We start from the raw sequence: 57,671 nt of genomic DNA, 5'->3' as shown, positions 1-57,671 counted from the left end.
TATCACCTTTTGGGCCTACTGGACCCAGAGTTCCCATATCACCTTTCTCTCCTTTTCGACCCACTGGACCTTGTGGACCTTTTTCTCCCCTTGCTCCTGGCAATCCACCTTTACCAGGGGTTCCATCTCTACCTGCTGGACCTGGAAGACCTTTAGGACCAAGATCACCTTTTTCTCCAGTTATTCCTGGCGCTCCTGGTAATCCACCTTTACCTATCCAACCTCTATCCCCTTTCTCCCCTTTCCTACCAAAGCCTTCTGGACCTAGCTCTCCAATTTCACCCCTATCACCTTTCGGACCTACCAAACCTCGAGAACCAACTTCTCCTTTNNTAACCCTTGATCGCCCTTTTCACCCTTTATATTTTTTCTAAAGTTCTCATCACTTGCAATGTTCTTCGGCAGGTCTTGCAAAATATAGTTCCTAAGTGTTTTATCTTTTAATTCAGTTATAGGCGTATCAAATAGCACCTTTTCGAATTTTTTACTTGATAATAAAATAGCTGCCAAATTCTCGGGCTCTGCATCCATTCCAGGATCACCTCTTTCACCTTTAATGCCAGGCAAACCTGGGGGACCTTGATAACCTACCTCACCCCTTTCGCCTGGAAAACCTTTTACACCAGTACGTTCTAATTCTTCAATTCTCCCTTTTAAACCTACAATTTCGTTTTCTAAATCTATATATTCTTGAGTTTTCACATCAACCTCCAAAAAGTTACCAAAATTTTCTAAGTTATAATAATAAGGATATGGACCTGGAATATTGTCGTGCTCATATCCAAAATAATCAGGGTTTAATTCATAAAATCTTCTGCACTCGCCATTTTCATCTGATATGCAGCCAACATAATTACGGCCTAACTTTTTTGCTGTAAAATAGCTATCTTGTTCTTCCAATCCTTTTATGGAATATAAACTATGTAATAGTAATTGATATCTCTGACTAGCTGATTCAGGAAAGTAGGGAACAATGTAATTCAGTGTTCCAATTACCTTACCAGCAAAGGGGCTGTATATCTCNGACGCTAGGGGAGCTTGTGGTGCAGGGTTTTCTCCGATTCGTATCTCAAGACTATAATTACGACTTCCAAGATCTTCTAAAGTAGCGATTATATTTTCACTACTCATTATGTCTTTTGGATCTATTAAAACTTTACTTTGTTCTGGTAATGCGCAACTGTTTCCAGTACTACAGGCCTCGAACACATTCACTGTATTAAAATTATTGAAATAATAGTAAGAGTTATCATGCTTATTAGCTAAAACTAATTTATAATGACCTTTGATTTTTTCTACCTTTAGTCTTAGCTCTTGAATATTTCCTATATAACGTGAGTACCCTCTACTTCTTAAATAAGATACTCTAAATTGATTACTATCTTCAATATAATAGATTGTAGTAGGGAACTCAATCCTTTCTTTATCATTTACTTTGACAGTTGCAGGCTCAGGCCCATGCTGATAATGAATATCTTTTGGTTCTAAGTTAAAACGCATCTTTACCTCCCTTTGCGATTTATATTAGTTAATTTACAGATATTAATTATCGATTAATAAATATAACTATACTAAGTTAGTTGCAAATCAACTTATGAAATAAAGTAATCTTTTTAAAATTTAGTGCAAGAAAAATTATCCAATTTCTTGTTATACCAGCTCTATCATGACCTTACCCAGAAAAAGTGGTAGAGCAGTTAAGAATATTTTTCACAAAAAGGACGATATCAATAAAAAGGATTTCATCCTATTTAAGATATAAAATATCATAAATTTTCCTTTACTCCCAAGCAAATTATTATTAATTCAATAAAATCTATTATTAAGAATTTAAATAACACAACTATTTCCAGCACCCAAAACCAGCAAGTGCGGTATCTAAGTGGAGAAAGTCACCTCTCCCCACTCGACTTCAAAACCGGACTTCCCATCATCCGGCTTCTCTCTAATTTGGTGCTTATCATGCATACTTCCATGTAATTGATCGTGGCAGTGCTTATGAAGCAAGGATAGATTTTTCATGTTATTATTGCGTCTATTGCGATCTTGATGATGTACATGTGCTAAACCTAAACCAAAGATAACAATAATTACATTTACCTTGCTGTAACTTCAGTAATTTTATTACTCGTGATCTGGTAGTTTACTTAAACGATTTCCCCAATATGGCCAATCTCCATCATACGGAGATCTATTTCCATTTACTTTGATATGTCGTTTAATAGCATGATCCCTATGTCTAATAAGATATAGCTTGTTACTTACCGTATACCTTATATGTTATGTATAGGATTTCCATCCATATCATGAACTGTATAATTGTATACAGGATCTGAGTTATTTTTGATGAATTGAAACTTTCCTCCATCAGTGTTAATACCTATTTTACCATTATAATCTTCAGAATAGTTTTTGTATTGTTGATTGTTATTTTTACTCATTTTCGTACCTCACTATTTGAATAAATTTACTCTTACATTATCAGTATAGTATGTATAAAAATTTATTAATAATGATGATTGTATTTTTAAATTTTCACTACAAGACTTGTCTGTATGCTATATAAAGTGACCGCGAAAATTTCTACAAAACATTTTAACAATATTAGAAAAATCAGAGGAAGGTGAAGCAGACGCAACAGCTTAAGCGGAAAGATTGAAAAATAATTGATGCTTTAAGTGAGTGACACGCACCTTAGTGCATGTCACGAAGTATGAGGACGCTAACGATCTGGTTCATTAGACGATAATTTTTCTGAGTCCTTAAGCTCCTGTTTAAGGTTTTTGATGCCTTTTCCTAAATCACCCATAACTTGCGGTAATCTGCCTGCACCAAACAGAACTAAAATTATTATTAAGACTAGAAACAATTGCCATGGTCCTAAACTCATTTGTACCTCCATTAAAATATTAACCTTTAGATATTAAAACCTGACTGAAGTCAAGTAACACATAGATTATATCACCTTTATTTAATTATAAATCAAGGTTTTTTAATATTTAATTCTATAGCTAACCCAAATTAGGTTTACCGAAAACTGTAATAGTTTAGACTTGATCTGACAGGCGTGAATTAACTGACAGAAGAATTGAAAACCAAAATCAGCATCCTGTTTAATGCTATCAATATTTTTCTGATAAGCAATATGCATACTATCAAAAAAGGTTTGCATANNGCCATAGCAATACTTACCCGAATGAGGTCTAGATCTATTGTAAGAATGCACCCAATGGTCTACATCTAACTGAAATTCTGCCAAAGAGGTGTAAATTTTCTTTCTAAAGATAATATTGTAGCATTCATCTTGCATAGTTCTGTGGAACCTTTCACATATGCCATTAGTCTGTGGAGAACGAGCTTTGGTTCGAGAATGATCAATATTTTCTACCCCCAAATACAGCTGGNNATTTTCAGGTCTGCCACAATACCCTGTACCANNCAAAACGCTTAGTAATGATACTTTCTGTTCATCAAAAAACGGTATTACCCTATCATTAGGATGCTCTGTTTCAATTTCTCCATGGGCCTCTTTTTCTTCCTTAGCCTTCTCTAGAGCTGTTATCTGCTCTTCTGTTAAAATGNNCTGAGCTACTTTTGCTTCTAATGCCTTTAACCTCTTTTTGAAATTTTCAAAATTGTTTCTTTGCCACACTGATCTTATTCCACTTGCAGAGATCNNTCTCTTTTTCAGTTCGTTTACTGCTCTTTCTTGTCCATATGCTGGAAATTCTATTGCTATCNNTGCTTTTTCTATATCCTCCGATACTCTATTTGCATATAATGGCTTGCTTTTGCTTATCTCGNNCTCTTCTCCTCCTGTTTCATACAGTTCTTTGAAGCGGTAAAATGTATCCCTTNNCATTACCTTACACGCCTGTCCTAATTGCTTTAGCAATCCCAACTTTGGTTTTAGTATTTTTTCTTGTGTTGCCTGACACTCCTTTAAAATTTGTTCATATTTTTATCTTACTTTATTTGCCTGTCAGATCAAGTCTAAACTATTACATTCTGATTACTCCTTATTTTTTGCCCTTCCTGCACGTTTGCGTTCATTTGGATCGAGGAATTTCTTGCGTAAACGTATAGATTTTGGGGTTACTTCTACCAATTCATCATCGTCTATATACGCTATCATATCCTCCAGTGTCATTATCTTTGGAGGAGTGAGTTTTATGGCTTCATCACTACCTGAAGCTCTTACATTGGTTAATTGTTTACCTTTTAGCACATTTATCTCCAAATCATTGTCACGGCTATGCTGGCCGACAACCATGCCACAATATACCTTATCCTGTGGTTTGATAAACATAATTCCCCTATCTTGCAAATTAAAAATTGCGTATGCTACTGCTTCACCCTTATCAGTGGAAATTAAAACTCCATTGCGCCTTCCAGAAATTGGACCTTTATGTGGAGCATAACTGTGAAATAAACGGTTAATTATGCCTGTGCCCCGAGAATCAGTTAAAAACTCTCCTTGATAACCAATTAATCCTCTTGATGGCACTAAAAACGTTAATCTTGTCCTGCCATTACCAGAAGGTCTCATGTCAGTCACTTCACCTTTTCGGAAGCTGAGTTTTTCCATGATAATTCCACTATATTCATCATCTACATCAATTACTACTTCCTCTATAGGTTCAAGTTTTTTGCCATCTTCTTCCTTAAATAGCACGCGAGGGCGTGATACCGAAAGCTCAAAACCTTCTCTTCTCATATTTTCAATTAACACTCCAAGCTGTAACTCACCACGTCCACCTACTTCAAATGCTTCACCGCTTGGTGCCAAAGTCACAGTAATTGCAACATTTGTTTCTGCCTCCGCGTATAAGCGATCCTTTATAGCAGTTGAGGTAAGCTTTGTACCTTCTTGTCCAGCAAAAGGCGAATCATTAACGCTTAGAGTAATCGCCATTGTCGGCGGATCAACTGGAGTCGAGCTTACTGCAGTTGTAACTTCTGGCGCCGCTATAGTGTCTGAAACTGAAGCTTCCTCAAGTCCTGCAATTGCAATTATGTCGCCTGCCACAGCTTGTTCTACTGGAATGCGTTTCAAGCCAGAAAATGAGAGCAACTTAGTTAATCTTCCTCGTTCAATTACTTTGCCATCGAGGTCAAGTACCTTAAGATCTGAATTGACTTTTGCAACGCCCTGATAAACCTTTCCTGTCAATATTCTGCCAAGAAACTTATCAGACTCAAGTAGAGTGACCAACATAGCAAAAGGTGCATTTTGATCATAAACAGAAGGTTTTATATAATCTATAACCGTTGAAAATAATGGGCTTAAATCTTTTCTTTCATCAGAAAGCTCCTTAGCACACCAACCATTTCTACCTGAAGCATACAACACTGGAAAATCTAGCTGCTCGTTAGTTGCATCAAGGTTAAAAAATAACTCATATATTTCATTTAATACTTCATCAATTCTGCTGTCTGGTCGGTCGACCTTATTGATTATCACAATTGGCTTCAAATTTGCTTTTAGTGCTTTTGAGAGCACAAATTTTGTTTGTGGCATTGGACCTTCTGCAGCATCAACCAGCAGCAACACGCCATCTGCCATGCACAATACCCTTTCTACTTCTCCACCAAAGTCTGCGTGCCCTGGCGTATCAATAATATTGATTTTTTCATCACCCCACATTATTGATGTGCATTTTGCAAGTATTGTAATTCCGCGTTCACGCTCTTGATCACCACTATCCATCACTCGTTCTTGAACTTCTTGATTCTCGCGGAACGTGCCACTTTGTTTTAACATGTTATCAAGTAAAGTAGTTTTACCGTGGTCAACGTGTGCGATTATTGCTATATTTCGGATCGATTTAAATTCGCTCATTTTCTATCATTTCAAAATTAATTTAGTAATAAGTATACATAAAATACACTTGGAGTAAATAACTAAAGCTGTGCTGTGTTTCCAAGATATTATAGGATTACTTTGTTAAATATTCTCTACTCCCAGGTTTTGTTATGGGTAGTTGTTTTAATTCACTTGGAAGTTCTTCCTCGCTGTAATTTTTGATGTTCAGTTCAATCAAAGATATGACAGGAAAAGGCAGTTTCGTTTCACTATTCCTCTTTATTAGAGAAGCTTCAGCAACAACTTTACCTCCTTCCCCTTCTGCACATTCTACTGCTTCAAGCGAAGATTTACCTGTGGTTATTACATCCTCGATAAGTAATATTTTCTCACCATTTTTGATCTTAAATCCACGGCGTAATTCAAACTTGCCGTTAACGCGCTCGCAAAACATTGTCTTCATTCCAAGCTGCCTGCCAATCTCATAACCCACAATTATTCCACCAATTGCAGGAGATAATATTAAATCTATGGAGCTATTTAATTCTTTTTTTATTTTATCTGCCAGTAATGCGCAAACTTTTATGGCTCTGCTTGGATTTTCAAAAATTTTAGCGCATTGTATATATGTATTGCTATGCAATCCAGAAGATAAAACAAAATGCCCATGCAAAATTGCTTCTGCTTCTTTAAATTCTTTTATTATTAGGTTATTTTCGTCTAATATCATTTTTTAAGTTTCACTATTACATTCTTTATTAATTATCTGAGTGATACAAATATCAGACCACACATTTATTGCAGTTTCAAACATATCGATGATCGTGTGAATAGGCAAAATCAGTCCCATAATATGCAGAGGAACATTCATCGATACGAGATAACTAGTTGCCATAAAATAGCACCCCATCGGCACTCCAGCATTGCCAATTGCAGCCCCTGTAGCTAAAAAAATCCATATCAACATTTCGCTCAAGGAAAATGCGTATCCGTTCATTTCTGCAACAAACATTACAGTGATTAGTATAAATGCAGCACATGCATTCATATTAATTGTTGTGCATATTGGTAAAATAAAAGACGACAATTTCTTTGGCACCTTTAGCTTATTTTGCACACAATCTATGGTTGTGGGCAGCGTTGCACTGGATGACTTAGAGAAAAATGCGAGCGTCAACGCTGGCATAACCCCCCTTAGCGTTTGAATTGGTGATATGCCTTTATACCACATAAGTAGCGGTAAAATCAGAAACGCCTGCACAAAATTTGCAGACATTATGCAAACAAAATACCATAAAAGACTGTAGAACTCGCTACCACCTTTTAATTCATGCAAAAAACATGTGATAAAGGACCACACAGCAAGCGGAATGAATTTTAGTAACCCTTGAGCAATTTTAAGTAGCGTATCAAAAAGTGCAGAGAATACTTGATGTAATATATCCTGCTTTTCTTTTGAAAGTGAAACAATAGCTCCACCCATCAAAAAAGCGATCAATATGCTGCCAATAATGTTATTCTCAAGAAAGACTTGCACAAAATTCGAAGGAATAAGTGATTTTAAGTATGAAAAGTAACTGTGGTTATTGCTATTAACACTCTCTATTGTGCTACCTATGAAATTTTTTCTTGCTGGATCTATTAACAAATAAAACGATAATGCAACAAACGCAGCTACAATAGTTGTAAGTAGGGTATAAAATAGTGTTTTCCTAAGTAAGATTTTAATTTCAATTGAGTCCTTGAGCCCTGAAATTGTGGAAACTATTGATAGAAAAACCAGAGGTAAACTTATTAATTTGAGCAAGCTGATAAATATGTCACTAAATAGCTTTGCTATTTCAAATATAATCTCACTGTTTGAATAGTAAGCAACGATTGCAAGCAGTATAGAAAAGAGTATTGCAAACTTATGCATTAAAAATAAAACTTCAAAGTAATATTGTACAACAATTTTATTGTTTTGGAATTAGATTGATGTAAAAAAGTCTTGCAAGTTAGGCAAAATGTTAATACTTAACTTACAACTGAATATAAGAAGGTTGTCTATACGCTAGTCAGGACTTCTAAAGAGAGATTTAAGAATATAAAGAAATTAGTTAAATTATTGATAAAGTTGACAAATCAGAGATATCATGACATCCTTAAGAGTGAAATCTGATTGTTAAGATTAAATTGAGAGAAGAAGTTATGAGTGGTGTATTTTATGTAGTTAGGTGGGAGGGTTAACGCCCTCGCCTTGAGTCGAACACTTTAGTATAATGCACTTTAGTGTTGGACTACTTTAGTATGGATATAGCTCTCATAGTACGTTTGATTTAAAATACCATTTGGTATTTTGTACTAAATATAGACATAGGGTACTTACAGGTCAGATAGCTACACGCGCTAGAGAAATTATTAGAGAGATATNNAACTACGTAGATATTATAAGCGGTTNNCCTGATCATATACACATGCTAGTTTCTATGCCTCCTAGTATAGCTCTCTCAAAATTAGTTCAATATATCAAAGGTAAGAGCAGCCGTAAGCTCTTCCAAGAATTTCAGCAGCTAAGAAAAAGATATTGGGGGCAACATCTTTGGGCAAGAGGATACTTTGCTGTCACAGTTGNNAATACTATAGATGTTCAAAAGTACATCGAGGGGCAGGAAACACACCACAACAAAGATACTAATTTTAATATTTCAGAGTTTTAAAACTCATAATCTGCTTTACAAGCTTCTTTTCATACCACCAGCTTTAGCTGGTTGCAGTTGATAGATTCTTCTAAGAACCTGTTTAAAATCTTCGTAANNTAGGAGAGAAATAAAGGAAAGGACAACCATTTGTAAGCTAGTGTTGAGTTTACGTTCGCAATTTTTCCACAACCGCCTACACTTTTCCAACCAAGCAAAAGAGCGCTCAACAACCCATCTCTTTGGCAATACAATAAAGGTATGTAATTCACTTCGTTTTATTACTTCAACGGTAGCGCCAATAGTTGCTTTGATTTGTGTTGCAAAATTTTCTCCTGTGTAGCCAGCATCAACCAATATGTTTTTAACTTCAGAGAGGTTTTCTTTAGCATTTTCGACCATTCTCACAGCGCTACTACGGTCAGTTATCTCTGCTGTTGTTATATGAATTGCATGCNNTTGCGTATCTACTGCAATATGACCCNNTGAAATCTTTTTACCTGCATCATAGCCCTTTTTCTCAGCAGTATCTGCATTTTTTACACTCTGAGCATCAATTATACAGAAACTGNNTTTCCGACCATTGTTCTCTCCAACCAATTTTTTTNNTAAAACTAACTCTAGCAGGCTTGGTTCTTCTTTATTCTTTTTATTCCATATTTGAAAATAGTAATACACGTTTTCCCACTTTGGAAACTCTTTTGGCAGCATTCTCCACTGGCAGGCGCTTTTTAGGACGNNTCCACAAAATACATCATACAAATCAAGTTCTCTTGGTCTTGTTTTCTTTCTGCTACTTTCCAGAATTGGTCTGATTTTTTCAAATTGTTCTCGACTTATATCGCTTGGATAACTTTCCCGCATAGACACCTCATTATTAATCTATGCCTACTTTACCTCATCTCTTCGAGATTTTAAACAGGTTCTAAGAGCATGTCTTCAAACTAAGTAGAAAGGAGTTAAGAAGTGTGTTATAAGATATATTTTAAATGTACCCAAGCGATATAAGTGACAAAGAATGGAAGATGATAGAGCAATATTTTGAACCTAAAAAGACCGGCAGACCAAGAAAACACAGTATCAGAACGATTATCGATGCAATAAGGTATGTGATGAGAACAGGCTGTCAATGGAGACAACTACCTAAGAATTTTCCACCATGGAAAACCGTGTATAGTTGTAATTCGCGTTTAAAAAAAAGTGGAATATGGCAAGAAATTCATGATTTTCTAGTTAAAAAACTAAGAAAGATAATTGGTAAGAATGAAACTCCATCAGTAGGAATAATTGACAGTCAATCAGTAAAAACCACTCAAAAAGGGGATCCAGAGGATATGATGCTGGCAAGAAAGTAAAGGGTAGAAAACGCCACATCGTTGTAGATACTCTAGGTCTTGTAATTGCTGCTGAAGTACACAGTGCAAGCATTCAAGATCGTGATGGTGCACTAAATCTTTTTGTTCAAGCCAAATGCAAAGCTCCAACATTACGTAAGTTTTTTGCTGATCAAGGATATACAGGTAAATTGCAAAACCGCTGTTTATTGGAAACTGGATGTTTGTTGACGATTACCAAGAAAGTAGTTGATACAGGATTTCAGGTTATTCCTAAACGTTGGATTGTTGAGAGAACCTTTGCTTGGCTCTCCAATTTTAGACGTATGAGTAAGGATTATGAGCATTCTCCTCTCACTTCAAAAAATAACATCTTTTTTAATATGATCACTATTATGCTTCACAAATTAGCTCATTCTTGAGTTTGAAGACATGCTCTAAAAGAATTATCTTATTTTAGATCAAAATTTCCCAAAAAATAAATGTAATAAACAAGTTTAAATGGTGCTATATTGGTTCTTAACTTGACGCACATGCTTTTTTGAACATTTCCATAGAGACACCGGCCTAAGTAGCCACTTATCCAATCTGGTGCTTCTCTGCCCTTTTCCCACTTAGCAAATCTCATCTTTTCCTGTAAATAGTACTTTCTATAGGCTTTTATGGGACTACTACATTTATAGCGATCAGGCAGTGCTTGTATAAAAGCTTGTCTATCGACTGATTGAAAAATTAGCAAATCCTTATTATTATCACACCAATCTATAACTTCTTCGGATTTATGCGTTCTTTTGTATCGCAAGCTATACTCTATGCACAATTCTTTTCCATGCTTTATTGACCTTACCCAGAAAAAGTGGAGAGAAAGTTTGGAATGTTTTTCAAAGTGAAGGAGGACGGGCATTGCGTAAGTAAATGCATGTATAATATATTAGCAAAATGGCAGAAAAGAGGTACTAGNNTTAGCCGAAAGTGAGGGAGCCAACTTCTGGTTAGGGGTATTAAATGACCTAAAAGAGAGAGGAGTAGAGGATATTCTGATTGCCTGTGTCGATGGTCTAAAAAGTTTTCCTGCAGCAATAAATAGCTNNAAAGCAGAAGTACAGCTATGTATAGTGCATCAGATAAGGAATTCATTGAAATATGTATCCAGCAAAGATGTGAAAGTTTTCATGAACGATTTGAAGAAAATATATCGTGCTTCAAGTAAAGAAATCGCTGAGAATTATTTGCTTGAGATGGAAGAAAAATGGGGTGAAAAATATCCTTTGGTTATAAAATCGTGGCAAAACAATTGGANNTCTGGTTATTTTAAGTATTCTGGCCCAGTTAGAAAGCTGATTTATACCACCAATCCAATTGAGGGGTTGCATAGACAAATCAGAAAATTTACTAAAACTAAGGGCTCATTTACTAGCTTGTATAAACAGGTATATTGTGCTATAAAAAAGGCAGAGCAAAATTGGACTATGCCTATACCCAATTGGGCTTTAACTATTTCTCAACTTGATATCTTTTTTCCTGCTAGATTGAAAATTGAGTTGAATTAAAAATGCGGTTTGACACACTTTTTTGAACATTCCCTATATATTTGCAGCATACATTCTCTTAAACTACTATTGAATGGCAATAAAGATCATAATAAACCATTTTGTGAATTTTTCATAGTATCTAATTAAAAACTCTGGGGCAAAAATTAAAGTAACTAATCTCTACCCCGTAAACATTAGCAACCAGTAACCATATTATCTACTACACTAGTGACACCAGGGACAGCCCATGAAGCAGTTCTTGCTTCTTTACGTTCATCAAAATTTCTTATTTTACCTTTGAGAGTCACTTTACTACCATCAACCTCTACTTGAACATTATTTGCATCTATGCGCGCATTACGCTCAAACTCCTTAGTAATTTTATCTTTCACTTCTACTGCATCAACACTAGGTTTTACTTTTATACCATTAGTAAAACATGTCACCCCGTATAGATGTTGTACAGCTTTTCCTGCATATTCTTTCTGATAATAATACTCAACATCGCCAGTTAAAGTTAAATGTCCATTTTCCAGAGTTACTTTAATTTGTTGATACGGGACAAAAAAACTCCACTTCAAAGTAGTAAGAGCAGCTTGGACTATGTCATCATCATTTCTCTTGTAGTCTGGTGTAAGATCTACTTCTAACTCATTAGCTATACCTTTAATTTGTTTAAGTTTTTGTACTGCTTTTTCAGCTAAACATTTTTCAGCATAGCTTTTGACTTTACCACCCAATATGACTACACCATTATCCTTAATTGAAATAGTTATATTTGATTCATCAATACCTGGTTCAAATCGTAACTTGTCCATAACGTTCGTATATAATTCACCACTTGTTACCATAGAGCCTCCAAATTTATAAAAAACCTCAGCTCCAAGCCTTAACGTAGGTAAGAAACAGGGCATTTTGTACTATCTCAATTAAATGATTGTTTGTCAAGCAAATTTTTCGTAATTCTTTAATTTATTTTTTGATGACATTACCAGAAAAAGTAGAGAAGACGTTTTTGTCATGAAAATGATGAATCAATTTTCTAAAACAAGTGATGAATACCTTTGACCAACAGTGAGTAGAAGATTACCAAATATTTTCTTGTGATTAACATTAGTTTTTTTATTCCGTTCTTTACTAATCATATAACCTCCATGTTAAAAATACTTTTTAAGTATACAAACCTTAGTTTATACACTCTATTACTCATTGTAAATTATAGTGAGTAGATTTGCAAATACTTTCTGCTATAACAATCCGTTTTCTCTAAAACTAAAATAGCCTGCACTTGTGATGATAATGTGATCAAACAATCTAACGCTTACAGTACTACATGCTGCTGCTAAACTGCTTGATCTTCTTCTGAAGGTTCTAAACTTCCCCCAGGGTGGTTATGTGACATTATTATGAATGTTGCATTCTTTATTAATGCTTTTCTTGTAATTTCCTTTATGTATACTGGTGCTTTTTCCATTTCACCAATATAGAGTTCTTCTTGTATCTTGAAAAAAGCATCTAGTATTTTAAGCTTAAGTATTAGATGGAGGAGGAAGAACTCTGGAGTTCTTCTAAGATCAAGAATCTGTTTTGGAGATAAGAGCTTCCTCCTCAAAAGGATAGGCTGGACGGTATCGTAGAAAGACCTCAATGGTTCTAATTCTGTATGTACAAGGTAAGCCTTACTTTTCATTTTAAATGGTAACGTATGAGGTTATATATGATCAACAACTTTCTGGGAATAGATATATCAAAAGATCGTTTTGATGTTTTTCTCTCATTTATAAGTAAAAAAGGAAAACGTGAAACTAGGAAAAGGAGCTTTAAGAACGATGATAATGGGTTTCAAGGTCTACTGAGCTTTCTACAAAAACATGATGTAGAAGAAGTAAAAGTTTGCATGGAGTCCACTGGCTGTTACAGCGAAGCTTTGGCTGAATTTCTCCACAATGCTGGACATTTTGTTAGTGTTGTAAATCCTTATTGTATTAAATCTTATGCAAGGAGTAAGCTTGTACGACAAAAGAATGATCAGATTGATGCAGAGATTATTGCAGATTATTGCCAAAGGCAGGAACCTACCCGTTNNGCTTCTTCTGAAAAGAAAAAATTAAAACATCTTTATCGTTGCTCGGCTGCGTTAAAAGATGAATTAACATTAGTAAATACCCACTTAGAAAAAAAAGAGAGACTGCCTAAAGAAGTTGCAAATGCTTNNGTTGCAATGAATGTAGAGCAAAAAATAGAAACAATAAAAAACTCCATACATGAACTAANNCACAAGGAGTTATTAGAAAATTTTCAACTTCTACTCNAGGAATAGGAGAGAATAGCTGTTTTAGCTGAAATTCCTGATATAAAAGCCTTTATAAATGCCAGGCAATTGGCAGCATATGCTGGAACTATATCACGAAATATAACGTCAGGTTTATCTGTATATGCCAAACCCAGATTAAGTAAATCAGGTTCACAAACATTACGCAAGGCTCTGTTCTTTCCTGCCATAGTAGCTAAGAATCACAATCCTATCATTATGAGTTTTTGCCAAAGATTAAAGGAAAAGGGTAAGCATAATATGGCCATCGTTGGTGCTGCAATGCGTAAGTTACTCCATATCATTTTCGGTATTCTGACATCCAAAAGTGCTTTTGATCCAAATCATATCAAGAACTACAGAGCTAGGATGTTGACTGAAGCTTTAGTAGTTTAAAATCAAAAAATGCTTCCATCCGATCTTATGTAAAATAGTATTTTATACAAATTTATTTAATGTAGTTGGTTAGTGTATATGTTAATTAGTTTTATATATAAGACAGCAGAAATTAACATATACATTAACTATACCGCTACACAGTTGGAAGTACTTTTTGATTTTACAATACAGCTTAAGATTCAATTTTTATAATTTTTTTGTTGACTGGCAAGACGGTATCTCTAAATTCATTTTTATCTTTACTTTTATTATTATTATTCATAAGATATACCTCCTATTAGCTACTAATTTTTTTTAATTATTTACTACTGTTTTCTTGGTGGTATTGGCATAAAGCCATAGGTTCCGGGCGAAGTCAAATCAATTTTTCATTTTTTTTGTTTATTTTTTATGTAAAATACAAAAGATATTTCTTAAGTTGTATTTTTAAAAAAGTAGCTCAGTTGCCCCAGTTGTTCGTGAAACAATATCGATAGAAATTCCTAATCTACGTAGATTCTTTGCAATTTCGGCTTTTTCCGCCTTCTTGACCTTTCTTTCGATAATCTCCATACCTTCAAATAAGGATTTGATCAACTCATAAAGTTCGTTGCGTAGCTCAATTTCCTTGTATTTCTCTATTAAACCACTGCTTGCTTCACTATTTCGCCTTGTAAGTAGATCTTTAATGCTGACTGATAACGCCTTTGCTATTTCATATAACTTTTCAAGTGGAACAGCAATATTTCCTTGTTCATAGTCGCTTATTTTTTGACGCGTTGTACTAATTTTTTTTGCCAAGTCTTCCTGAGTGTATTTTCGCATTATCCTTAGCTTTTTTATCCTTTGTCCTACCCTGTAGTCTGCAGAATCAGTTTTTTCTTCTGTATTACTATATTCTTCAGTTGATAAGCCCGTTGCTTGGAAAATTGTATCAACAGAAACTCCTACTTCAACTAGATTCTTTGCCACCTCTNNTGCCATTTTTCTACTATTTTCCTTGCTAGCTTGTGCAGATTTGATCAACGAATAAACTACATTACGAAATTCTTGATTCTCAATTTTTTCATACTTTTCTACTAGATCTAATATCTCTTTTCCCTCATTCTCGAGATAACTTTCTTCATTTGATATTGTGCATTCAGGAATAAGATCTATAATGCTAACTGATAGTGCTTCTGCGATGCTATATAACCTTCTGATTGAAATTTTACGCGTTCCTTTTTCGTAATAGAGTATTACCCAGTATTTTACACCGATTTTCTCCGCTAAATCTTTTTGAGTATACCCTAGCTTTAACCTCCAACTTCTTACTTTTTGTCCTACTTTGCGGTCTAAAGAATCAGTATAGCTATCGTTGCTAGCGGTCATTCTTTTGCGTAACCTGCTATAAAATCTCCTTTAGAAGTTTGAGATAGAAATTTTGCTAGCATATCCAATAGACCTACCAAAAACTAAAATGCCCACGCTATTAAGTCATACAGAGCTTCTGTGTATATTATAACTTTAATATAAATTTTAATATCAAAAATATTGATATTATTTTTCGAATATTTTACTATNATATGATAGTCGCAATTGAGTTTTTGCGCTCGTACTTTTATGGGGATTAGCCTCTTGCACCAAAAAGCGTTAAAAAGGGTATCTTCTACAGCTCCAAATTCGTGACATCCATCTCCTGGGCTTATAAGGTGCTTTACAGAAGAGGTTGTAAAAGATGTACCAAGTCTAAAGCAGAAGATGCTATTCTAAGATGATCTCTGACAGCCGTTTAACACACTCAAAACTTAACTAAAAATAAAGAAGTTGAATATTTCTTTAGAATTGTGTATAATTATTAATGCTTTTTAAGTGGATTTCCTATGGCTCTTTCCAAGTTTCTCGATCCAAAAAATGATCTAAGTTTTAAGAAAATCTTTGGCTCTGAGAAGAACAAAAATATTCTTATACACTTTTTAAACGATATCTTAGGCTTTTCTGGTGATAATGAGATAAAAGAAATAGAATTTCTCAGTACTATCATGGATCCTGAAATTGCCTCTGATAAACAAAGTATTGTTGATGTTCTTTGCAAAGACTCTATTGGTCATAGATTTGTCATCGAAATGCAGCTCGCTCGTGATAAAGGCTTTGAAAAACGTGCCCAATTATATGCCGCTAAAGCTTACTCAAGGCAATTAGATAAATCTGGTAATTACATTGATCTACAGAAAGTTTTCTTTATTGCTATTGCCAATTGTAACTTACTTCCTGACGAAGTTGATTATCTTTCTACTCATAATATACGTGATGTAAAAACTAATGGACATTACTTAAAAGATTTTCAATTCGTCTTTATTGAATTACCTAAATTTACAAAAAGCAGAGTAGAACAGCTAGAAAGCATAGTAGATCGTTGGCTATTTTTCTTTAAATATGCTGAAGAAACGACAGATGAAGATTTAATGAGAATAGCAGAAAAAGCACCAATAATAAAGTTAGCCTACGATGAGTTAGACAAGTTTCGCTGGAATGAGAAAGATCTGATAGCGTACGAAGAAAGGATAATGGATCTCCGCAAAGAAGAAGGCATCCTCGCTCAAAAACTTGATGATGCTACTGCAAAAGGTAGACAAGAAGGTAGACAAGAAGGCATCCTAATCGGACATGAAAAAGGCAGAGCCGAAGGTATTCAAATTGGCGCGGAGAAGGGTGAAAAACAAGCTAAGATGACAGTTGCAAAGAATCTACTTAAAGCAGGGGTTTCTATTGATATCATAGCTCAAACTACTGGTCTTACAGCTGATGAAGTCAAAGACTTAAGCTAATTCTATCTTTAGATGAACGTCTTTGTACTAGATGAAAACCCAGCAATTGCAGCACAAATGTTGTGCGATAAGCACATAGTAAAAATGCCATTAGAAACTGCTCAATTACTTAGTAGTGTTTTTTCAATAGCACTAAAAGCGCCAAATCCTTTAGTCAGCATCACAGACCAGAATATAGAAGTTCCATATAAACTTACTCACAAAAACCACCCTTGTTCTCTATGGGCTAGACACTCAAAAGGAAACTTTAATTGGTTGATAAAGCATGGAAAAGAATTGTGCATAGAGTATAGCTTGCGATACAAAAGAACGCATAAATCCGAAGAAGTTATAGATTGGTGTGATAATAATAAGGATTTGCTAATTTTTCAATCAGCCGATATACAAACTTTTATACAGGCACTGCCGGATCAGTATAAATGCAGCAGTGCTGTGGAAGCTTATAGAAGATATTATCTTAAGGAAAAGATGAGATTTGCTAAGTGGGAAAAGGGCAGAGGAGCACCAGATTGGATAAGTGGCTAAAAACTCACTTAGGCCGGTGTCTTTATAGATGTTATCGCTCAAATTACCTGCCTTTCCCTTGATGAAATCAAAAAGTTAAGGAATTAATTTTATGTAATTGAGCCTGAGCTTGAGCCAAATTGAGAGAAGTAGAAACATCATTTAAACTACTCTTAGAGCATGTCTTCAAACTCAAGAATGAGCTAATTTGTGAAGCATAATAGTGATCATATTAAAAAAGATGTTATTTTTTGAAGTGAGAGGAGAATGCTCATAATCCTTACTCATACGTCTAAAATTGGAGAGCCAAGCAAAGGTTCTCTCAACAATCCAACGTTTAGGAATAACCTGAAATCCTGTATCAACTACTTTCTTGGTAATCGTCAACAAACATCCAGTTTCCAATAAACAGCGGTTTTGCAATTTACCTGTATATCCTTGATCAGCAAAAAACTTACGTAATGTTGGAGCTTTGCATTTGGCTTGAACAAAAAGATTTAGTGCACCATCACGATCTTGAATGCTTGCACTGTGTACTTCAGCAGCAATTACAAGACCTAGAGTATCTACAACGATGTGGCGTTTTCTACCCTTTACTTTCTTGCCAGCATCATATCCTCTGGATCCCCTTTTTGAGTGGTTTTTACTGATTGACTGTCAATTATTCCTACTGATGGAGTTTCATTCTTACCAATTATCTTTCTTAGTTTTTTAACTAGAAAATCATGAATTTCTTGCCATATTCCACTTTTTTTAAACGCGAATTACAACTATACACGGTTTTCCATGGTGGAAAATTCTTAGGTAGTTGTCTCCATTGACAGCCTGTTCTCATCACATACCTTATTGCATCGATAATCGTTCTGATACTGTGTTTTCTTGGTCTGCCGGTCTTTTTAGGTTCAAAATATTGCTCTATCATCTTCCATTCTTTGTCACTTATATCGCTTGGGTACATTTAAAATATATCTTATAACACACTTCTTAACTCCTTTCTACTTAGTTTGAAGACATGCTCTCAGAGCCAAAGATTTTCTTAAAACTTAGATCATTTTTTGGATCGAGAAACTTGGAAAGAGCCATAGGAAATCCACTTAAAAAGCATTAATAATTATACACAATTCTAAAGAAATATTCAACTTCTTTATTTTTAATTAAGTTTTGAGTGTGTTAAACGGCTGTCAGAGATCATCTTAGAATAGCATCCTCTGCTTTAAACGTCCAATTGTATATCTTTTATCAACCCTGCTGTAAAATATCTTAAAAGGCCAGCAAATGGATGCGATGAGTTTGAAGCTGTAGGAGACATCAAATTGGTGTATAAAAATACAACGACATCGTTTAAAGAAACTAGTAACTATTAATATCTTTACTATCTCATAAAAAAATAAATAAAAAAGATTGAAAAATTGATTTGACTTCACTCAAAAGCTATGCCAATGCTGATAAAAAACAGCAGTAAATATCTAAAAAAAGTTTGTTGTTAGTGAAAGGTAAATTATATGAATAAAAGTAAAGAAGAAATAGAATTCAGAATATTAGAAAGCAAAGGCAAAGCACTACTTGATCGTGAAATAATGGAAACGTTTCTAAGTGCAGTACATGAAAGGCCGCAGGCTCAAGAAATTGCTAAAAATTTGGTGAATACTTATACAGGAGTAGGAAGGATTTTAGGTTGAGAAATGGATGACCTGAAAGTTATAGAAGGAGTAACTGATTCTGCAGTAGCAATGATTATGTGTGTTAAGGAAACAGGTGAGCCAATAATGGACTTAAAAGGGCTAGTAGAATATTTAAACGTAAGTATAGGCCACTCAGAAAGGGAAGTGNTAAAAATACTTTACTTGAATAACAGGCGCCAGCTAATCGGAGAAGAATCCTATATTGGTGAAATGGAAAAAGCACCAGTATACATAAAGGAAATTACAAGAAAAGCATTAATAAAGAATGCAACATTCATAATAATGTCACATAACCACCCTGGGGGAAGTTTAGAACCTTCAGAAGAAGATCAAGCANGTTTAGCAGCAGCATGTAGTACTGTAAGCGTTAGATTATTTGATCATATTATCATCACAAGTGCAGGCTATTTTAGTTTTAGAGAAAACGGATTGTTGTAGGGCAAAAACTCAGTGCTCAAGACTTTATTCTGGTTTTGGGCAATTTTAGCCGAGTGCTGCAATTTTTTCGTGAGGCTTTAATAAAATTTTATAATAATGTACTATATGTTTGTACTGCAAATGAGTGAAAACATGAGTACCGAAANNAAGAAGATAGATACTGACTCTTTATGCTACCAAATAACTCAAAAGGTAAAAGATGTGAGGCTAGAGCTAGGGTGCTCTCAAGCGGATTTCGCAACAAAAACTGGTGTAGCAAAGTCACTAATAGGAAAGTATGATCGAGGGATACACAACATTCAACCTGAAACGCTCGAAAAGATAGCAAAAAAATTATTTTATGATATTGAAATTTTCTTTCCTAAACCAACAGTTTGTATTGATAGTGAAGACAAGGAGGCATTTAATTTAGTGCAAATCCTGAAAAGAATTAAGGACCAGGAAGTGCGTGATGCGGTAACTAGATTTTTGTCAAAAGGAATTCAAATTAGCAAGGTTATAACAGAGGTAAGACCTGTAAAATACCAAATGGTACAAAAGGCAAAGGATTGGCAGTTTGCAAAGGGGTATACACAGGAGGAATTAGCAGATAAAAGCGGAATATTCAAGTCACAAATAGTCAGGTATGAACAAGGGGAGGCATCGTTCAAAATAGCACCTAAAATTGCAGGAGGATTGTCATTACATTCTGGAGCTCTACTGCCTACATCAAAAGCGGAAAGTTATTGTGAAGATGAGGATGGTGAAGGAGAAAAGAAGATATTAAGTACAATGAAAGAGTATCACAAAATTGATGATCAAAGGTTAAAAAGTTTATTACATTCGTTTTTATCAGAGGTTGTAAAGATTAGCGAAGATAAAATTTAAAAAATTAATTAGTAAAAATTTTACATGATGCTTAAAATTTGAGGGAAGATGTGTAGATTACAGAAAATAATAAGAGCTATCAAAGGTGTATCTATAGCCAGATTCAGTGATACATTATTTTGTGAACCAGAATTGTATAAAGCTGTGTCAAGCAAAGATTTAGATAAAATAAAGTCATTAATAGAAAGCGGCGTAGATATTAACGAATGTAGCAGTAATGGCTNNCTATACAAGGCTATCATGTTAGAGAATATACCTATTGTGAGATTATTACTAACCAACTGTGCAAAGCTGTTTATAAAGAATAAAAAAGGCAAAACAGCATATGATTTATCTCAAGACAAAACTTCACTGCAGGAGCTATTTACCAGCGAAAGAGAAGTTGAACTGCAAGTAGCAATACAGAGATTAGAACACGACATAGATTCCCAATGTAATCGCTAATAGTTCCCATAAAGCAACAATAACTCAATAATTTTTTGAACATTCCCTAGTTGAAAAAGTAAGAGAACGCATTTATTCGAAGAAAGTGGAATTACAGCAACCTTCGTAAAATATAGCTCTTCTCATAATAATCCAAACAAGGTAAGATATGGATTTATGGTAGTGGGGTTTGTATGCCAGCAGCGTATAGTTATGACTTAAGGAAAAAAGCGATGGAAGCATTGGATGAAGGAGAAAGTAGAGCAACTGTTGCCAAGAGATTTAAAATTGGAAAAACGACTTTATATGAGTGGCAGAAAAGGCTTGAGGAAACGGGAGATTTTCAGTCAAAAAAGCCTGGAAGCGTAGNNCATAAAATTATCGACTGGAATGTCTTCATCGAATTTGCAAAAAACCATGGTGGCAAAACTCAGTCAGAGATGGCTAAACTCTGGGGCAATATCAGTCGACAAACGATTCACCGCGCACTTAAAAATATTGGATTTACAAGANAANAAAAGACCTACGGGTATAAAGAAAGAAATGAAGAAAAGCGAACTCAATTTGCAAAGGTTATAGCAACAAAACATCCTGAAAATCTTGTATATATTGACGAATCTGGGATAGATAATACAGAAGACTACCCATACGGATATTGCAGAAAAGGAGAGAGGTTTCATTCACTAAAATCAGGTAAAAAAACTCAGCGCATCAGTATGATTGCAGCTCTAAATAAAAAGAAAATCATTGCTCCATTGACCTTCGAGGGATACTGCAACAAGGATGTTTTTGAGGCTTGGTTTGAGCAGTTTTTGACTCCAATTTTAAGGTCTGGCCAAACTGTAATTCTTGATAATGCTACTTTCCATAAATCTAAAAAAATCGATGATCTTGCTAAAGGAGTGGGTGCTGAAATTCTTTATCTTCCTCCATATTCTCCAGACTTTAACGAAATTGAGCATCAGTGGTTTGCTATAAAGAACAGAGCTAGAAAAAATATCCCTATTTTTCAGTCTTTCCGTCAAGCTGTTGATTCTGCTTTTTTATGATTTGTTCTGACTATTATGAGAAGAGCTATACTTTGTGTGCTTCAGGATTTCTTGATTTAAATTTAGGTGCACTTAGCACATTCTGGTGATAGACAATTTACAAATTGGAAAAGATAAGTATTAGGAAAAGCAGCTACAAAAACTGCCTAATAGCCACCCAAAACCCTTATCTCCCACTCAAGTTCAATATTAAATTTATCCTTTACTGCATCTTTTACTCTATTGCCAAGGTTTTCCAAGTCGGATGCAGTTGCATTATTGTAATTGAGCAAGAAATTACAATGTTTCTGAGAGATTCTAGCTCCACCAATATTCAGCCCTGGGCAGCCGGATTTATCAATCAACTCCCATGCTCGGTAGTTTTTTGGGTTTTTGAATATGCACCCAGCAGTTTTTCCTCTTGTTGGCTGGCTTTTATTTTTTCTATCGATAATTTCCTTTAACCTACTGAGTATAATCTCATGCTCTGAGTTTACTCCTTTAAACTCAGCTTCAACAAAAATCCAATTTCCTTTTAAGCTATGTCCACGATAAAAATATCCCATTTCTTCGCTGGAGAATTCATATAGATTTCCATCTTCTAGATTCACTGCTTTTATAGATTGTACAACACCTGCGATATCACTGCCATATGCACCTGCATTCATTTCTATTCCGCCACCAACTGTTCCTGGAATTCCAACCAGAAACTCGAGTCCACTAACTTGTTGCTCTCCTGCAAAGTAAGCAAGGTTCTTGAGCAGCGCAGCACCACCTGCAACAATGGAGTTGTTACCCTTACTTTTAATATATGCAAACTCCTTACCTAATTTTACTGTTATTCCTCGAATGCCACTATCTCGTACTATTATGTTGGATGTTGCGCCAATAACGCTAACTGGCAGTTCAGTATTTTTAATCAAGCATGTTAAATCTTCAATATCATGTGGTTTAAATAACACATCAGCTCGTCCACCGACATTTAACCACGTCGCTTTAGACATTAAGACGTCATAACGATAGATTCCACGTACTTTAGGTAAGCTTATAAGCATTTTGATTTCAACTCTAATCCTGCATCCATACCCATCTTCTCCGCATCTTCTATAAATGAAGTGCGCTCAGTGAAGTATATATTTTTTCCACTTGCTAACATACAACAAAGGTGTAGCATATTTTCGTTCACATATTCTGCCAAAGCTGCAAGCGGTGTAAAGCATGAACCATTTACTGTCTTCATAAAACTGCGCTCTGATTTCACTCCTATAAAGGACATATTATTATTAATTTTCTCTAAAAGATCGATAATTTTTACATCATTCCTTCTACATTGAATACAAATCGCTCCCTGTCCCACTGCACTTAACATAACTTTTGGTGGCAATACCTCTGTAATCAAGTGATGTTTTTCTAATCTTATGAGTCCTGCTTCAGCTAGAATTATTCCATCAAAACTTTGATTTTGCAATCTAGTTGTTACATTTCCACGTAGTGGTACTATATTTAAATCTGGTCTAAAATTTAGCAACTGAACTTTTCTTCTTATTGAAGAAGTGGCAATAGTAGACTGCTGTGGCAAAGACTCAAGGCTATTATGTTTATGAGAAATAAATGCATCGCATGGACTTAGCCTTTCTAAAACACAAGGAATTGCCAAATCTTTTGAGAAAAATGCAGGCACATCCTTTAGTGAATGAACTGCCATATCTATGTTATTTTCGAGCAATTCAGTCTCAATTTCTTTAATGAATAATCCTTTACCTCCTATTTCAGCAAGGTTTGCATTTGCATATTTGTCTCCGGAAGTTTTTATTTTAATGATTTGAGTAGATAAGTTAGGAAAAGAGTCCAGCAACTTTTGTTTTGCTTCCAAAGCCTGGGCAACTGCAAGCTTGCTTCCTCTGGTGCCTATTTTGACTAGCATGTATTTTACTTCATGTTATATGTTTGTATTCTATGTCTATTTTTGTGTTATTTCCAATTTAGTTATTGACTATTCGATAATCAGCATAATATAATGCGCATGTTTAGTTAATAGCCAGGGAGTGTTTATGTTAAAATCGGACAATAGACCATATCATAGTGATGAAGCGTCTCCTTGGATGAAGTTTATGTGTGCCATAGCAATCGGAGCATTGATGGGATCGGGGATGGCAGTGATGGTTGCATGTTGTACATCTTCAGCGTTAGCAGTAGNNGCCTTATTGACTGGTGGAATTTTGGGTTGTGTGTTTGCTTTATGCTCAGTAATACTCTTTGTTGATTCCGTTGTAATAAGAAAGCCAAACGAACCATTATCAGGATGCAAAAATTTAGAATTATTATGGGAATACAAAAATTTTACCAAATTAATTATAAATCTTGTTGTTCCAATTGTGTGTGGAGTTGGTATAGGAGCAGGAGTAAATTTTATATTAGGAGCTGGTATTGCAACAGCTGCAAATGCTGTTTTTCCTTCTACAATGTTAATCAGGGGTCGTCCAGCTGCCTTCTTAGGTTCATCTATGTTACAAGGTGCAGCAATAGGAGCAATTACAGTTATAGCAGTGTTTGGAGCATTATGGACTGCTAATAATATAGTCGATTATATAGCTCAATGCTTTTCTCCAACAGAAAAAGTAAACAATAATATTGATGAGGTTGCTGTTGATTNNCAAGTGTGGAGCGTGCAGTTTAGCGAGGATAAATTTAATATATCCTATTATTACCTCTGCCTTGTAGTAAGTAATTATTTAGTCTACAATCAATTATTACAATTTTAAACCTACAACTTATGTACAACAGGCTTATAGTCAAATCTTTTTCAGTATTATGCATCTGTTTACTTGCTTTATACATAACACTGCCAAATTTCTTTGATAATAAGCTTTTTATTTCGAAAAAAAGAATAAACTTAGGCCTTGACCTGAAAGGAGGGGCATCTTTGCTTCTAAACATAGACTTAGACTTCTATTTTAAGGAAAAGTTAGGCATGCTTGCTGATGAGATAAGAGAGACATTGCTAACAAAAAATATTGAATCTAACGTACAAAATAGCGTTGTAAATTTAAGTAATACTGATGACTATAAGAAAGCATCTGTGTTGATTAATGCAATAAATCCAAATTTAGAGCTCAATAGAAGAGATTCTTCAATTCTCATTTCGTATAAATCCCATTATAAAAATTCTTTGATCAGTGAAGTAGTTGCAGAATCAATAAACAATGTCCAGCGCCGTTTGGACAAACTTGGCACAAAGGAAGTCAGCGTTCAAAAACAAGGGCAGAATAAAATATTAGTGCAGGTGCCTGGAGTAGAAGATACCAAGCAGATAAAATCTTTGCTTGGCAAAACTGCTAAGCTAGCTTTTCATTTGGCAAACACTAACATAGCCAAGGTGCAGGATATAGATCACGAAACTACTGTCATGCTCAAGGATTCTTTAGGCAATTCTTATCCGATATTCCGCAAAACTGAAATAGGTGGCGATTCGTTGGTTAACGCATCAGTTAGATTCGGTAATTTAGGTAAACCGACAGTGCATTTTAAATTTGACAGTATAGCGAGTAAAAGATTCGCGAAAATCACTAAAGAAAATGTAGGAAAACCTTTTGCAATTGTTCTGGATAACACAGTCTTAACAGTACCTACAATACGTGAGCCAATTTTAAATGGAGAGGGAGAAATTAGCGGTAATTTCACTGAAAAACAAGCAAGCGAACTTGCAATACTTTTAAAATCTGGAGCACTGCCAGCACCACTTAAAATAATTGAAGAAAAAAACATTGGCCCAAGTCTTGGAGAAGAATCAATAAAGGCAGGGGAAATGGCAGCAACAATCTCTATTATAGCCGTGGCTTTATTTATAATCATCACTTACGGCAAATTAGGTGTATTGGCCTCTGTTGCACTTTTTTCTAATGTAGTTCTTATATTATCAATTCTCACTCTGCTTGAAGCAACTCTAACTTTACCTGGAATTGCCGGTATTGCACTTACTGTTGGTATGGCGGTGGATGCAAATGTTTTAATATTTGAGCGAATTCGTGAGGAAATCAAATCTGGCAAGAGAGTGGAACGTGCTATTGAAGAAGGGTTTAAAAACGCTATAAAGACAATACTGGATTCAAATATCACTACATTAATTGCTGCAGGAATAATGTTCATTATTGGCAGTGGAGCAATAAGAGGCTTTTCTGTCACTCTATCAATAGGAATTTTATGTTCGATGTTTTCTGCAATCACAGTCACAAAACTCCTGATAGAGTTGTGTATGAACCCGAAGGAACTAGCGCTTTGAATTAAGGATTTGGATCTCAGTCAACCACCTTCATTCCTACAACGTTATATCCTGAATCAACGTGCAAAATTTCTCCAGTAGTGCCACTACTTAAGTCGCTTAATAAGTATAACGCTGCCTTGCCAACATCCTCTATTGTAACATTGCGTCTGAGCGGAGAATTATTTCTATTCCATTCTGATATGGAGTGAAAATCGCTTATTCCAGAAGATGCTAAAGTTCTGATTGGACCAGCGGAAATTGCATTTACTCTGATATTTTGTGGCCCGAGATCACATGCTATATATTTTACACTTGCTTCAAGTGCCGCTTTACATAAACCCATAACGTTATAATTTGGCATAACTTTTTCAGCGCCATAATAAGATAAAGTAAGTAAACTACCACCATTTGACATCATTTTTTCAGCCCTTTGCGCTAAAGCAGTAAAAGAATAGCACGATATATGCATTGCATTGAGGAAGTTATCCAGTGAAGTATTGACATATTTACCATCTAACTCATTTTTATCGGAGAATGCTATTGCATGCACCAAAAAGTCAAGAGTACCCCATTTTTTCTCTATTATTTCGAAAGCGTTATCTATGATTTTTTCATTTGAAACGTCGCAGTGTAATATTAGCTCCACATTTAGTTCATCTGCTATTGGTGATAGTTTTTCTTTTATTATTTCATTCTGGTAGGTGATTGCAAGTTCTGCTCCGTGCTCTGAGAGAGTTTTTGCTATACCGTATGCTATTGATCTCTTATTTATTATTCCGGTTATTAATCCCTTTTTGCCTTGTAATAGACTTGTCGTCATAGAACTATCTGTTTTTTTATAATTTGGAATATTAACTAGATAAAGTCAATTCACTATGTTTTAAAACATTTTTTGCAGTAACTTGAAGTCTAATACCACTGTTAACAAAAGGGCAGCGATGAGAGTTTCTAGCAGCCGTCTATCTTAGATTGCTCCTTATTAAAAGAAACAAAGCTTTATTAATTAAATAATATAGTTAAATTATTCATTAATTTGACACATTATTAAGATAGTGTTAAGCTATGTACATTAAATAATGGCTGAGGTTTCAATGTTAAGTGATATTATAAAACAATCTGGTTGCTTGGATACAAGAGCATTGGCTGAGATATTTAGTAACAAAAAATTTCTTAGAGCATGTCTTCAAACTCAAGAATGAGCTAATTTGTGAAGCATAATAGTGATCATATTAAAAAAGATGTTATTTTTTGAAGTGAGAGGAGAATGCTCATAATCCTTACTCATACGTCTAAAATTGGAGAGCCAAGCAAAGGTTCTCTCAACAATCCAACGTTTAGGAATAACCTGAAATCCTGTATCAACTACTTTCTTGGTAATCGTCAACAAACATCCAGTTTCCAATAAACAGCGGTTTTGCAATTTACCTGTATATCCTTGATCAGCAAAAAACTTACGTAATGTTGGAGCTTTGCATTTGGCTTGAACAAAAAGATTTAGTTGCACCATCACGATCTTGAATGCTTGCACTGTGTACTTCAGCAGCAATTACAAGACCTAGAGTATCTACAACGATGTGGCGTTTTCTACCCTTTACTTTCTTGCCAGCATCATATCCTCTGGATCCCCTTTTTGAGTGGTTTTTACTGATTGACTGTCAATTATTCCTACTGATGGAGTTTCATTCTTACCAATTATCTTTCTTAGTTTTTTAACTAGAAAATCATGAATTTCTTGCCATATTCCACTTTTTTTAAACGCGAATTACAACTATACACGGTTTTCCATGGTGGAAAATTCTTAGGTAGTTGTCTCCATTGACAGCCTGTTCTCATCACATACCTTATTGCATCGATAATCGTTCTGATACTGTGTTTTCTTGGTCTGCCGGTCTTTTTAGGTTCAAAATATTGCTCTATCATCTTCCATTCTTTGTCACTTATATCGCTTGGGTACATTTAAAATATATCTTATAACACACTTCTTAACTCCTTTCTACTTAGTTTGAAGACATGCTCTTAGGTTAGGTGATGGTGATAAAGAAAAGTACCTAGCAGATCTAATCTCACAGGTTTATGAAAAAAGAAATATAACTCTGCCAAGAGAAATAATACCTGATCGTGTTACTCTGGATGCTTTGTGTTTTACTCATAAAAAAGATCCTTTAACTCTACCTATTTTATTAAGATATTTCACTCATAAAAATTTACTTCAAGAAGCCAAAGATGATTTGGATAAACTAAATCAAAAGTTGCAAGGTGTAATGGCATAAGTGTTGAAAGTATCAAAAATAACGTGATATGAGATGATCAACGGCATGTAAATTACCTCCCGACAGTAAAACAATCGAACGTATAAAAGAGTCATTTAGATCCAATGTGAATTGCAGTAATGCTATTTTGAACCCATGTAGATTATTTTTGATTTTATAAACAAGAAATAACAAAGCCGTAATAATAATCATGTAAATATACACCTTCATGCCATTCATAGTATGGCTTAAAAAGTGCTTATATCCAAGATTTTGCTTTATAAATTTAAAGAACACTTCTATATCCCATCTGCGCCTATATAGCTCTGTTACTTCATAAGCTGGCATTTCAAACAAGTTTGTCAAAAACCATATTTCATCTCCAATTTTATTTCTGATTTTTATTAGCCGTAGATCATGCTTTTCTGCCACTTTACCTCGTGCACGATAAAGATTAACTATTATATCTTCTAAAATCTCTGATCCATCCGATTTTTGTTCTCTTATAACTTTGTTCCTGCTTATAACATCATGTTTTCTTCCCACTTTAACTCTTGTGATAAATTTGTACTCCTTTTCATCAAATTCGGCAAAAGTTCCAACTTTTCTGATTCCTCTATCAAATAATAAAATATCCTCTTTTTCAACTTTAGCTTCATTAATTGCTCTCACTAATGCTATATCTTCACTACTTTCTTCTTGTCCTTTACAAAATCTTATACTTGTCGGCAATTGATCCTTTAATCCTACACTCACTTTAACTTGACTGTCGTTACTTTTACCGCCTATTTTTAGCCCATCTTTTATGAGATATCCCGATAAATTTATGATCGTCGAATCAAACTTATGTAAGTTATTTGATGTTTTTTGGGGTAATAGCTTTTTAATCTTGCTCATCAAATCAATATATACTCCCTTAAAATATTCTGGATTTATAACTTTTAACCTTTTTGACAAACCACTGTATGTTACTGTACTTTTATCGCTATTCTTATCCATTATACACCTGTTTATTACCATTTCTAGCGCTCTTAGGCTTGTTTTTTGCCCCATTAATATTAACTTCATTAGACCTTTAAATATAATCTTGCCCAACAATTTAGTATTACATTTATCTACTTCACTTAATTTTCCTAGCCTTTCTAAATCCTCATCTTTTATTAAATTTAGTACTCTTTCTATTTGATCCATTATTGCCTCCATTTTCTTGCAATAATAGTTCTTTATGTCTTTTTTGNNTGTTACTTTCAACACTTATGCCCCTTGCTCCTTAAGCCGTAGAAAAAGACGAGGTTTATATGCTATTCCTACCTTTTGCACGGCAGGCGAAAAATAAGCGATATAGACATAATGTGGCGTTTTGTTATACCGCTGTTGCTTGATTGATAATTTTTCTGACTTTATCCGGTAAAAAGCGGGGTTGAAACCTATTTCTTCAAAGCATTCTAGGCAATTTTGTCCCTTATTTGTTATCACAGCTTGTCTTGGGCAGGGTGACGACTGCATAGTTGACAAGTCATACAAACCAATGCAATACTTTTGCTCTACAGGTTCTAGAAAAATTTTTTTGTTGAAAATATTAAAATATTTTTTTCTTTGCCAAGGCACAGTAGAGGTGTCGTCTATCATAAGATAAGCTCCTTTATCATTGTCAAATCCCAATCCGCTCAAAATTGAAACCCTATCGGAGTTACCTGAATCACTAATGTTTTCAAAGAGATTTTCCATTATTATCGGTTTTATTTCTGCAATAAATTAACAATCCTAATGTAATATTGGTAATAAAAAAACCTAATATATTTACATATGATAGATTTGAGTTCATACAAGATAGAGTAAATAAGTATACTATTAAAGGATTTAAAGCGCGAAATAAGGAAGAAATATAATAGGGAATATAATTGGTTCCTCTAAAAAACAATATTCCCCCAATAAGCGGAGCTAAAGAAGTCGTAATTAAAAGCAAGGTAGCTTTATTTAATCCATGTATAAAATATATATTTTGGGAATAAGCTGCAAAACAACGCATTAAGCTGGCTAGTGCAATGAAAGATAATAAATTAACATATGATAAGGTATATGTATAATAATTTTTATTATAGTTAATTTTTTTGAGGGCTCGGTGGATCGTTTAGATACTAACGTTGCTCCAAAGTTTAGCCATTTCCGATAGAGTCTTTCCTCCTTTTTCTCTGGCAAATTTAGCAAAGGCATCCCAATCGGTGATTTTGTGATTGTAACTTCCATTTCCAAGTTTTTTTGATTGAAAGTCTCCTGTTTCTTTTCTTCTTTGCTGCCACTCCCATAAAGTAGTTCGTCCAATTTTAAATCTTGCTGCCACTGTTTCTCTGCTTCCTCCCTCCTCCATTGCTTTTTTCCTTAAGTCATAACTATATGCTGCTGGCACTTAACCTCCTTATCATCGTCTATCCTTATCTTACCACATCCGGACTTCTATGAAAAGAGCTATATGTGCGATATTCTCTCATATATTCCAATGTCATAAGTAGCCTATCTTCTATACAGAGCTTGCTTTTACGCCCACTCTTTGCTTTTTTTTTCTATCTTCCTCATCCAAAATTTCCACCATTCGCTTAAATGTTCCCTTTTTTACCCCTGCCTAAATTTCTCCCCTTCCAACTTTTCTATTTCTTTATATCTCATACCTTTAAATATTTGATTTTATACTTCTTTTCCCTTGTTTGTCAATTTTGAAAGAAGTCTATTGCAGGAATGGAGATTACAGAAGCAAGAATATCGCATTTGGCGTATTCGTCCGAGATTGCACAAGCAATGTTAAGGCGTCAACAAGCACATGCTATCACTTCGGCAAGAAAGCTTATAGTGCAAAACGCAATAGGAATTATCGAGGAAGTAATAGCTCATTTTGAAAAAAATAAAAGCTTACAATTAGATGGCAAGCAAAAGGTTCAATTGATAAATAATCTTCTAGTTGCCCTGATTTCTGAGCAAGATGCACAACCAACGATTAGTTTGGATAATAATTAGCTTAGGTATACTTTTAATTCTTTTTGGTTGATAGGCCAAGCTATATCGTTATTATAGTTTAGTAACAGTCGAAAGAAATTTAATATTATCAACATTTTAAACTTGATATATAAATAAAAGGAGGGTATATGTGTATAAGTATAGGAAAGTGCTTCGGTTTCATTGCGTTAATAACGTCTCTAATTGGATTATTACCTCAAGTGTATAAATCATATATTACTAAATTTACTCATAATATATCGATGCTGATGTTAGTAAATTTGGTTATTTGTTCATTTTCTTGGCTTATCTATGGTCTCTATGAGGGATTAACTTTTATTGTACTTAGCAATATTGCTGGGCTAATAATTAACTTAACATTAATCATACAAAAATGTTATTATGATGCAAAATCTGCATCATCTAAATTGTAGCATAAAACAACAATATCGTTCTATTGTAGTATTAAATGGAGAAATACCGGGCTCATTGTTTTTTAAACAAGATATACCTGTTATTGCTGTAGATGGAGGAGCAAACAAGCTTCTATCAATTGGTGTACAACCTGATCTTGTAATAGGAGATTTAGATAGTGTAAATCCGAATTTACGTGCTAATTTAAATACAGTATATCTCCCTGATCAAGATTATTGTGACTTTTCTAAAGCCATAGCCCATTTAAAAACAATGAAGTTGCTGCCATCGATAATAACAGGTATTACTGGAGGAGCAATTGATCACATACTACAGAATATTAACATTTTTCTAGGTACGGGCAGTATCTTCTACACGCCTTCGCCTCCTATGATGGGTTACACTTTACAAAAAGGTATTACCCATNTTTTTTCTTTGTCAAAAAATACTAAAATATCTTTACTTGGTATACCAAAAGCACAAATATCAACTAAAGGATTAAAATGGGAACTATGTCTTAATAAACTTGCCTTTCCGGGAAAGAATTCTTGCTTTAATCGAAGTTTAGGCAGTAAGGTATCTATAGAAGTACATAGTGGTATATGTCTAGCAATGATTTATTTAGAAGCAGTAGATGACGCTGGAGTGTNNGTAAAGAATCATACACATCAAATTAAGAAGTGAAAGTTAGAAGGGTTAGCTACAATTCTCGACCACCATGAACATGCTCATTCTCATTGGCGTAAACAGGAGGTTCCACACTTTCTAGATGGCTATTCACCTTCAGTGGATTCTCTAAATTATGCTTTATTTGTGTTTCTGTTTCGAATTTAAATCCTAACTTTTCGCAGAATTTTTGGAAATGTTCTTTGATAATATCAAACAAGCTCTTACCACCCTCTTGGTAGTTTTTTAGCTCTTCAGACCCCAACTATGGATTAGAAAGGAGTGAAAAAAGGCTGAAAAGCGGGTAAACTCCAAGTTGTTTCTCTTCAATATAGGAGATTACCCATGAAGAAAGATATTGTACTGTTGCGTCGAGGATTTTTGTCGCACGGTCGATGAGAACTTTGCCAATATGCTCCTGTTAAACGGGAGAAAACCCACTAGGATACCAAGAATTACCACTCCAGAAATCTTTACCATAACCTTGTTGTACCATCATACGCGTCAAGTTAAGGAAAAGTGAGAGGAAAATTGATGGAGAGAAGGAAAAAACAGGGTATAAGTCCTCTTAAATTTATCAAACAAAACAAGAGAACTTATAATGAACAAAATAACTAATTTATCGAAAACTCTCAACGAATTTTTTAATGAAAAAGCAGATAACAGCAACAGGCTTTGTTAAAAGAAAGAGAAAGTTGAATGGTTCATCATTCGTAAAAGCTATAATCTTGGGTAGCATAGGAGTTGAAAACTGTAGCATAGATGGAATGTGTCAATTATTAAATGAAGATTCTGTGGTAATGACAAAACAAGGTTTAAATTTTAGGTTTACTGAAGAAGCAGTGGAATTTATGAAAAAAATGTACGACGAATCTTTGGTTTTATTTAAAAACAGCTTACAAGTTGATTGCAGAATCTTGAAACAATTTAAAAGCGTTAAGCTATTAGATAGTAGCTCTACCTNNAATGATATGGAAAATTTGTATAAAGGATATGGTACTAGCTACAGTGGTTATGAAAGCAATACCAAGTCTGGAATAAAATTACAGTTAGTTTTCGACTACCTAAATCAGGTATTGGATCGGCTTGAGCTAACAGAAGGAATAANNGAGGGTTATAGAAGCCATTTAAGCAATATATCAACTAATGATCTACTAATATCTGACTTAGGTTACTTTGTACCAGCTTCTTTTAAACAAATTGACGAAGTTGGAGCTTATTTTGTTAGCCGTTNNGATACCAATATATATGACATAGAAACAAATCAAAAAATAGAGTTGTTGGAATGTTTAGAAGGTCAATCATTTCTAGAAAGGGAAGTGTTATTAGGGAAAGAAGTAAAAATTAAAGTGAGAATTGTATGTCAAAAATTAACTGAAGAGCAGTCTATCATCAGAAGAAGAAGGGCTAATAAGTTAGCAAAGTCACATANNTCTTCTCAAAAGAATCAAAAGCTAATGGATTGGTCAATATTTATCACTAATGTTTCAGAAAGTAAAATTAGTGCTGAGCAGGTATNNTACAGAATAAGATGGCAAATTANNTTTAAATTGTATAAGAGTTACGTCAGACTTGACGAACTTAAAGGAAGTTCATACAGAGTATTATGTGAGCTATATGCAAAATTATGTGCGATTCTTAGAGCATGTCTTCAAACTCAAGAATGAGCTAATTTGTGAAGCATAATAGTGATCATATTAAAAAAGATGTTATTTTTTGAAGTGAGAGGAGAATGCTCATAATCCTTACTCATACGTCTAAAATTGGAGAGCCAAGCAAAGGTTCTCTCAACAATCCAACGTTTAGGAATAACCTGAAATCCTGTATCAACTACTTTCTTGGTAATCGTCAACAAACATCCAGTTTCCAATAAACAGCGGTTTTGCAATTTACCTGTATATCCTTGATCAGCAAAAAACTTACGTAATGTTGGAGCTTTGCATTTGGCTTGAACAAAAAGATTTAGTGCACCATCACGATCTTGAATGCTTGCACTGTGTACTTCAGCAGCAATTACAAGACCTAGAGTATCTACAACGATGTGGCGTTTTCTACCCTTTACTTTCTTGCCAGCATCATATCCTCTGGATCCCCTTTTTGAGTGGTTTTTACTGATTGACTGTCAATTATTCCTACTGATGGAGTTTCATTCTTACCAATTATCTTTCTTAGTTTTTTAACTAGAAAATCATGAATTTCTTGCCATATTCCACTTTTTTTAAACGCGAATTACAACTATACACGGTTTTCCATGGTGGAAAATTCTTAGGTAGTTGTCTCCATTGACAGCCTGTTCTCATCACATACCTTATTGCATCGATAATCGTTCTGATACTGTGTTTTCTTGGTCTGCCGGTCTTTTTTAGGTTCAAAATATTGCTCTATCATCTTCCATTCTTTGTCACTTATATCGCTTGGGTACATTTAAAATATATCTTATAACACACTTCTTAACTCCTTTCTACTTAGTTTGAAGACATGCTCTTATATTTCACGGGATTGTTGGATGTACAAAGCTGAAAGAGAATACAGAACTGAGTTTAACAAAAGCATTCATTGAACTAAAAAGAAGGACTAGGGAGTTGTTTTTAGCGTTAAGCAGCAAAATTAATCACTTGAGAATTTTTCTGAAAAAACTTACCACAGACTGGTCACAATTTTCTCTGAAAGACAGGTATAGAAAAACTAGAGTATCCACCTTAAGTTCATTGAATTTTCTAACCCTTGCTTCTTAACTTGACGCGTATGCTTTTTTGAACATTCCCATTTTGAAAGAGGTCTATTATCCTTTAGATTTTCCTCAAACTTTGTTATCGATACCTCATCCACACCAGCCGCACCTTTATTTTTCGATACTTGTTTATAAGCCCTCCAAATAAGTTGCTTTGGTATATCAAAAGACTTTGTTTTATTCATTAACTCCTCCCTTTCGGTTGATACATAATTAAAACTGAATAACTCAGCTCCTTCGCTCCATTTCCATTACAGAAACTTCTTCACTACTACGAGCTCCTGTTTTCCGCATCGGTACTCTCACCCTTGGAGTTCAGCTCCTTGGATTTCTCCCTTATCATCGAAACGACAGGTTCCCGCAGTTCCATGCAATAGCCTAAAATAGATTCACGCCACTTTTATGCCGGACGCCACCTACCCAGTAAACAAGCTCCCGGTACCAGGTTCCCCTGGTTTTGACGTCGTCTCTACGCTTTTGACACTTCATCAGTGGTTCACTTGCGTTCGTCTCTCTATTTCACACATGACACATAATTGTGCCTTTTCCATAATGCTCACTACCTTACCAAAGCAGCTTATGGTTGTTTGAAGCCTGCTCTTGCAAACCGTCTCCGAGGCTCATCTATTGTGCAGCTTCAACACTTTCCGTGTTTCTACGGCGCACAATCGTCTACAAAGCAAAATAATTCTGTTACATTTTTATTCATGGGTAACCTCTCTATTTTTTGATAATATGTTTCCGGAGTCTACTCTTTCGCAACTGGGGTTATAAAAGATAAACCGAACGACAAAAAGCCTGAAAAAGCCAAAATTTCGTTAAAACAAGTCTCAGTGAATAGGAATACTACAGAAAAAAAATCTCAGTTGAGTGAAAAGAAAAATATAGCTCAATCGGAAGAAAATCAAAAAGAAGAAGGCTTTTTGGTGCGTTTTCTGAAGAAAATATTCAAAAAACTTTTTGGTGAAGATAAAAAAAGTGTAGAGGATAGAAAAGGCACTACTCAAAAAAGTATGCTAAATGATGAAGGACAACAACAAAATAAGCTCCTTTTAAGTCAAGACCAAAGCGTAAATGAAAGTTTAAAGCAAATTGATGATCCATTGGTAACTCCTGTCAATACTACGAAAATAGAAAAAACAAATACAGACCATGAAAGATAATTCGCCTTAAAACAATAGATTTCTTGCATAGCTGGATTCCAATGTCAGCTACTCGGATGACATCTTCAATTTCTGTACAGCTGTGCATCACATGACAAGGAGCACTGGCTTGCACTCCCCTGAACAGACAATGGCGTCAACTTAAGGAAAAATATCAGTGATTGTGTATAAAATTTCTCTCTAAAATTTTTACCATTAAATTACCCAAAAGCTGCAATAAACAGCACTTTTGTTTCTGTTTTATTTCAACAAAGAAGTCTAAAATGTGTCCTTTTTAGACGAAACATGCAGAAAGGAAAAATCTTATTTTACAAATTAAAAATACAATATACTCGAAAACTTTTCAGAAAATCCATAGGAGAGTTTGCTAATGGAGGCTCTTAAGTTGACGCCATTGCCTGAACAGATACAAACAACAACACAGACACAAATCAGGAAAACAAAAAAAATAATAGATTTTCTGTTTTTATTATAAAATAATTAATTTTTAAATATTTTATATTGATTTTATTATCAAAGTTCATATAATATTAATATATTAACTTTGATGGTGGTAAAGAAATGCATAGTAGTATAAGCGACGAAGTGGTGAAAAATTTAAACAAGTTAGCTTCTGATAGACAAGCAAATAAATTTAAAAAGATATTCAATAATCTTAGCACTAACCATAAAAATGAATATATAGAGCATGTTAAAGCAAAGCTTAAAGTCTCAGCTATGTCCGGCATACTAAATGCACTAGAGGAGGAAGAAGCAATTTCAATCTTTAATCAGTTGCTTCAAGAGAATAAAAAGTTTGCTTTCAATACACTCGGTCGTATTCATCCCCAATATACTTTATCTCAAACTCTACTTTATCAACTGGACCCTCAGCAAAAAGAAGACTATAAAGTACATTTAGAGACAAAAACAACAGCCAAAGCTAAGCTTACCCTAAAAAAGTTTTATTCAAACAATAAAGAGAGTTCAAGCAATTTAAGCACTAAAAACTCCAATGAACCGTTAGTACAAAACAGAGATGAATTGCCAGAGTTAAATTTCTCTCCTATATCTCCTGCATTCGAGGAAACAGTTGTTGAACATCCATTTGATACTAGACCAGAATTTTCTTCTGACAAAGAGAATCAATTATGTAGCCAAATAGTACCTCCATTTGAGGGTTTTGCTGAATTACATAATCAATTCCGCAATGTAGTACCAGAAAATTCGACACCTAGTAGTAGTTTTACGTCGAACGAGAATATATCAGATAGCCTAGAAGGTGAGCAATTATCCCCAGAGTATTATAACTATTTCATAAATGGAGTAGTTGATCTGCAATCCTCAATTGTGGATGAATTGCCAGAGTTAAATTTCTCTCCTATATCTCCTGCATTCGAGGAAACATTTGTTGGACATGCATCTGATAGTAGACCGGACTTTTCTTATGACAATGAACCGTTAGTACACAAAAGAAAGATAGATGATTTGAATGAATTTTTAGATTTGCAAATCGAAGGAAATTTCTTTTCAAGCTCTGTTATACCAGACGAAATAGTTGGTAAATATGAAATTGATACTGGAACAGACGAAATATCTACAGTGGAGCAACCAGCAAAGCGCCAGTGTATATCAGTAATTCCATTTCTGGGTTTTGCTGAATTAGATAATCAATTCCGCAATATAGTACCAGAAGATTCAACAGTTAATAGTAGTTTAACGTCAAATGAGAATATATTAGATAGCCTGGAAAGTGAGCTAACTTTCCTAGACTCTCAAATAAATGGCGGAGAGCCATTAACTAGTCTGCAATCCTCAATTGTGCATCCATTACCAGAGTTAAGTTTCTCTCTAAGCTCTGTTACACTAGATGAGATGGTTAAGAGATATANNAGCTTTAATCACAAGCTAAGTGATTTAGAAAAGGTATATGTAAATGTACTAAACAAGATTTAATCTGACAGAAGAACTTGTATCTTTATGGTGTAAGGTATTAGAGCTAAAATATCTTACAGGGAAGGGTGAAGCAGGGCGAGAACTAACGCCAATAAGGCCGAAAATTAGATTTTGCTCCCCTTCCAACAGAGTTGAAAGACTGAACAGTATCTTTGGAATTATATCCCGTATTTATACCAAGTCTCATTAATAATAAGACAAATTAAAAATAGCCCTTTTGCCTGTAATTGCGGAGTTTAAGCAAATTTATAATATGTCCTATTTGTCTTCCCAATAACGAAGTTTGGTATTAGGAATGCTTTTTGCAAAAAGGACGATATTAATAAAAAAGATTTTATTCTATTTAAGATATAAAACTATCATAAGTTTTCCTTTTATTCCCAAGTAAATTATTATTAATTCAATAAAATCTATTATTAATAACTTAAATAACACAACCACTTCCAGCAACCGAAACCAGCAAGCATGAGAAGTGTTTTTCTTGGAATGCATTGGTCTACCGCTCGTTCCTTGCGAACTTTTCTATATAATAATTCTACTATATCTTGAAATTAGCTATATTAGCCTACTTTGGTCACATTTATATACGAACTAACGTACCTGGCTTTGTTGCAAATAATTTCAAGCTTTTATTTTCGCAACACCAATTTTATTTAAATTATTCTCACAAATATACGATCTATTTTATGTTTTTAGAAAGAGTCAATAATTAGATTTTTTGTGGTGCTAATTGGCTTATATTTTTATTGAAAATATTTTTTGAAAAAGGTAGTTGACTTACTAGATCAATTTGGTTACATATAATAATTTCATTTCAAATGGAGGTCTGTATGTATGCAGTAGCAAATCCCGAAAGCTTTACTAAGAATCTTGTTCCTTATTATGAAAATAAGGTAGTCGAAATGCGTAAATTAATGAATGAGTTTGATGAAAAGACAGTATTAGGTCTATGGTGGGATTCCAAAGTACCTGAAAAAGATAAAGTTAAAGAGTGGAGTAAATTTTGGAAAATGCCATTTACTAATATCAGTTTTTTGGGGGTTTCAGATAGTAAAGAAGTTACAGAAGAGATAAAGAAATATTTCAAGCTTTACGGAGAAATTGAAAAAATTGCTCAAGAAGTAAGTCAAGTTGTAGAACAAGAAGGCATTAACGCCGCTGAACCTCAAATTAATGCTTTGAGAGTGAAATTACAAGAAGGCTTTGTTGCATAGCGAGTAGAGATAGGAGAAAAAAAGAGAGAAAATTAAAAAAGAAGTGGTTACTCTATTGAAAAATGAATGCTTTAGGGAGTGTATGCCACAGAAAATGAAAGTCAGTAACAATAACGAGTATAATCAATTTTTAGAAAAAAGAGGAAATGTCTTTCATTTCATTGATGAAGCTATAGAAAACTGGTATGAAATTTCAGAAAAGGTTGCAGGTGGAAATAACATTTACAGCGATAAAGTTGTCATTGCAATACATATAATTGTTAATCTATTTAGAATAGGTTTAAGGCAAGCAGTTGGATTCATAAAAGGATATTTAGAAGGTATAGGGAAGAATCTGCAAGTGATGAGCTATTCACAGGCTTGTCGCCGACTAAACAAACTTAATTTGAAACTGTGTGATCACAGAACAGATAAAAATGATATGGAGAATATTGAAATTGCTATAGATAGTACAGTAATCCATATTTATAGCAACAGCACTCAACATAACAAAGATAATGCCAAGATAAGGAAATATAATGGTAGAAATCAAGCAAGAAAGCTACATGTTGCTTTAGATATAAACAGTAAAAAGGCAATAACAACTCGATATACTAATTTCCTTTCACATGATAGCGTATCAGCATCGGAAATACTAAAAGAAATAGGTGATATCTATAAGATTAAGTCTCTTCGTGCAGATGGAGCTTATGATACAGCAAATTTATATAAGTTATGCAATAAGTATAATTTAAAACCCATAATAAAGCCGAGAAAAAATGCAAAAATCTACAATGATATAGATCATTTATCGGAACGAAATAAGAACATCAATATAAGAAAAGCATACAATTTAAGTCAGTGGAAAAAGAAGACAAGGTATGGAACACGATCACGTATTGAGAGTTTTTTCTTTAGGGTTAAAAAAACATTTGGATTTAGTTTTAAGAATAAATCCAAAATAAATCGTTCTCAAGAGATGATCTTAAAATGCTACTTGATTAACAAATTTACTGATATCGGTATGCCTATTTTCGAATTTGCCTCGTAAATCCCTTACATCACACCTTCTCATTGGTAGCCATGCAACAAAGCCGGCCTAAATGACCCTTGAAGTAATCCATAGCTGTGTAGCTGTTGAAGCCACTGACAATCCTGAACGTCTGATTTCCTTCCAGGTACATTTCTTACATGTCTTGCGTTTACCAGTTTTACTTCAAATCCGTGTGATTCAAGTACTTGAAACAAAGGAATCCAGTACACTCCCGTTGACTCCATGGCTATTGTATTAACTTTACATTTTTTCAACCATTTTGCTATGTTGTAGAGATCTTCTGTGAAACACCCGAATTTTTGAACACTGTGCTTATCTCTTCCTTCAGGTACACATATATAATGTACAGATGAGCCAATCTGCCGCATCAGATCTCTAATTTGCTTTTTACTTTTGCCATTTTGGAACCTCCACTCTATAATAATTTATAGTTGAGAAGAGCTTCAGCTTGGAACGGTTAGATTATACAATCTTCTAAACGAGGTAGTCTGCAAGGACTCCATCAATGGTTTAACCGTTCCCNNTCCAAAACCATGCTTATATACGGGCACTNNTAAGGCACCATTGGGCTTATCGGTTATAACTGCAAAAGTACTCCCNACAAAATTATACTTACAGACTGCTAAAAACAAAAGTGGCGTTTCTTTCCGGTTTAACAGACTTTGTCTGTTCGTTGCTTATATCTAAGCATAGAAATATTTGGATTTTCCAATAAAGTTCGAACTTCTTTCTCAGTAGATTTTGCAACTTGTGATAACTTCTACATCCTGATAACTAGTGTTATTAATACTATAAAGTAAGAGTAACTTTTTAATTGAAGTTACTCTTGTATTTTAATAAGTTATTTACCTAGGAGGAAGACTATTTGATGCTTGCGTTAATTGATTAACATCAACATCTTCAACATTACTCGCAGGAAGACGACGTCGAGTATTAGGAAAACCACCATAAGCAGGCCCTTGACCTCGATCAAACGGCGTACCTACTGGCGTTCCACTAACATCCGAGTTGTAGCGATTACCTGAAGGAGGAGTTATACCTGCAAGATCTCTTTCCGTTGAATTATCTGCAAGAGGAGGAGTTTCAATAATACTTTCTTCTGGCGGCATTTGGTTTTCCAGATTCTCTCCTTCTGTTGTACTATAATAACTTGTAGTAGAAATTTGATCTTCCAGACCTTCTCCTGTTTCTCCAAAAGGAGCTTGCAACATACTGCGACTTACATCGCCATAATCTCGTCCACGATACGATGTAGCAGCGTCACATCTCGGCGCAGGAGAAGTCTGTTGTCCTTGGTTCTCAGTCTCTACCTGAGCAAAAGAAGTCTGCTGCCCCTGTCCTTTACTACGTGTAAAAGTAGCTCTGTTAGACCGTATTACCGTTTTATGCCCATTCATATCGGCAGATTGAGGAACAATTGTTATTTTTGGTCTAAGTCCACTCACTGGAACGGTAGGCAGTTGCTGAGAAGCAGTCCCTTCATCTATATTATAAGTAAGGCGTTTAGACGGATTTGGATTTACTCCATCACTTGCTGGAACGATAGAAGCAGCTGTTGTTCCTGCTCCACGTATACTCCCATGTCCAGTCTGCTGAGGAAGTGTTGTTCTTTCACGTCCAAGTTGCTGAACTGTTTGTGCTCCATAAGGTGCATTTCTTTGTTCACTTGCTAAAACGGTAGGTGGTTTTTTTAAAGCAGCTGCTGTTCCTGCTCCACCCATATTTCCACGTCTAGGTTGCTGAGTAGGTGCTCTTTTATCTATACGCTCCTGATTACGTTGTTGCCTAAGTTGGGATGCTTTCGTACCCTTAACTTGTATCACCATCCCAGGCTTAATAACAAGCTTAGCTAACCTTTCACTTATTCCATTCCATGCTTCAGAAGATATCGATGATGACTCCGTCACTGGTGCATCACTTCTATCAACTAAAAATGACAATTTACTAACAGGTCCCCAACGACATCTGGAATCATTACCCCCTCTGATTTGTTCAATTGATGTAGCACTTTCATAAGACGTACTATGTTCTAAATGATCTTCATTCAATTCAATTGATGGCAACTTAGTATCTTTCAGGTTAGAAGAATAAGCAAAGCTTCCTAATTCACCTTTTTTACACGCAAATACTGGAAGAAAATGAAAATATTCATTTGATATATGTAAAATATTTTTATCCTTATAATCAATGGATTCGCTGTCAGTAACAGAATTTACCCCTTTATCATTTATCACTTGATGTAAGAACATATCTTCATTATGACTTGCATCATCAGCCGAAGCGTGATAGTTTGGTTCTATAAGATGTATTTTCACTCCATAAACTTTACAAAGTATTATACCTTCAATATCACTGTCACCCCATAGTTCTTTTTCTGGATGCACAATATAGTTGATGTAATCAGGAAGATCTTTAATTTTTTCATCTCTACCTTCACGTTCTGTTAATTTCCTACCAATACACCCATTTAGAAACCTGTAATCTTCTGGCCAATATTCTCTTGGAGTTTCTGGTATTAATAGGCCATTAATCTCTATAGGAATATTTTCAACAAATTCTTTGCACTTTTTACGTAATTCCTGTACTGTAACCTCAATTCTTTTCTGTTTTTCTAAAGATTGTCTGAATGAATCAAAGAAGCAATCTCCTCCACCTTTTGCATTGCCAAATATGATGTGAATCTCATCCATATCATCATCTTGCAGCATCACGTCGCCTGGTGGTGCAATATAGACTTGCACATCGCTATCTCCTTCACTTCTAGTACTCATAATACTACCTACACCACTACTACCGCTGCCTGCTCTACTACCTGATGTACTACAATATGAACGATTATCAGGAGGTGTGCTGGCATTTAATGGATTACCTATACCACTGATATTTTGTTGTTGCTTATTACTAATCAAGAAATTTAAATTATCTATAAAACATTTAAAATCCCGTCCTGTAAATTGAGAGTACACGCTATGTAGTTCTCTTAAATTTTCTTCTGTGCATTCCTTCAGATCTTCTTCTATCTGTTGTATATTATTGTGTTTACCATCTTTTACTAACTGTATTCCCTTTAATCTTAGTTTTATATGATTAATATCACTTCCCTTACCTTGGTACCTGATATTTTGCATGAATAACATAACTTCATTAATATCTTGTACGATAAGGGAAGATTTCTGCTTAGTATGGCTCTTTAATAAAAAGGAGTGCTGCTTCTCTGTCTCTAGCACCAAGCGTTGCTAACAATTTAAAATTTTCTCCAGCTTGAGCATGGAGCCCTCTGTTATAATGCTGCGTAAACTTTGTACTGCTTAAAGGTAGAGTAGCGATTAAAAAGATTGCTTCATCTTTAACACTGCTGTTACCTGTAGCGAGACCTTTGAGTACTTTTGTCATCTTTTCAAATTCAGTTTTGAATCCATGACTTCCAATTATATTTCCGTCACTCAATAACGACTTCAATATATCAAGTACATACATGAATTGCGCCTCAGGTAATTTTTGTCCATAAGAGAGTGACAGCTGCTCTATAACTTTATCTGAGGACTTGCTCTTCCTATAGTCAGTTTGTTGCTGCCTCATAGCCATAGCTTCTAAATATCTTGAATGATTAGTTATATATTGAACTAGTTCAATATAAGGATTATTACCTTGATTTGATGAAGAGTATTGCTTTCTTAAAACATCACCTAAATCAGAATAGTCTATCTGAATAGGAAGGTTTTCAGTTTTTTTATAAATGTTACTGATTAGACCTTGCAAGTACTTTTTATCATTGATTCCACAGTGCTCTAATATCCCCATATGTTCCTAACACTCCAAGTAAAAATTCATTAAGAGGATAAATGGATTGAGCATCACGTAATAATGGAAATACCCTCTTTGCTTCTGATAAATCTTCTTGAGTAAGAACTTCTCGTCTTTCTAATTTATTTCGAATACTTTGGAATAATAATGTTGAATACGCATAAAGACCATATTCGTCTAAATTATCCTCTTGACTTCCTTCTATTGGCAATGTTAATTTGCGAAAATTTCTAGTAGCATTGTATATATCTCCTCTCTCTAAACAAGCCTTCCCTTGATTGTAATATAAAAGGTGATGCTCTTCATTACCCATAGCAGCTGTAACACCTATATCATATGAATTAGCAGAGGTTTCCATAGCCTCATCAACTATTATTTCGCTTTCAATACAATAAGGATTACTAAATATCACTTGAGGACTAAGTATATAATTTAATAACCTTTCCTTATATTTTATTTCAACCTTTCTTCTTAAATCATCATATCCTTTTGGAAATGAAATAGGAATAATATTTCCTGATTCACATTGTTTACTCCAATCAAAAATAAAATCTCTTGATTCCGATGTGTGCATTTTACCCTCCGTATTAAAATTAATATTAAATCGTTCTATACCTTTATTACTTGATTCTAATACAGATATACTGTCTCTATTTTGTAGAATATTTTGGCTTTGTCTAGGATTATTTTGATTTCCATTTATTTCTATCTTACTACCTGCATATTCAAATAAACTCCTCGAATTATCTCCATTAAATGTAGATCTATTACGATTATCTTGCACTGCCACTGCAAACTCTTTCCTCTTTTCCTGAAGCTTTTCATCCATTTCGCTAGCCGTGTCTCGATTATATTGCCACTCCTTTAGTTTTTCATCAATTTCATTAAAAGGCTTATTTCCTTTTATCATGTCCGTAATTGTCTTAGCATTCATTAACGCAAATATCCCACAATTGTACTTATCTGCTTGCTGCACAATTTTAGGATCTTTAACATGATCTATTTTTAAAATCTCCAATAAAGCCTGAGATACTAACTTATATGCGCTATTGAATACCATGCCATATGAATCACAGTAGTAAGCTTCTAGTTTATTCTCTCTACATACAACAATCAACGTTACCCAATGATCTTTATCTGTATTAATAATTGATGTGAATATTAAATCCTTATTTTTCTGTTGAAGTTTTTTATACTCTTCAAGTTGTAATTTTAGGTTTTCAATTGGTAAGCAATCAAAAAACACTCCTTGAGTAATATTTTTTGAACCTTTTCTATCTAAATTTGCTTTCCATCCATAGCAAGCTTCCGTGATAGCTCTAATAGCACTAGTCTGTAACTTATATTTGTAATTCTTTTCATTCAGAGTTTTATGTACAAAAGAATCACTATCTTCTTTATCATTTAGCGAAATATGTGATTCACCATCAGAAATGACTATAGTATTTTGTGATGGCGTATCATTATTTGATGCGATATTCATACTTTGTGATGTAGCAACAGGATATAGCTTTTTTGCAAACTCTTCTCTTTTTTCTCTAATTTGTTCTTTGCTAGGTTCCCATAACGCTGAAGAGATATCACTTCCTTCTTTCTCCTTAAATAAATCTGTAATTGCTTTTGCATTTTCTAATACAAGTATCCCACAATCATAATCATTATACTGCTTTTCCTTTTGAACAACTTCAGCTTTTTGAATTTCAATTTCAAAAACTCCACGAACTACATTCTTGATTTTTTCTAAATCTTCCTCTGAAAATTTGTTAAGTGGATCATAGTAGTAAGATTTATTACCCTTAATAACTAATGTTATACAATGCTCCTTGTTTTTATCATAAAGGATCGAAGTAAATGTTAAATTACGATTCTTTTTTATTGCTTCTTTATAGTCCTGCAATTTTGTTTTAAGAGAATCTACTGACTCTATGCAAGCAAAAAATACGCCATCTTTAGATATAAACCTTGCACCTTCTTTATCTTCATATTCTTCCCATCCATAGGAACTTTTTGCAATATCTCTGATGTCACTACTAGTTAACCTATATTTGTAATCCCCTTTATAAAACAGAGTACGATGTACAAAAGGAGGAGCAAGAAGACACCTTAGAAACTCAATTGTCTCGTTATTTCCATGCTCTTTTTCTACATCATCTATTAACCTTTTTAATGGGCCAAGTATATGGACCCAAACTGCCCTGAGTGCATCCATAGCTTCTGGATCAGTCACTACCTCTTTAAATAATTCTTCAGCAAAAAGAGTTCTGTTTCCTAAGATGAAATTTGCATTACCCTGACCAAGGATTAATTTTTGCTCTATTTGTTCTACATTTTTTAATTTACTAAAATACTTTATTAAACTTTCTATTGTTTCTCCACTTTCATTATTTTTTGATCGTTTAGTTGAGAAATGTACATCTTCTTTTTGAGTATTTGCTTCTATTAAATCATTCTGATTAGCAAATAACTCCCATATCATACCAATTACTATGATTGTTTTTATTGGAAGTTTTGCTGTATTATCTCTTATTATTTTTTTCTTTGCATCTTCTTTTATCCATGAATACAGTAGTTCTGTCATGCTTTTACGAACTTTATCAATTGCATTTTGAAATACTGGTGGCACTTCATGCCACTCAAGTATGTCTCTAGTAGTGTTTACTTTTGCTCTTTTTACAATTTCGTATGTATTTTCATAACTAAATACATAAAAAAAAGTGATTCCACCGAGCATTTTTAAGGTAATATCTTTAAAGCTGCTGTTTTTAATTACTTCTCTTAATGATAAGATTATACAAATTTTTTGAAGTGCATTTTTCTTTAATACACCCTCTTGAATTGCTTCTTCCAATGACATCTTACACAAATATTCTTCATATCTCTGGTTTAGCTCGTTTAAAGTTGTAATTGATCTACTTTTTGAGTCAAGAAAAGTTTTAGCTAATTCTTCCTCTATAAAATGTTCTCTAATTGCTTTTTTTACTATAAGTCTAATGTGTTGAATATCCTCTTTTTTTATTATTTTTTTTTCAATTGCTTTTCTCAACGAGAACAAAACATTCGTTTCATGAGATATTGAAGCAGTAATATGTAACTTTTGACACTCATAAGCTAATTTAGTAAAGTACATTGCTGTATGCATTTGATTTTCCTTAATTGCATACAGCATCCATATTTCAAGTGGTTTCCCAGTAAGTTCTTCAAAGGGAAATGAGTAGAAATTATATATGGTAGCTATATGATTTTTTGCCTTATCATTATGAAATGATTGAGAAAAACATTTTTTTAGTAAATCAACACAATTCTTACCTATTATATATTTTATAACCTCTTGCCGTTGTTCATCGGTCATTTTGCAATTAAGTCCTTGATCCATAAAAGTTCTATGAAAATCATCACTGGCTATCTTTTTTAGTTTTGTATCGCGAGTCTCAACAATAAAATCAATTCTCCTCTTCATTTTGTTAATGAAACCCAGAGGTAAACCTTCACCATCTGTGTAATCTTTCTTTATTATCTCCCTGGAAAGCTCACAGAAAGCTATATCTAACTTTTCATCTGGTAATGTCAAAATTTCGTCATTTTTAAATTTATGTTTTAGTTTACTTAAATTCTTCTTCGATAGGCAATTAGACTTATTTATCACTAATAAATCACCTATTTCATCTGAAAATTCATGCTGAATAACAGTACTTTTATTGCTTGGTAAACTGTTATCATTACCCATATCTTGTTCTTTAGGAGAAATTTTCAGGTATTGCTCCTCTACTCCAAAACACTCTAGAACTTTTCCTACTTCTTCATCAACTATTATATTTTTATTTCTCTGTAAAAGTCCTTGCATTGAAGTTTTGCATATACAAGACAATAACTCTTTTATTGCAGCTGCATTCTTCTTTTTACTTGCTATTGATTTACGTAATACTTTAAGGCTAATATGTGATCGTAAATGACTAGAATAGTCAATTGCATGAAGTAAATCTTCTCTACTTTTATATATACCGTTTAAGAAACTATTATCTTGCTCTTCTTGACCTTTATATGATTTATTAACAAATTCACTTGCAGCAGATTTATGATTATAAAACAATTCTGCTATCACTTTACCTATGAAAAAGGGTGTAACAACTTTTTCTATTATTTCAGTGTTATCTGTACTACGTTGTGTTTTTTTATCACAGTCATAAGTTATACTGTTTATTATTTCACCTAAATCCTGTTGAACTATACTTATAACATTTTCTAGACATTTTCGAAATTTTTTGTATTCATCACTTTTGCTTTCAATATCCTTGACCTCAATTGGTTCTAACCTTAAAAAATGCAAAACATCTCCGGCTAACATTAACGATAAAACGCGACTGAAACCCTTAGTACTAATTGCAACTAACCACATATTGGCTTCCACATCAAGAAATAAATCTCGCGTATTTTTTACATCTGTACCATTAATAAATTTGCTTACCACATTGCTTGCGTGCTTATTATCACGAAAATGATTACCATTATATATTACATGGGAACATTCGAATAATCTCTCTACTATTACTTCTGCTGATACAGCTAGTTTAAGTTGAATTGAATATTTACATGCTTCATACAATGATAAGTTGCTGTATTGTCCTGTATTCCATGTATATAATTTAATATCTCTTCTATCTTTTTTACAAAACTCTTCAATAAGGTGTTTATTGTTACTTCTTATGATTAACCTTGCCATGGTTTGACGTTGTTCAACTGTCATCACTTCACTAAGATCTTTAAAGTAATGAATTAACCTTTTTGCTTGCCAAACGGACCTTAAATCTTTACCACTTTCTTCATCTTTTGTTGGATCATAATTTTTATTTACAGTTTTGCATATTTCAGCTACTATCCTCATTATTAATTCAGGTACATGAGGAAGAATATCTACTTCTTCCTTTCTTTTTTTTCCATCCAATCTCTTAAAGAAATAGTAAAATCTATCCTTCTTTCTAAGAGCATGTCTTCAAACTCAAGAATGAGCTAATTTGTGAAGCATAATAGTGATCATATTAAAAAAGATGTTATTTTTTGAAGTGAGAGGAGAATGCTCATAATCCTTACTCATACGTCTAAAATTGGAGAGCCAAGCAAAGGTTCTCTCAACAATCCAACGTTTAGGAATAACCTGAAATCCTGTATCAACTACTTTCTTGGTAATCGTCAACAAACATCCAGTTTCCAATAAACAGCGGTTTTGCAATTTACCTGTATATCCTTGATCAGCAAAAAACTTACGTAATGTTGGAGCTTTGCATTTGGCTTGAACAAAAAGATTTAGTGCACCATCACGATCTTGAATGCTTGCACTGTGTACTTCAGCAGCAATTACAAGACCTAGAGTATCTACAACGATGTGGCGTTTTCTACCCTTTACTTTCTTGCCAGCATCATATCCTCTGGATCCCCTTTTTGAGTGGTTTTTACTGATTGACTGTCAATTATTCCTACTGATGGAGTTTCATTCTTACCAATTATCTTTCTTAGTTTTTTAACTAGAAAATCATGAATTTCTTGCCATATTCCACTTTTTTTAAACGCGAATTACAACTATACACGGTTTTCCATGGTGGAAAATTCTTAGGTAGTTGTCTCCATTGACAGCCTGTTCTCATCACATACCTTATTGCATCGATAATCGTTCTGATACTGTGTTTTCTTGGTCTGCCGGTCTTTTTAGGTTCAAAATATTGCTCTATCATCTTCCATTCTTTGTCACTTATATCGCTTGGGTACATTTAAAATATATCTTATAACACACTTCTTAACTCCTTTCTACTTAGTTTGAAGACATGCTCTAAGAGATTTATCCAATTGCCTGTAAAATTTCCGTTTTTTGCTAAATCACGTATTGATTTTTCAATATCTTCTATTTCTTTATTGATCTCATTACGTCTCTCTCCATCTACTTCTGCTGACAACTCTGCTTCTAATTCTTCTTTGATACTATTTAAAATTTTTGCATACTTATCTTGCGTTAATTCCAGACTATCTATAGCTGATGCATAACCCTCATCACTCAATTCTTCAATTTCACCTTCCTCAAGTTCATCATCGTCTAAATCTGTTTTGTCAAATACACCACCTTGTGAATTAACACTATCATTCCCTAATGATTCAATTGAACTACCACTTGCTACTGATGATTTTCTAGATTTACGTAATTGAGCTTTATCCTGAACTTGAACTCTCTGAATAGGTTGATTTATTATTTGTGAAGGCACACTAGGTACACTTTCACGTCTTTTTCTTTTGGGCGAGTCCTCTTCTGGAGATAACTCTGATTTTGTGGGAGATACCTCTAAGATTGAGAAAGATTTAGATCTTCTAATCCGTTTCTTCGGAGTAGTATTAGGTTGCTCAATTCCCTGATTAGAAGAAGTGCTTAATCTTGTGCTTCTCCTTGTTGCGAGAGCCTGTGCTGCATTGGTTCCCTTTTTCATAACATCGATGACTTACCTTACTATTAAAACTATTTTTACAATATCAATTAAATGTATTATAAATTTATAATAACATCAACAGAATTTTCAAAAATTTTTTATTTTTTGATTGAGTTAAAACGGCGAACTGTTTTTAGTACCGAATAAACAATTTGAAGGCTTTTCTAAAATGGTTTGTAAACATTTTGTATTTGAATATTAGCTTCTATTTTTTTGCATTATCTACTCTGTGAGTTGCTTTTGTGCATGCTTGATCAATTACGTTTTTAAAAAATTTTTTATTTGTAATTTTATCCAACTATGTGGGCACTACCTGTTGTAGAAACAGAATTTTATATCAAACAGCCACCACAGCAATTCCTGCTTCAGTTAATGAATATGTGCTTTAAATTTGTGTGGACGCACATATTCATTAACCAATTCCAGTTATTGCTGCGTAAATTTTTAAGCTTTAATTGCATAGCGAATAGTGATTCCAACTTCCAAACTGTGAGTACCAGAAAAGCTGTTAGTTATAGTTGATTGTTTATCAGTTTCTGTAATTGATTGACTTGGAGTAATGGTATCATTATTCGCTATTCCTAGATTGTATTCTTTAAGCTTAAAATTAGCACCAATAGTACCAAAGTGTCTATATCCAATATGCATATCTATATCCTTAGTTATGCGATAATTAAGGCCGGCTTTTAATTGATATGCAGGCCTTACTGATATTTCTTCAAATCTCTTGATTCGTGTTATTCCAACTCCTGCTCCAATGTAAGGAGAAGAAGCAAAAAGATTATTTTTTAAGTAGTGGTAGGTATTAACCATAACAGATGTACTTTCGCTCCGGTCACAGTCTATTTGAAATCCATATACTTTGTTACTTTTGTCATTTAAATACGTATACGACATTGTAATTGGATCATTTATTGAGCCAACTCTAGAATATATTCCCTCTAATTCAATTATGTAATCATGATTTTTAAATTTTCCTACATGACCAACTGCTACGCTTGCAGCAAATGGTAAGTTATAGTTCNNATCACTTAATTTTTGACTTTTTATTGTTCTGTCACGTACAACAGCATTTGTAATATTATTATTCTCTATCTCTAAAGACCCCGGGTTGATTGAAAATTCACCATAATAAATGCCGCTGAGATAAAATCCGTACTCTCTGAATGCAAATGATTGTTGCGATAACAACAAAGCAAGAGCAGTTATTGCTAATATCTTTTTATTAACCATTTTTTACTCTCCATTTAAATCAGCCAATATAAGGTCAATTTAAGAATAAGTAAATATCAAAAAATACTATATCCGAATTGGTTGGAAATACCGAATGCAAACTTATCACCAGAAGGATTTCATTCCATTTTTGCCAAATTAACAAGCCTATGAACTGCACATCTGGATGATGATGGACCGAGACTTGGTAATAGGTAAAATATGAATAATTAATGCAGCATGCATGTTATTTACATATATTAATACAGTTGTCAAATGTCGATAAGGAGTTACTCATGAATAATAACCGTCACAAGGTTCATATATCTGTAAATCTTCTATTAATAAAAGAAAATTCGGTGCTGCTTTCACTAAGGCATAATACTGAATTGAGTGAAAATTGTTATGGATTGATAGCTGGACATCTTGAGCCAGAGGAATCTGTTACATCTGCCATGATAAGAGAGGCTAAAGAAGAGTTGGGAATTGACATAAAAAAAAGTGATTTAAATTTTACGTCTATAATTCACTATCCTCACAAACCAGACTACATTGATTTCTTCTTTAAGTGTTGTAAATGGCACGGTGAGATAAAGAATATGGAGCCAAATAAGTGTAGAGAATTACTTTTTTTTAATATCAGTAATCTTCCAGATAACATTGTTCAATATATGAAACAAGGAATAGAGTGCTTTGAAAATGGAATTATTCTCAGTGAAGTGGGTTGGTAATGATTTTCATAAATTTTATAACTCAATTTATAGGTTATCTTTATTTAAAACCTCATAAAGAAACCACTTTTGTACCCCTTCTGTATCTAAAAAATCACCTTGATAATAAATGTCTGGATGGAAAGTTCCACCAATGTTATCAAGCGGTGACACAAATTGTTTCATAGGAACAATAGACTTCTTGCATAACCTAAGAAATCAATTCAAGGTTGTAAAAACAGGCAATAATATCGAACCGCAAACCAAAACGCCTTCGTCTATTGCTATATCGATCTGCAATTATTTTAAATCTCTTCAATAACATTTTCAACTATTACTTTTTGACCTTATCCATAAAAAATGGAGAAAAAGTTAGTATTTTTTACAAAAAGGACGATCTAATAAATCAAGATCTCATTGCGTTTGAACTATAAAATTACCATAATTTTTTTCTACTATTCCAAATAAATTATTATTAATTTAACAATATATATTACTAAAAGCTTAAATAATATAGCCACTTCCAGCGCCCAAAACCAGCTAGCGTGAGAGGTGTTTTTTTTGGAATGCGTTGGTCTCTTGTGCTGCTCTAAAACGCGAATTATGGATTAGATTTTAGGTAAATTATTGAAAATCTTGACTTTTTAACTAAGTCTGATCAAATTTAAAAATGACAGTTTATTACATGCATCATACGGCTAAGTCATTGAAATTCTTGAATTTTACTGAATTGATTGGTAGTTTTAAGGTGCCTGCTGCTTAAATTTAGGTGCCCATTAATTTTTCTATCGTAAATGCTAAAATTATAAGTTATTGATATTCTTGCTCTTTTTTATCCTTAATCCAGAATTCGGGTTTAATGCTTTTTCCTAACCTCATACTCTAAACTTTTCCTTCCTGATTCGCAGCAGATCTATTCTTAAAAATTTAATAATGTTGATTTTCTTGAAAGTATATGTTAAACTAAATTTAAGTTAATTGTGAGGTTAGGCATGCAAAAGAATGATAAATTAAATAGGCCGCTGTTTACTGTTGTTAAGAGTGGTGACTTAGATAGTGTAAAAGATCTTGTAGAAAGTGGTAGTGATGTTAATGTCATAGATGAATATGGAGATACTCCTCTACACTATGCTACACGCAATGGCTATACAGATGTAGTTATTTTTCTAATAGGAAAGGGAGCTAATACTAACGCTATAGGTCGATTGGGACAAACTCCTTTACACTATGCTATGGAGCATGGTAATATGGAGATAACAAAGATTCTAGTAACACACAAAGCTGATGTTAATGCCCAAGATGGTAATGGGTGGACTCCTCTATACTTAGCTATGTTAGGAATAGTTAATTCGCGTGAAGATATAATAAAATTTCTAATAAAAAATGGCGCCGAGGTTGATGCTGAAGGTCAGCATGAAACTGCTATTATTTTTCATAAGAATCTTTATCGTTATCTTAATAGAGACATAGCACAACTTCTGATAGGCAAATGTAACAAGGTTAACATTACAGATAACAATGGAAATACTCCTCTATACTATGCTATTGACAGTTATAGCACAGACATAGCGCAACTTCTCATAGAAAAGGGAGCTGAAATTAATATTAAAAATAAATATGGATCTACACCTTTACACTTGGCTGCAAAAAAGGGTGATATCGACGCAGTACGGCTTTTAGTAAAACACGGAGCGGATGTTAACGCTAAAGACAGTCTTGGAAAAACTCCTCTAGATTATGTTACATATGATTCATGTTATTCTCTCCTTGGAGCATTTGTTGGTATAACTACAGCACTAACATATCTCTTCACAGTAGCCTCTATGAGTATGACTGCTGCTATTAGCACATTAATTCTTGCTCCTGTTGTTGGCGCATTAATTGGCCATAACATTGCAAAGCTCGAGGTAAATGTAGATAAAGAAAAAATCAAGGATCCAGACATAAGCACGTGGACTGCGCTTACAAATGTCCTGATCCCTGAGTGTTTGAGCTCTAAGTCTGCTGCAGTGTAATTTTGTTCAAGCCATAACATAGGATGAAAATAGACTAATTATTTTATGCTGTACAGATTGTGATTTAGGTGGAGTAAAAAGGGCTTTAGAAAATATGGTCTTATGTTAATGATAAAAAGTAACTATTATGGGTACAGAAAAACTGACTTTGCACGGAAAAATGGTGAAAAAGTTAGGGATTTTTTTGCAAAAAAGACGATATCAATAAAAAGGATTTCATTCCATTTAGAGTATGGAACTATCATAAATTTTTCTGTTATTTCCAAATGAATTGCTATTAACTTGGCAATACATATCACTAATAACTTAAATAATACAACCATTTCCAGCACACAAAATCTGCAACCGTGAGAACTGTTCGTTTTGGGATGCGTTGGTCTACCATGTGATCTGTACGAACTTTTTTATATGGTAATTTTATTATACGCTAAAATCAGCTATATTGGCCTACTTTCACCATATTTAGATATGAACTAACGTGCCTAGCTGTGTTGCAACAATTTCACGCTTTTATTTTCACAACCCTATTTTTACGCAACGCGTTCTCACAAAGGTACGTACTATTTTTATGTTTTTGAAGAAAGTAAATAAACAAATTTTTTGTGATGCTAATTAGCTTGTGTTTTTGTTAAAAAAGATCTTGTCTTACTAAACAAATTTGTTTAGTATATATTACCATGAATGTATCCATCTTCAATATACTGTTTATGCTTATCAGGTATCGTGGTTACTCAATATAAATATGAACATCCATATAAGCTCATATTGATTACTCAGCATTTCTATAGTGCTGGTATTGATTTATACCTCGAGTTTATTAAGAAGTGTGCAAAGGGAGGCATAACATCACTGCAGTTGCGTGAAAAGCATACTTCTTCAGAGTTTTTGTTTGAATTTGGGCGTAGATTAAAGTTAATTTTGGCACCTTTTAGTGTTCCACTTATAATTAATGACGATATTGAACTTGCACATAGGCTTGATGCAGATGGAGTTCACCTTGGTCACACTGATGGTAATCCAGAGCAAGCACAGAAGTTACTAGGTCCAAACAAAATAATTGGTCTTTCAATTGAATCATTAGATGAGTTAGAGAAGATCAACGATCTAGATATAGGGGTGACATATGTTGCTGCAAGTGCAGTATTTGCAACCAAAAGCAAAAATAATATAAAAACCTTATGGGGAATAGATGGTTTGAAAAAAGTAGTTGCATTATCAAGGTATCCGGTAGTTGCAGTTGGAGGTATCAATCAGAAAAATGTAGCACAGGTTATGAATACTGGTGCATTCGGAGTTGCTGTTATTGGTGCAATCCATGAAGCGAAGGATCCACAGAAAGAAGTGCAGCGATTATGTAACATTATCAATGGAAGTTAAAAGCTATGCTAGAGCAGATAAAATTATGCGTTGAAAAAATTCAAAGATCAAAACCTGTGATTCTGAATCTAACCAATTATGTAACTATGGATTTTGTTGCAAATGCTCTACTTGCAATAGGGGCTGCACCAATTATGTCTGAAGAAATAAATGAACTTGATGAACTTATATCTTACTCAAGTTCTGTCAATGTTAATATTGGAACACTTAATGATGCTTTTCTGGAAAGAGTAAAACATGCATTAAAAACTGCAAAGAAACTAAGAAAAATAGTAGTGCTTGATCCAGTAGGCTGTGGAGCAACAATGGTTCGCACAACAGCGAGTCAGAAACTCATTCAGTATGCTAATGTTGTTCGTGGCAATGCTAGTGAGATCATATCGCTTGACAATAATAATAAAGCTAAAACTCTTGGAGTTGAGTCGCAGAATGCTACTTTTGAAGCAGAAGAAAGTGCTAACTCTTTAGCTGAGCAATACGATATAACAGTTGTAATTAGTGGTGCAATTGATGTTGTAGTAAAAAAGGGTTCTATAAGGCACCTATCATTCGGTTTACCGCTTATGCAGCGTATTACGGGGATGGGCTGCGCACTATCTTCTATTATTGCTGCATTTTGTTCTGTAGAAACTGATTTATTTCAAGCGAGTTTGCTAGCTACCGCATTCTACAGCTTATGTGGTGAACAAGCTGCACAGAAGACTTCTTGCTCTGGATCTNTTTAGAGTGGTATTTCTTGATGCTTTATATAATCCCGATTTCAACTTTATGAGGGAAAAGTTATGAAATATAAAGCTCTTTCAATTGCTGGTTTTGACGGCTCAGGTGGAGCTGGGATTCAGGCAGACCTTAAGGTATTTTCAGCCTTTGGGTGTTATGGAATGACTGTGTTAACTGCTTTACCAGTACAAAATACTACAGGGGTAAAAAAGTGTTACCCATTGCCTTTAGAATCAATTAAGGAGCAATTAGAGGCTATTTTTGAAGATATAACACCAGATGCTATAAAGATAGGAATGTTATTTAGTTCTGAAGTTATAGAATTGGTTTCAGAATCTCTCTTAAAATATGCTACTGAAATACCAATTGTGGTTGATCCGGTAATGGTAGCAAAGAGTGGTGATAATCTTCTTTTGCCGGAAGCAATCAAATCTATTAAGGAAAAAATTATTCCAGTGAGTACAATAATTACTCCAAATCTATTAGAGGCTAAAGAATTAACAGGTATTGAAGTTAGAACTAAAGAGGAGATGCTTACCATTGCAAAAGAATTACTAAAGTTTGGCTCAAAATCTGTATTACTCAAAGGTGGGCATTTAAAAGATAGTGATGAATCCTGTGACTTACTTATTACAGCTAATAGTAATCATGAATGGTTTAGCTATCCTAGAATTGAGACTAAGAATACTCACGGAACAGGTTGTACATTATCTGCTACAATTGCTTCTTGTTTAGCTCTTGGCTTAGATCTTTTTGACAGTTGTAGGATAGCAAAAAAGTACATAAATAAAGCTTTAAAGGCTGCTCAAGGCCAACGCACCGGAAAAGGAATTGGGCCTGTTCATCACTTTTATCATCTGTGGCCAACACTCAATAAAATTATGGAGGAATAAAATGACTAAATTATCAGAAACAGTATGGAGAAAA

Annotated in this window: 50 protein-coding genes and 15 pseudogenes (1 of these 65 cut by a window edge); 28 read left to right on the top strand and 37 right to left on the bottom strand. The window is 34.1% G+C overall.

The window, feature by feature from the left end; all coding sequences use genetic code 11:
• Positions 1–2,273 precede the first annotated feature (2,273 nt).
• The 6 genes from NOX90_RS02570 to NOX90_RS02545 form a co-directional block, all read right to left on the bottom strand.
• Positions 2,274–2,441, bottom strand: coding sequence for a hypothetical protein (locus tag NOX90_RS02570; protein WP_375604405.1), 168 nt, complete (start codon positions 2,439–2,441; stop codon positions 2,274–2,276).
• Positions 2,442–2,722: 281 nt separating this feature from the next.
• On the bottom strand, positions 2,723–2,890 hold the full coding sequence (locus NOX90_RS02565) for a twin-arginine translocase TatA/TatE family subunit (RefSeq protein WP_006013840.1): 168 nt from the start codon (positions 2,888–2,890) through the stop codon (positions 2,723–2,725).
• A gap of 102 nt (positions 2,891–2,992) precedes the next feature.
• Positions 2,993–3,862 carry an integrase core domain-containing protein gene (locus NOX90_RS02560; protein ID WP_375604404.1) on the bottom strand — a complete coding sequence of 290 codons (870 nt, stop codon included), beginning with the start codon at positions 3,860–3,862 and terminating at the stop codon, positions 2,993–2,995.
• A gap of 150 nt (positions 3,863–4,012) precedes the next feature.
• Complete coding sequence (gene typA / locus NOX90_RS02555) at positions 4,013–5,842, bottom strand: translational GTPase TypA (RefSeq protein WP_375604403.1); 1,830 nt, start codon at positions 5,840–5,842, stop codon at positions 4,013–4,015.
• A gap of 97 nt (positions 5,843–5,939) precedes the next feature.
• Positions 5,940–6,536 (bottom strand): orotate phosphoribosyltransferase, encoded by a 597-nt coding sequence (gene pyrE, locus NOX90_RS02550; RefSeq protein WP_375604402.1) that lies wholly within the window; start codon positions 6,534–6,536, stop codon positions 5,940–5,942.
• 3 nt (positions 6,537–6,539) lie between these two features.
• Positions 6,540–7,724: a dicarboxylate/amino acid:cation symporter gene (locus NOX90_RS02545; RefSeq protein ID WP_375604401.1), complete on the bottom strand. Its 1,185-nt coding sequence runs from the start codon at positions 7,722–7,724 to the stop codon at positions 6,540–6,542.
• A gap of 388 nt (positions 7,725–8,112) precedes the next feature.
• On the opposite strand from NOX90_RS02545, the pseudogene tnpA reads away from it, so the two are divergent.
• A pseudogene (gene tnpA / locus NOX90_RS02540) lies at positions 8,113–8,505 on the top strand (IS200/IS605 family transposase); the annotation flags it as partial.
• Positions 8,506–8,604: 99 nt separating this feature from the next.
• Here the strand turns inward: tnpA and NOX90_RS02535 are convergent.
• Positions 8,605–9,348: pseudogene (locus NOX90_RS02535) on the bottom strand (IS5 family transposase); the annotation flags it as partial.
• Positions 9,349–9,473: 125 nt separating this feature from the next.
• On the opposite strand from NOX90_RS02535, the gene NOX90_RS02530 reads away from it, so the two are divergent.
• Both NOX90_RS02530 and NOX90_RS02525 read left to right on the top strand, forming a co-directional pair.
• The gene (locus NOX90_RS02530; protein WP_375603639.1) at positions 9,474–9,839 is read left to right on the top strand and encodes a transposase; all 366 of its coding nucleotides are present in this window, start codon (positions 9,474–9,476) and stop codon (positions 9,837–9,839) included.
• Entirely contained in the window at positions 9,782–10,240 is a 459-nt protein-coding gene (locus NOX90_RS02525; RefSeq protein WP_375604575.1) for a transposase, read from the top strand. Before NOX90_RS02530 ends, NOX90_RS02525 begins: the two co-directional genes overlap by 58 nt.
• 29 nt (positions 10,241–10,269) lie before the next feature.
• Here NOX90_RS02525 and NOX90_RS02520 read toward each other — a convergent pair.
• Positions 10,270–10,656: pseudogene (locus NOX90_RS02520) on the bottom strand (hypothetical protein); the annotation flags it as partial.
• 33 nt (positions 10,657–10,689) lie between these two features.
• On the opposite strand from NOX90_RS02520, the pseudogene NOX90_RS02515 reads away from it, so the two are divergent.
• A pseudogene (locus NOX90_RS02515) lies at positions 10,690–11,368 on the top strand (transposase); the annotation flags it as partial.
• Positions 11,369–11,544: 176 nt separating this feature from the next.
• On the opposite strand, the gene NOX90_RS02510 reads toward NOX90_RS02515, so the two are convergent.
• Positions 11,545–12,201 carry a BON domain-containing protein gene (locus NOX90_RS02510; RefSeq protein ID WP_375604400.1) on the bottom strand — a complete coding sequence of 219 codons (657 nt, stop codon included), beginning with the start codon at positions 12,199–12,201 and terminating at the stop codon, positions 11,545–11,547.
• Positions 12,202–12,597: 396 nt separating this feature from the next.
• Positions 12,598–12,851, bottom strand: a pseudogene (locus NOX90_RS02505) (JAB domain-containing protein); the annotation flags it as partial.
• A gap of 216 nt (positions 12,852–13,067) precedes the next feature.
• Between NOX90_RS02505 and NOX90_RS02500 the strand changes: the two are divergent.
• A pseudogene (locus NOX90_RS02500) lies at positions 13,068–14,057 on the top strand (IS110 family transposase).
• A gap of 429 nt (positions 14,058–14,486) precedes the next feature.
• On the opposite strand, the gene NOX90_RS02495 reads toward NOX90_RS02500, so the two are convergent.
• On the bottom strand, positions 14,487–15,410 hold the full coding sequence (locus NOX90_RS02495; protein WP_375604399.1) for a helix-turn-helix domain-containing protein: 924 nt from the start codon (positions 15,408–15,410) through the stop codon (positions 14,487–14,489).
• A 491-nt stretch (positions 15,411–15,901) separates the two neighbouring features.
• On the opposite strand from NOX90_RS02495, the gene NOX90_RS02490 reads away from it, so the two are divergent.
• Both NOX90_RS02490 and NOX90_RS02485 read left to right on the top strand, forming a co-directional pair.
• Entirely contained in the window at positions 15,902–16,846 is a 945-nt protein-coding gene (locus tag NOX90_RS02490; RefSeq protein ID WP_375604398.1) for an Rpn family recombination-promoting nuclease/putative transposase, read from the top strand.
• 12 nt (positions 16,847–16,858) lie between these two features.
• Positions 16,859–17,371 (top strand): pyrimidine dimer DNA glycosylase/endonuclease V, encoded by a 513-nt coding sequence (locus NOX90_RS02485; protein WP_375604397.1) that lies wholly within the window; start codon positions 16,859–16,861, stop codon positions 17,369–17,371.
• A gap of 171 nt (positions 17,372–17,542) precedes the next feature.
• Here the strand turns inward: NOX90_RS02485 and NOX90_RS02480 are convergent, their stop codons facing one another.
• A complete protein-coding gene (locus tag NOX90_RS02480) occupies positions 17,543–18,001 on the bottom strand; it encodes a transposase (protein ID WP_375604575.1) in 459 nt (152 codons plus the stop codon).
• A gap of 64 nt (positions 18,002–18,065) precedes the next feature.
• Complete coding sequence (locus NOX90_RS02475; RefSeq protein WP_375603621.1) at positions 18,066–18,308, bottom strand: transposase; 243 nt, start codon at positions 18,306–18,308, stop codon at positions 18,066–18,068.
• A 544-nt stretch (positions 18,309–18,852) separates the two neighbouring features.
• On the opposite strand from NOX90_RS02475, the pseudogene NOX90_RS02470 reads away from it, so the two are divergent.
• The 4 genes and pseudogenes from NOX90_RS02470 to NOX90_RS02455 all read left to right on the top strand — a co-directional run bounded on the left by NOX90_RS02470 (position 18,853) and on the right by NOX90_RS02455 (position 21,809).
• A pseudogene (locus NOX90_RS02470) lies at positions 18,853–19,470 on the top strand (JAB domain-containing protein).
• A 132-nt stretch (positions 19,471–19,602) separates the two neighbouring features.
• On the top strand, positions 19,603–20,337 hold the full coding sequence (locus tag NOX90_RS02465) for a helix-turn-helix domain-containing protein (protein WP_375604396.1): 735 nt from the start codon (positions 19,603–19,605) through the stop codon (positions 20,335–20,337).
• Positions 20,338–20,385: 48 nt separating this feature from the next.
• Positions 20,386–20,781 (top strand): ankyrin repeat domain-containing protein, encoded by a 396-nt coding sequence (locus NOX90_RS02460; protein ID WP_375604395.1) that lies wholly within the window; start codon positions 20,386–20,388, stop codon positions 20,779–20,781.
• A gap of 173 nt (positions 20,782–20,954) precedes the next feature.
• The gene (locus NOX90_RS02455; protein WP_375604394.1) at positions 20,955–21,809 is read left to right on the top strand and encodes an IS630 family transposase; all 855 of its coding nucleotides are present in this window, start codon (positions 20,955–20,957) and stop codon (positions 21,807–21,809) included.
• 146 nt (positions 21,810–21,955) lie between these two features.
• On the opposite strand, the gene murB is transcribed toward NOX90_RS02455, so the two are convergent.
• Both murB and hemC read right to left on the bottom strand, forming a co-directional pair.
• Positions 21,956–22,843 (bottom strand): UDP-N-acetylmuramate dehydrogenase, encoded by an 888-nt coding sequence (gene murB / locus NOX90_RS02450; RefSeq protein WP_375604393.1) that lies wholly within the window; start codon positions 22,841–22,843, stop codon positions 21,956–21,958.
• Positions 22,834–23,712, bottom strand: a complete 879-nt coding sequence (gene hemC, locus NOX90_RS02445; protein ID WP_375604392.1) for a hydroxymethylbilane synthase — start codon at positions 23,710–23,712, stop codon at positions 22,834–22,836. The genes murB and hemC overlap by 10 nt, the downstream gene beginning before the upstream one ends.
• Before the next feature lie 849 nt (positions 23,713–24,561).
• Here hemC and secD point away from each other — a divergent pair.
• Positions 24,562–26,067, top strand: a complete 1,506-nt coding sequence (gene secD, locus NOX90_RS02440) for a protein translocase subunit SecD (RefSeq protein ID WP_375604391.1) — start codon at positions 24,562–24,564, stop codon at positions 26,065–26,067.
• A 16-nt stretch (positions 26,068–26,083) separates the two neighbouring features.
• Here secD and NOX90_RS02435 read toward each other — a convergent pair whose 3' ends face one another.
• The 8 genes and pseudogenes from NOX90_RS02435 to NOX90_RS02400 form a co-directional block, all read right to left on the bottom strand.
• Entirely contained in the window at positions 26,084–26,869 is a 786-nt protein-coding gene (locus NOX90_RS02435; RefSeq protein ID WP_006280349.1) for an enoyl-ACP reductase, read from the bottom strand.
• Between the two features lie 369 nt (positions 26,870–27,238).
• Complete coding sequence (locus NOX90_RS02430; protein WP_375603641.1) at positions 27,239–27,595, bottom strand: transposase; 357 nt, start codon at positions 27,593–27,595, stop codon at positions 27,239–27,241.
• Complete coding sequence (locus tag NOX90_RS02425) at positions 27,501–27,698, bottom strand: transposase (RefSeq protein WP_375604568.1); 198 nt, start codon at positions 27,696–27,698, stop codon at positions 27,501–27,503. Before NOX90_RS02425 ends, NOX90_RS02430 begins: the two co-directional genes overlap by 95 nt.
• Positions 27,699–27,762: 64 nt before the next feature.
• Positions 27,763–28,005: a transposase gene (locus tag NOX90_RS02420; protein ID WP_375603621.1), complete on the bottom strand. Its 243-nt coding sequence runs from the start codon at positions 28,003–28,005 to the stop codon at positions 27,763–27,765.
• 326 nt (positions 28,006–28,331) lie between these two features.
• Complete coding sequence (locus NOX90_RS02415; protein ID WP_253303197.1) at positions 28,332–29,501, bottom strand: IS4 family transposase; 1,170 nt, start codon at positions 29,499–29,501, stop codon at positions 28,332–28,334.
• Positions 29,502–29,552: 51 nt separating this feature from the next.
• Positions 29,553–30,026, bottom strand: coding sequence for a hypothetical protein (locus NOX90_RS02410; RefSeq protein WP_375604390.1), 474 nt, complete (start codon positions 30,024–30,026; stop codon positions 29,553–29,555).
• A gap of 406 nt (positions 30,027–30,432) precedes the next feature.
• Positions 30,433–30,705: pseudogene (locus NOX90_RS02405) on the bottom strand (IS630 transposase-related protein); the annotation flags it as partial.
• Positions 30,706–30,748: 43 nt separating this feature from the next.
• Positions 30,749–30,962, bottom strand: a pseudogene (locus NOX90_RS02400) (transposase family protein); the annotation flags it as partial.
• Positions 30,963–31,019: 57 nt separating this feature from the next.
• Between NOX90_RS02400 and NOX90_RS02395 the strand changes: the two are divergent.
• The 5 genes and pseudogenes from NOX90_RS02395 to NOX90_RS02375 all read left to right on the top strand — a co-directional run.
• Positions 31,020–31,307, top strand: a pseudogene (locus NOX90_RS02395) (SPFH domain-containing protein); the annotation flags it as partial.
• A 128-nt stretch (positions 31,308–31,435) separates the two neighbouring features.
• Positions 31,436–31,720 (top strand): SemiSWEET family sugar transporter, encoded by a 285-nt coding sequence (locus NOX90_RS02390; protein ID WP_375604389.1) that lies wholly within the window; start codon positions 31,436–31,438, stop codon positions 31,718–31,720.
• Positions 31,692–32,384, top strand: coding sequence for a thiamine diphosphokinase (locus NOX90_RS02385; protein WP_375604388.1), 693 nt, complete (start codon positions 31,692–31,694; stop codon positions 32,382–32,384). Before NOX90_RS02390 ends, NOX90_RS02385 begins: the two co-directional genes overlap by 29 nt.
• Positions 32,385–32,721: 337 nt before the next feature.
• Positions 32,722–32,862 (top strand): annotated as a pseudogene (locus NOX90_RS02380) (IS982 family transposase); the annotation flags it as partial.
• Positions 32,863–32,967: 105 nt separating this feature from the next.
• Positions 32,968–34,006, top strand: a pseudogene (locus NOX90_RS02375) (IS4 family transposase); the annotation flags it as partial.
• Positions 34,007–34,023: 17 nt separating this feature from the next.
• On the opposite strand, the gene NOX90_RS02370 reads toward NOX90_RS02375, so the two are convergent.
• From NOX90_RS02370 to NOX90_RS02360, 3 genes are all read right to left on the bottom strand, one after another.
• A complete protein-coding gene (locus tag NOX90_RS02370) occupies positions 34,024–34,482 on the bottom strand; it encodes a transposase (RefSeq protein WP_375604575.1) in 459 nt (152 codons plus the stop codon).
• Positions 34,483–34,546: 64 nt separating this feature from the next.
• Complete coding sequence (locus NOX90_RS02365; protein WP_375604584.1) at positions 34,547–34,666, bottom strand: transposase; 120 nt, start codon at positions 34,664–34,666, stop codon at positions 34,547–34,549.
• Positions 34,632–34,790: a hypothetical protein gene (locus tag NOX90_RS02360; protein ID WP_375604387.1), complete on the bottom strand. Its 159-nt coding sequence runs from the start codon at positions 34,788–34,790 to the stop codon at positions 34,632–34,634. Before NOX90_RS02360 ends, NOX90_RS02365 begins: the two co-directional genes overlap by 35 nt.
• Before the next feature lie 59 nt (positions 34,791–34,849).
• Between NOX90_RS02360 and NOX90_RS02355 the strand changes: the two are divergent.
• A pseudogene (locus NOX90_RS02355) lies at positions 34,850–35,101 on the top strand (IS4 family transposase); the annotation flags it as partial.
• On the opposite strand, the gene NOX90_RS02350 reads toward NOX90_RS02355, so the two are convergent.
• Entirely contained in the window at positions 35,052–35,282 is a 231-nt protein-coding gene (locus NOX90_RS02350; protein WP_375604386.1) for a hypothetical protein, read from the bottom strand. The pseudogene NOX90_RS02355 and the gene NOX90_RS02350 sit on opposite strands and share 50 nt — an antisense overlap.
• A 681-nt stretch (positions 35,283–35,963) precedes the next feature.
• Between NOX90_RS02350 and NOX90_RS02345 the strand changes: the two genes are divergently transcribed.
• From NOX90_RS02345 to NOX90_RS02330, 4 genes are all read left to right on the top strand, one after another.
• Entirely contained in the window at positions 35,964–36,260 is a 297-nt protein-coding gene (locus NOX90_RS02345) for a hypothetical protein (protein WP_375604385.1), read from the top strand.
• Between the two features lie 561 nt (positions 36,261–36,821).
• Entirely contained in the window at positions 36,822–38,195 is a 1,374-nt protein-coding gene (locus tag NOX90_RS02340) for a hypothetical protein (RefSeq protein WP_375604384.1), read from the top strand.
• An 830-nt stretch (positions 38,196–39,025) separates the two neighbouring features.
• On the top strand, positions 39,026–39,409 hold the full coding sequence (locus NOX90_RS02335; protein WP_375604383.1) for a hypothetical protein: 384 nt from the start codon (positions 39,026–39,028) through the stop codon (positions 39,407–39,409).
• 82 nt (positions 39,410–39,491) lie between these two features.
• A complete protein-coding gene (locus NOX90_RS02330) occupies positions 39,492–40,439 on the top strand; it encodes an IS5 family transposase (protein WP_375603607.1) in 948 nt (315 codons plus the stop codon).
• A gap of 44 nt (positions 40,440–40,483) precedes the next feature.
• Here NOX90_RS02330 and NOX90_RS02325 read toward each other — a convergent pair.
• From NOX90_RS02325 to NOX90_RS02290, 8 genes and pseudogenes are all read right to left on the bottom strand, one after another.
• Positions 40,484–40,842, bottom strand: a pseudogene (locus tag NOX90_RS02325) (IS110 family transposase); the annotation flags it as partial.
• Between the two features lie 445 nt (positions 40,843–41,287).
• Entirely contained in the window at positions 41,288–43,570 is a 2,283-nt protein-coding gene (locus NOX90_RS02320; RefSeq protein ID WP_375604382.1) for a hypothetical protein, read from the bottom strand.
• A 49-nt stretch (positions 43,571–43,619) separates the two neighbouring features.
• On the bottom strand, positions 43,620–44,243 hold the full coding sequence (locus NOX90_RS02315; RefSeq protein WP_375604381.1) for a hypothetical protein: 624 nt from the start codon (positions 44,241–44,243) through the stop codon (positions 43,620–43,622).
• Complete coding sequence (locus tag NOX90_RS02310; RefSeq protein ID WP_375604380.1) at positions 44,212–49,185, bottom strand: Ulp1 family isopeptidase; 4,974 nt, start codon at positions 49,183–49,185, stop codon at positions 44,212–44,214. The genes NOX90_RS02315 and NOX90_RS02310 overlap by 32 nt, the downstream gene beginning before the upstream one ends.
• A 54-nt stretch (positions 49,186–49,239) precedes the next feature.
• The gene (locus NOX90_RS02305; RefSeq protein WP_375604575.1) at positions 49,240–49,698 is read right to left on the bottom strand and encodes a transposase; all 459 of its coding nucleotides are present in this window, start codon (positions 49,696–49,698) and stop codon (positions 49,240–49,242) included.
• A 64-nt stretch (positions 49,699–49,762) separates the two neighbouring features.
• On the bottom strand, positions 49,763–50,005 hold the full coding sequence (locus tag NOX90_RS02300) for a transposase (RefSeq protein WP_375603621.1): 243 nt from the start codon (positions 50,003–50,005) through the stop codon (positions 49,763–49,765).
• Positions 50,006–50,017: 12 nt separating this feature from the next.
• Positions 50,018–50,710, bottom strand: a complete 693-nt coding sequence (locus NOX90_RS02295) for a hypothetical protein (protein WP_375604379.1) — start codon at positions 50,708–50,710, stop codon at positions 50,018–50,020.
• Positions 50,711–51,154: 444 nt separating this feature from the next.
• Positions 51,155–51,943 carry a P44/Msp2 family outer membrane protein gene (locus NOX90_RS02290; protein WP_375604378.1) on the bottom strand — a complete coding sequence of 263 codons (789 nt, stop codon included), beginning with the start codon at positions 51,941–51,943 and terminating at the stop codon, positions 51,155–51,157.
• Between the two features lie 275 nt (positions 51,944–52,218).
• Between NOX90_RS02290 and NOX90_RS02285 the strand changes: the two genes are divergently transcribed.
• Complete coding sequence (locus NOX90_RS02285; protein WP_375603610.1) at positions 52,219–52,653, top strand: NUDIX hydrolase; 435 nt, start codon at positions 52,219–52,221, stop codon at positions 52,651–52,653.
• A 27-nt stretch (positions 52,654–52,680) separates the two neighbouring features.
• On the opposite strand, the gene NOX90_RS02280 is transcribed toward NOX90_RS02285, so the two are convergent.
• Together NOX90_RS02280 and NOX90_RS02275 are read right to left on the bottom strand one after the other, a co-directional pair.
• Positions 52,681–52,818 (bottom strand): hypothetical protein, encoded by a 138-nt coding sequence (locus tag NOX90_RS02280; protein ID WP_375604377.1) that lies wholly within the window; start codon positions 52,816–52,818, stop codon positions 52,681–52,683.
• A gap of 25 nt (positions 52,819–52,843) precedes the next feature.
• Positions 52,844–52,954: pseudogene (locus tag NOX90_RS02275) on the bottom strand (IS5/IS1182 family transposase); the annotation flags it as partial.
• A 670-nt stretch (positions 52,955–53,624) separates the two neighbouring features.
• On the opposite strand from NOX90_RS02275, the gene NOX90_RS02270 reads away from it, so the two are divergent.
• From NOX90_RS02270 to NOX90_RS02250, 5 genes are all read left to right on the top strand, one after another.
• Positions 53,625–54,647 carry an ankyrin repeat domain-containing protein gene (locus tag NOX90_RS02270; protein WP_375604376.1) on the top strand — a complete coding sequence of 341 codons (1,023 nt, stop codon included), beginning with the start codon at positions 53,625–53,627 and terminating at the stop codon, positions 54,645–54,647.
• A gap of 723 nt (positions 54,648–55,370) precedes the next feature.
• The gene (thiE, locus tag NOX90_RS02265) at positions 55,371–56,024 is read left to right on the top strand and encodes a thiamine phosphate synthase (protein WP_375604375.1); all 654 of its coding nucleotides are present in this window, start codon (positions 55,371–55,373) and stop codon (positions 56,022–56,024) included.
• A 5-nt stretch (positions 56,025–56,029) separates the two neighbouring features.
• A complete protein-coding gene (gene thiM / locus NOX90_RS02260; protein ID WP_375604374.1) occupies positions 56,030–56,749 on the top strand; it encodes a hydroxyethylthiazole kinase in 720 nt (239 codons plus the stop codon).
• A 57-nt stretch (positions 56,750–56,806) separates the two neighbouring features.
• Positions 56,807–57,637, top strand: coding sequence for a bifunctional hydroxymethylpyrimidine kinase/phosphomethylpyrimidine kinase (thiD, locus tag NOX90_RS02255; RefSeq protein ID WP_375604373.1), 831 nt, complete (start codon positions 56,807–56,809; stop codon positions 57,635–57,637).
• A 1-nt stretch (position 57,638) separates the two neighbouring features.
• Positions 57,639–57,671: the 5' end (the start) of a hypothetical protein gene (locus NOX90_RS02250; RefSeq protein WP_375604372.1), read on the top strand. It continues 336 nt past the right edge of the window; only the first 33 of its 369 coding nucleotides appear in the window; its start codon is at positions 57,639–57,641; its stop codon lies off the right edge, out of view.

The sequence above is a fragment of the Wolbachia endosymbiont of Anurida maritima genome (assembly GCF_042182995.1).
Lineage (GTDB): Bacteria > Pseudomonadota > Alphaproteobacteria > Rickettsiales > Anaplasmataceae > Wolbachia.
Note: the sequence above shows the minus strand (reverse complement) of the source record. Positions and strands in the feature narration are given on the sequence as shown.

Bases quoted from the DNA above. Each gene is read 5' to 3' on its own strand.
- NOX90_RS02570 (WP_375604405.1), bottom strand. From the start codon at position 2,441: ATGAGTAAAAATAACAATCAACAATACAAAAACTATTCTGAAGATTAT.
- NOX90_RS02565 (WP_006013840.1), bottom strand. From the start codon at position 2,890: ATGAGTTTAGGACCATGGCAATTGTTTCTAGTCTTAATAATAATTTTA.
- typA (WP_375604403.1), bottom strand. From the start codon at position 5,842: ATGAGCGAATTTAAATCGATCCGAAATATAGCAATAATCGCACACGTT.
- pyrE (WP_375604402.1), bottom strand. From the start codon at position 6,536: ATGATATTAGACGAAAATAACCTAATAATAAAAGAATTTAAAGAAGCA.
- NOX90_RS02545 (WP_375604401.1), bottom strand. From the start codon at position 7,724: ATGCATAAGTTTGCAATACTCTTTTCTATACTGCTTGCAATCGTTGCT.
- NOX90_RS02530 (WP_375603639.1), top strand. From the start codon at position 9,474: ATGTACCCAAGCGATATAAGTGACAAAGAATGGAAGATGATAGAGCAA.
- NOX90_RS02510 (WP_375604400.1), bottom strand. From the start codon at position 12,201: ATGGTAACAAGTGGTGAATTATATACGAACGTTATGGACAAGTTACGA.
- NOX90_RS02490 (WP_375604398.1), top strand. From the start codon at position 15,902: ATGGCTCTTTCCAAGTTTCTCGATCCAAAAAATGATCTAAGTTTTAAG.
- NOX90_RS02485 (WP_375604397.1), top strand. From the start codon at position 16,859: ATGAACGTCTTTGTACTAGATGAAAACCCAGCAATTGCAGCACAAATG.
- NOX90_RS02475 (WP_375603621.1), bottom strand. From the start codon at position 18,308: ATGTACCCAAGCGATATAAGTGACAAAGAATGGAAGATGATAGAGCAA.
- murB (WP_375604393.1), bottom strand. From the start codon at position 22,843: ATGCTTATAAGCTTACCTAAAGTACGTGGAATCTATCGTTATGACGTC.
- hemC (WP_375604392.1), bottom strand. From the start codon at position 23,712: ATGCTAGTCAAAATAGGCACCAGAGGAAGCAAGCTTGCAGTTGCCCAG.
- secD (WP_375604391.1), top strand. From the start codon at position 24,562: ATGTACAACAGGCTTATAGTCAAATCTTTTTCAGTATTATGCATCTGT.
- NOX90_RS02435 (WP_006280349.1), bottom strand. From the start codon at position 26,869: ATGACGACAAGTCTATTACAAGGCAAAAAGGGATTAATAACCGGAATA.
- NOX90_RS02420 (WP_375603621.1), bottom strand. From the start codon at position 28,005: ATGTACCCAAGCGATATAAGTGACAAAGAATGGAAGATGATAGAGCAA.
- NOX90_RS02415 (WP_253303197.1), bottom strand. From the start codon at position 29,501: ATGGAGGCAATAATGGATCAAATAGAAAGAGTACTAAATTTAATAAAA.
- NOX90_RS02410 (WP_375604390.1), bottom strand. From the start codon at position 30,026: ATGGAAAATCTCTTTGAAAACATTAGTGATTCAGGTAACTCCGATAGG.
- NOX90_RS02390 (WP_375604389.1), top strand. From the start codon at position 31,436: ATGTGTATAAGTATAGGAAAGTGCTTCGGTTTCATTGCGTTAATAACG.
- NOX90_RS02365 (WP_375604584.1), bottom strand. From the start codon at position 34,666: ATGAGAACAGGCTGTCAATGGAGACAACTACCTAAGAATTTTCCACCA.
- NOX90_RS02360 (WP_375604387.1), bottom strand. From the start codon at position 34,790: ATGTACCCAAGCGATATAAGTGACAAAGAATGGAAGATGATAGAGCAA.
- NOX90_RS02350 (WP_375604386.1), bottom strand. From the start codon at position 35,282: ATGAATAAAACAAAGTCTTTTGATATACCAAAGCAACTTATTTGGAGG.
- NOX90_RS02335 (WP_375604383.1), top strand. From the start codon at position 39,026: ATGTATGCAGTAGCAAATCCCGAAAGCTTTACTAAGAATCTTGTTCCT.
- NOX90_RS02330 (WP_375603607.1), top strand. From the start codon at position 39,492: ATGCCACAGAAAATGAAAGTCAGTAACAATAACGAGTATAATCAATTT.
- NOX90_RS02320 (WP_375604382.1), bottom strand. From the start codon at position 43,570: ATGCAAAATATCAGGTACCAAGGTAAGGGAAGTGATATTAATCATATA.
- NOX90_RS02315 (WP_375604381.1), bottom strand. From the start codon at position 44,243: ATGGGGATATTAGAGCACTGTGGAATCAATGATAAAAAGTACTTGCAA.
- NOX90_RS02300 (WP_375603621.1), bottom strand. From the start codon at position 50,005: ATGTACCCAAGCGATATAAGTGACAAAGAATGGAAGATGATAGAGCAA.
- NOX90_RS02295 (WP_375604379.1), bottom strand. From the start codon at position 50,710: ATGAAAAAGGGAACCAATGCAGCACAGGCTCTCGCAACAAGGAGAAGC.
- NOX90_RS02285 (WP_375603610.1), top strand. From the start codon at position 52,219: ATGAATAATAACCGTCACAAGGTTCATATATCTGTAAATCTTCTATTA.
- NOX90_RS02280 (WP_375604377.1), bottom strand. From the start codon at position 52,818: ATGAAACAATTTGTGTCACCGCTTGATAACATTGGTGGAACTTTCCAT.
- NOX90_RS02270 (WP_375604376.1), top strand. From the start codon at position 53,625: ATGCAAAAGAATGATAAATTAAATAGGCCGCTGTTTACTGTTGTTAAG.
- thiD (WP_375604373.1), top strand. From the start codon at position 56,807: ATGAAATATAAAGCTCTTTCAATTGCTGGTTTTGACGGCTCAGGTGGA.